Source organism: Corynebacterium sp. KPL2825 (genome assembly GCF_037908445.1).
Classification (GTDB): domain Bacteria; phylum Actinomycetota; class Actinomycetes; order Mycobacteriales; family Mycobacteriaceae; genus Corynebacterium; species Corynebacterium kefirresidentii.
This window is the reverse complement of sequence record NZ_JBBMGI010000001.1, coordinates 1-54055: the sequence shown is the minus strand read 5'-3', so window position 1 is coordinate 54055 and position 54055 is coordinate 1. Positions and strand designations below refer to the sequence as shown.

The window sequence follows — 54055 nt, the reverse complement described above, 5'->3', positions numbered from 1 at the left end:
CTCTTGTGCAGCAACCTGGTGGCCGCCGATGCTAGTCGGGTTTTCCGCCCCTGAGGACTCCTCTTTACCTGCCAAACAGGCCGCCCAGCGCTGCTGCGGAGTCTCGCTGGCAGCCGCAAGGTACCCCGGGGCATCCGCGATCCCTACCGGGGACCCCAGAAGCGCGTCGTGCAGGTGTTCATCCCCTATCGCCTGAGCCTCGGCAGCCTGACCGGCGATGATGCGCGCAGAAGCCAAGTTGAAGACTGGGTGGTAGGTATCATTGACATCCACAAATAGCTGGCCTTGCTTCGAGCGCACGATGGGCGCATCACCCGGCTGTGGGCTCGGTTGCAGCCATGCGAGCATGCCGGAGCCCACCGCAAGGAAGGCTACGCCCACTCCGCCGAAAAGCAGGGCCTTGCGCCGCCTTGCCAAAGGATCATGAATCATCCTGATATCGCCCAATACGAGCCCGTGCTCGACGCGGCGGCGCAGAAATTTATGCCCCGAAACTTGGGCCTTAGTAGTAGGCAGCGGACGTGCCATGATTTTCCCCCGAAAAGTCTGTGTACACCCAGAACACAGGCTATCCCAGGTAGGCTCCTACCGCCACCTGGAAAGCTAGTCGGCGCTGCGCCGTTCCCGAGTAGCCTCGGCGCGGGCGGCCAGCTGATCCGCCGCCGGGTAATCCACGGCCACCAGAGAAAGCCCTTTCGCCGGAGCCACGGGGATGCTGGAGGAGCGTTTGGTCTCGTGGAGCAGCGCTGCGGCGAAGTCGGCATCGCGGCGCCCCTCCCCTACACGCAGGCAGCACCCCACCAAGGACCTAACCATCGACCAGCAAAACGCATCGGCGCTCACGCGGGCCTCGAAGAGCTCTGGTTCCTCAGGCGTTGAAATATCCCGCCAGGAGAACTCTTGCAGCTCACGAATGGTCGTGGCATTCGGCTTAGCTTTGCAGAAGGCCGCGAAGTCATGCAGGCCTACCAACGCGGTGGCGGCCTCCTGCATGGCATCGATATCCACTGGCTTTATCCACTCGGCGGTATCCCGCGCACGCGTCGGCAAAGCGCCCCGCGGGCTGGTAGTAATCCGGTATACATAATGCCTGCGCAACGCCGAGAAACGCGCATCAAAGCCCGCGGGCGCAAACTCGCAGCTATGTACCCGCACGTCTTCAGGCAAAAGCTTTGCTAACCGACGCACCAGCTTCCCCGGTTCCCCCGCCACTGAGCGCTGCTCCAGCATCTCTTTGGGAACGTCCACGTGGGCAACCTGGCCACGCGCATGGACCCCGGCGTCCGTCCGGCCGGCGACCGTTAGCGGTACCTTTGCGCGGGCAATCATCGCGAGTGTTTCTTCCAGCACGCCTTGCACGGTGCGCAGACCGCCTTTTTGCTTCGCCCAGCCGTGGAAATCCGTTCCGTCATAGGCCAAGTCCAAGCGCAGGCGCACGAACCCGTCTGCCGGCCCTTCTGCGGTGGTAGATGCTGCAACAGTCATGGTGGGACTCATGCTACCGGAGGCACTTCCCTCGACCAGAGCCGGGCCCAGCTCCCCGTGCACCGTTCGGAAGAGTCCAGAAATAAAAAGCCGCCGCCCTCCCACAAGTGGGAAAGGCGGCGGCAAAGCGCTAAGGCCGAAGGGGAACTACTTCTCCTCGGACTCCTCAGCTGCGGTCTCCTCAGCAGGTGCCTCGGTTTCTGCAGCCTCGTCTGCCTTAGCTTCCTCAGCCTCGGCGGCCTTAGAAGCGGCAGCGCGGGTAGCGCGGTTAGCCTCGGAGGTCACGGTCTCCTCAAGAACGAGGGAGATCTGGGACATCGGGGCATTGTCACCGGTGCGGTTGTCCAGCTTGATGGTGCGGGTGTAGCCACCCTCACGGTTCTCAAATTTCGGTGCGACCTCGTCGAACAGGTAGGAAACGACATCCTTGCGTGGGATGAGCTTCAGCACTGCGCGGCGGTCAGCAACGGTGCCGGACTTAGCCTTGGTGATGATCTTTTCGATGTACGGGCGAAGAACCTTCGCCTTAGCATCGGTGGTCTTGATAGCGCCGTGCTCGATCAGGCTGGCTGCCAGGTTGCTCAGCATGTGAGCCTGCTGCTTGGCGGAGCCGCCGAGACGGGCACCCTTCTTAGGGGTTGGCATTGTGTACTCCTCGTATGCGGTAAAAGTTGAGCGCGCGGCAATTAGGTAATTGCCGCAAGTCAGCGGGGTTCTTTACTCGGAATCCTCAGCAGCCGGGTCCTTGAAGTCACCGGTTTCTGCGTCGTAGCCCTCGAGCTGGGTCGGGTCAAAGTCCTCAGGGGTGTCCTTGAGAGCCAGGCCCAGGTTAGCCAGCTTGATCTTTACCTCATTGATCGACTTCTGGCCGAAGTTGCGGATATCCAGCAGGTCGGACTCGGTGCATTCAGCGAGCTCGCCCACGGTGTGGATCTCCTGACGCTTCAGGCAGTTATAAGAGCGGACGGAGAAGTTCAGGTCCTCGATCGGCATGCCATAAGCAGCGATGTACTCGGTCTCCTGCGGGGAGGGTCCGATCTCGATGCCTTCGGCAGCGTTGTTCAGCTCGCGAGCCAGGCCGAAAAGCTCAACCAGGGTGCCACCGGCGGAAGCCAGTGCATCGCGTGCGGAGATCGAGTTCTTGGTTTCGACGTCGATGGTCAGCTTGTCAAAGTCGGTGCGCTGCTCAACACGAGTTGCCTCGACCTTATAAGAGACCTTCAGAACCGGGGAGTAAATCTGGTCGACCGGGATACGGCCGATCTCACCGGAGGTAGGAGCGGCTGGGACGTAACCACGGCCGCGCTCGACGACGAGCTCAATGTCCAGCTTGGCGGTGTCATTCAGGGAAGCGATGTGCAGATCCGGGTTGTGGATCTCCACGCCAGCCGGCGGCTGGATATCGCCCGCGGTGACATCGCCCGGGCCCTCCTTGCTCAGGTACATAACTACCGGCTCATCAGAGTCGGAAGAAAGCACCATGCTCTTGATGTTCAAGATGATCTCAGAAACGTCTTCTTTCACACCGTTGATGGTGGTGAACTCGTGGAGAACACCATCGATCTTGATGGAGGTTACTGCTGCACCCGGAATGGAAGACAGCAGGGTACGACGCAGCGAGTTACCGAGGGTGTAGCCAAAGCCCGGCTCGAGCGGTTCGATGACGAACTTGGAACGAGACGAGTCGATGAATTCCTCGGTGAGTTGAGGACGCTGGGAAATGAGCATTGCAATTCTCCTTTTCGGCGACCGCTATTTGACGCCGGTAGAGGGGTAAAAATCTTCGGGTTCGAAGATTCCTGGTTCTCCGCCAGGCCATTAAAGGCCTCGCGGAATAACAGTTTACTTCGAGTAAAGCTCGACGATGAGCTGCTCCTGCAGCGGAATGTCGATCTGAGCGCGCTCGGGCAGCTGGTGCACGAGGATGCGCAGGGTATCAGGAACAACCTGCAGCCATGCCGGTACGTTGGCATCGATGAGGGCGTCCTGAGCATCTTCGAACCATTCCATCTTCTTGGAGCGGTCACGGACATCGATGATGTCGTACTGGGTGACCTTGTAGGAAGGAACGTTGATGTTCTTGCCGTTCACGGTGAAGTGACCGTGGGAGACAAGCTGGCGAGCCTGGCGGCGGGTGCGTGCCAGACCTGCACGGTAAACTACGTTGTCCAGGCGGGACTCGAGCAGGATAACCAGGTTATCGCCGGTCTTGCCCGGGAGGCGGTTAGCCTCTGCGTAGTAGCGACGGAACTGACGCTCCAGCACACCGTAGGTGTACTTTGCCTTCTGCTTCTCCTGGAGCTGCAGCAGGTACTCAGATTCCTTGATGCGGTTGCGGCCAGCCTGTCCCGGTGGGTACGGGCGGCGCTCGAATGCCATATCTCCGCCGACCAAGTCGACGCGAAGACGGCGGGATACGCGGGTAGCGGGGCCAGTGTAACGAGCCATTTTCTTACCTCTTCCTTTCCCTTAAACCTTGCGGCGCTTGGTCGGACGGCAGCCGTTGTGCGGCTGTGGGGTGGCATCCGTGATCGAGGAAACCTCGAGGCCTGCGGCCTGCAGGGAACGGATGGCGGTCTCACGGCCGGAGCCTGGACCCTTGACGAATACGTCAACCTTCTTCATGCCGTGATCCATTGCCTTACGGGCAGCGTTCTCGGCTGCCATCTGAGCGGCGAACGGAGTGGACTTACGGGAACCCTTGAAGCCAACGTGGCCGGAGGATGCCCAAGAAATAACAGCACCGGTCTGATCGGTGATCGAGACGATGGTGTTATTGAAGGTGGACTTGATATATGCGTGGCCGAGAGCCACATTCTTCTTTACGACGCGACGGCCGGAACGGCGCGCGCCGGAACGAGTCTTTGGAGGCATGAATTACTTCTTCTTTCCTGCGATCGTCTTCTTCGGACCCTTACGAGTGCGCGCATTAGTCTTAGTGCGCTGGCCACGTACAGGCAGGCCACGACGGTGGCGCAGACCCTTGTAGCTACCGATTTCAATCTTGCGGCGGATATCAGCCTGAACCTGACGGCGGAGGTCACCCTCAACCTTCCAGGTAGCCTCAATTGCGTCACGGAGCGCCGACAGCTGGTCATCATCCAGGTTGTCAGTGCGCAGGTCAGGAGAAATGCCAGTCTTTTCTAGCAGTTCCTTGGCACGGGTTGGACCGATGCCGTAGATGTAGGTGAGAGCGACCTCCATACGCTTATTGCGTGGGAGGTCAACACCAGCTAGACGTGCCATATGGCGTGTCCTTTCGGGTTGTTACGGCGGTTTTCTCCCCATCCGTCCCACTCCATGCAACGCTTCGCCCGGACCGTGCCGGGAATCCTTGGGTTACTTACCAGTGTGGGCTCAGGCCACCGTAGCCTGAGGTGGACAGGGTGAACCTACAGGTTCACCCTTGGGTGAGGAGGCTTACAGTTTTTACTTGTAGCGGTAGACGATGCGTCCACGGGTCAGGTCATAAGGAGACAGCTCTACAACCACGCGGTCCTCTGGGAGGATGCGAATGTAGTGCTGACGCATCTTGCCAGAAATATGTGCAAGAACCTTGTGTCCATTGTCGAGCTCGACACGGAACATTGCGTTGGGCAAAGGCTCGATAATGCGGCCTTCTACCTCGATTGCGCCTTCCTTAGCCATAACCTCTACTTTTCTGGCGACGGACAAGTGTGCCGTCACCTGCATGTTTGTTGTCTACTGCGGTGGCGTATCTGCGCCAGTCTCACTGGCGTAATACACCGACTTAACAGCATACGCTGCAGCGACACGTTTTCCAAACCAGTGCGCTTTTCGACGTCGAGTTATGCGATTCCCTCTCTCCCCTAGCCTTGTGCCCACAGTCAGCATTTTAAGACCGCCAGAGAGAAGAAATCCCCCACACCGGCCCTCCTTCACGGAGAACCAACGCGGGGGAATCAATTAGTGCAGTGGCGGGAGACTTTAGTAAATGAATACCTTATCGCCGACCTGCACGTTATCCCAGTAACGCTTTGCAGCGTCCGGCGGCAGGTGTACGCAACCATTGGAGTCAACGGCCGGGTCATCCAAGTGGAAAGCGTGGCCATTGTTGGTGAAGTAGATGGAGTACGGCATCGGCGCGTTATTGAACTCGCGGGAGATTTCGTGCTCTACCTTGCGGGTGACGTGGAAGGTGCCGCGTGGGGTTTCCTGACCTTGCATGCCAGCCGACATTGCCGGGGAGACATAGGAGACCTTGCCACCGTCCTGCAGCCAGGTGCGGCGACCGTTCAAGTCAACACAAACCTTGGCGTCCGCTGGGCACGGACCACGGTCAAACTCGTTAGCGCGGCGCTGTGCTTCCGCCTTGCGTGCGGCAGCCTCGGAGCGAGCCTTCTCAGCGGCAACGCGCTCGGCATTAGCGCGGGCCGCAGCCTCGCGAGCCTTGCGTGCTTCCTCATTCTTCTGAGCAATCAGGCCTGGGAAGAGGAATTCAACGGCGCCATCCACCGCAGTCTGAACGCTAGGGGCCAGCTCAGGAGAGAACTTCTCTGCCTGGTCCAAAATCTGGTTGCGGGTGTTCCACGCCTGTTCGCGGGTCTGGCCGTAGAAATTATCCAGCTGTGCCTTTGCATCAGCGGTGAGCTTATCTAGGCCGGACTGAGAAGCGAGCTGTGCGAGGTCAGAGTTTGCCTTGGAGCTGAGCTGATCCAGGTTAGGAACCTCCTGGGCAGTAGCGGCTGGAGCCGCAACGGTGGCGCTCAAGGCCATCACGCTAGCGACTGCGGGCGCTGCAACCGTGGCACGGAACTTGCGGAAGCTAAATTTAGACATGGCTGTGAGTATAAACCTTTCGGGGGGTATCTGCCTAGTACAACAGGCAATATTGGGGAATATGTGTCAGTAGCGACGGGTGAGAATACGGGGACCATCGGCGGTGGCGGCCACCGTATGCTCCCAGTGGGCGGCAAAGGAACCATCGAGGGTAACGACCGTCCAGTCATCCTCTAAGACGGCGGAATCCTCTGTACCCAAAGTTAGCATGGGTTCGATGGCCAGTACGGAACCTTCTTGAATCAGCGGGCCCCGCCCGGGCCGGCCTTCGTTGGCTAGGTACGGTTCCTCATGCATGGTGCGGCCAATTCCGTGCCCGCCGTAGCCATCGACGATAAAAAGCTCCACACCGAACTTCTCCTCAGCACGGCGGGTGGCTTGTTCGAGGGCATAGGAGACATCGGTAAGCAGATTGCCTGGAACCATAGCTTGCATGCCTTCCATAAGGACCCACTCGGTGGCCTTATTGAGGGCTTCGACATCTGAGTCGAGCTCGCCCACGGCGAAGGACCAGGCGCTATCGCCGACCCAGCCGTCGAGCGTGGCACCACAATCAATGGAAACTAGATCACCTTCGGCGAGGACGGTTTCCTGGTCTGGGATTCCGTGGACGATGACATCATTAACGGAAGCGCAAATGGAGCCCGGGAAGCCTTCGTAGCCCTTGAAAGTGGGATAAGCCCCGGCATCGCGAATGATCTGTTCGGCCACTGCATCTAACTCGAGGGTAGATACGCCAGACGCCGCAGCAGCGCGGACTTCCTGCAGTGCCTTACCGACGATCTCGCCGGCGGCCTGCATGGCGTCTAGCTCACCCGGGGTACGGGCGAGGATGCGCTTACTGCGGCGTCGAAAAGCCATGCTTACTTACCCAGTGCTTCCATCGCACGGGCGTTGATCTCCTCCACGGTGCCTTCGGCCTTGATGGGGATAATGGCATCGCCGTAGTGCTCAATGAGCGGGAAGGTCTCCTCACGGTATACACCGAGACGGGTGCGAATGGTCTCCTCGTTATCGTCGGCGCGGCCGCGAGCCATCATGCGCTCGACAACTACGTCCTCAGATACCTCGAAGTTGAGCACGCCGTCGAGCTTCTCGCCCTTCTTGGACAGCAGCTCTTCCAGGATGTCTGCTTGCTCGGTAGTACGAGGGAAGCCGTCCAGCAGGAAGCCATTCTTGGCATCGTCCTGGTTGAGGCGATCCTCGACCATACGAGCGGTGACGTCGGTAGGTACCAGCTTGCCTGCATCGATATAAGACTTTGCTTCCACACCCAGCGGAGTGCCTTCGCCAATATTGGCGCGGAAGAGATCGCCGGTGGAGATATGCGGAACGTTTAGCTTCTCGCTGAGGATAGCTGCCTGGGTGCCCTTGCCGGCACCGGGAGGTCCTAGAAGTACAAGACGCATTACTTAAGTAGTCCTTCGTAGTTGGATTGCAGTAGCTGGGACTCGATCTGCTTGACCGTAGTCAAAGCGACAGAGACCATAATCAGGATGGCCGTACCGCCAAAGGCGGAGGTACCGCTGGCAGAAGCGCGGCCCACACCGAGATCCAAGAGGATATTCGGCAAAATGGCGATAACTGCCAAGTACAGGGCGCCCACGCACAGCAGACGGTTCATCACATAACCAAGGTACTCCGCGGTCGGACGGCCCGGGCGGATACCCGGAATGAAGCCACCATACTTCTTCATATTATCCGCCTGCTCTGCCGGATCGTACTGAACCGAAACGTAGAAATAAGCGAAGAAGATAGTCAGCACGAAGTACAGCACGATGTACTGCCAGGACGATGGCGCCTGCAGGTGTGCGATGACATTGCGCTGCCACCAGTTATCGGGGGTACCGGCGGAGCCAGAGTTCACGATCTGGGTAATGAGCACCGGCATGTAGATAAGGGAGGAGGCAAAGATGACCGGAATAACGCCGGCCTGGTTGACCTTCAGCGGCAGGTAGGTAGAGGAACCACCGTACTGACGGCGGCCAACCATGCGCTTGGCGTACTGGACCGGAATGCGGCGCTGGCCCTGTTCGATGAAGGTGATGCCCACAACGAGGACAACCAAGCCAGCAACGACCATGGCGAAGACGAGTCCACCATTGTTCTGCAGGATGCTTACACCATCGGTTGGAAGGCGGGTTGCGATACCAGCGAAGATGAGCAGGGACATACCGTTACCGATGCCCTTTTCGGTGATGAGCTCGCCCATCCACATCACCAGCACGGCGCCCGACGTCATGGTGATTACCAGGACGATGAGGGTAAAGAAGTTACGGTCTTCTGCCAAGACCTGCACGCCCTGGCCCAGCAGCTGCTCGCGGTCTGCCAGTGCGACGATGCCGGAGGATTGTAGCAACGCCAACGCCAAGGTCAGGTAGCGAGTGTACTGGGTCATCTTGGCCTGACCGGACTGGCCTTCCTTCTTCAATTCCTCGAAGCGGGGAATGACCACGGTCAACAGCTGCACGATAATCGAGGCCGTAATGTACGGCATGATGCCGATGGCGAAGATCGACAGCTGCAGCAACGCGCCACCCGAGAAGAGGTTAATGACGGAGTAAAGGTCTCCGGACTGCTCGGTCAGCTGGCGCAAGCGGCCAGCAATTGACGCATAGTCAACACCCGGGGACGGAATCTGTGCGCCGACGCGGTACGCAATGACCATCACGATGGTGAAAATGATCTTCTTACGTAGGTCGGCATCCTTAAAAGCCTGGATAATGGCGGACACTACAAAATCCTCCTGGCCTACCGCTGCCGAACGCGAAATCTAGGGAGGGTTTCGCGCTCATACACGGAGGTGGAAACTCATCTGCCCCTAGGAAACCGCACCCCTCAAGCTGGACAGCTAAGGGGAATTTTAGGCTTCTTTCAGGGACGGTTGAACACTTATGACCCCACAACCCTACCAGCCTTGTCCCCCATAGCCACATTAATACCCAATAGTGTGACCATCATTGCTTGTTCTTTCGCACGTTTTGCCTACGGGGTTTACCATGAGGGGGTATTGCACACATGCAATCCCCTAGTAAAGTCTCCGACCTCACAGCCCCATGAGCCACGAGGCCGTTATTGGTGTGAACCAACTATTTTCGAAAGAAGTACTTATGAAAAAGAAATTCACGCCGATGACCGTAGCTGAGATCATCGACGTATTTGTCCCTAGCCCCAATCCCTTCCGCTGGGAAGCCTTCGACGGATCCGCGACCGGACCGGAGGATGCCCAGTACAAGGTGACTATTAACAGCCTTGAAGGCTTGTCTTTTATAGCCACCCATCCCGGCGATGTGGGATTCGCCCGCGCCTATGTCACCGACGGCATCACGGTACACGGCGATCACCCAGCCCACCCCTATGGCATCTTCGACGCCCTACATGCCATGTACGACAAATTCCACAAGCCGGATGCAAAAACGCTGGCACGTGTTGTCCGTTCCCTAGCGTCCATGGGTGCCTTCCAAATCCAGCCGGTACCAGAGGTAGAGCGAGCCTCGTGGCTGCGCCGCAAGCTACACGACGGCCTATCCAAGCACTCGAAGCAGCGCGATGCTGATGTCATTTCTGATCACTACGACGTGGGCAATGACTTTTATGAGCTCTTCTTGGGCGATTCGATGACCTATACCTGCGCCTACTACCCTTCCCCAGACGCCACTTTGGAGGAAGCGCAGGAGAATAAGTACCGCCTCATCTTTGACAAGCTGCGCCTCCAGGAGGGCGACCGCCACTTGGACGTGGGCTGTGGCTGGGGCGGCATGGTGCGCTACGCAGCGCGCCGCGGCGTGAAGTCCATTGGCGTCACCCTATCCAAGGAACAGGCAGAGTGGGGCCAGCGCAAGATTGAGGAGGAAGGCCTCCAAGACTTAGCGGAAGTACGCTTCATGGACTACCGCGATATCACCGAAGAGGGCTTCGATGCTATCTCCGCCATCGGAATTATCGAGCACATCGGTGTAAAGAATTACGATGACTTCTTCAAGTTCCTCCATGGCAAGTTGAAGGTGGGCGGCCTGATGCTCAACCACAACATCACCTACCCGGATAACCACAAGACGCCCAAGGGCGGCTTCATTGACCGCTATATCTTCCCCGACGGCGAGCTCACCGGTTCCGGCAACGTCACCAAGGCCATGCAGGACAACGGCTTTGAGGTCATCCACACCGAGTCACTGCGCTTTGACTACATGCGTACGCTGCATGATTGGTGCGAGAACTTGAAGGAAAATTGGGACGAGGCCTGCGCCACCGTGGGACTGCCTACTGCCCGCCTCTACGGCATTTATATGGCCGGTTCAGAGTGGGGATTTGAGCGCAATATCATCAACCTGTACCACTTCCTCGGCGTCAAGCTGGGCGAGGCCGGCTCCCGCGCCGGCGTGCCCGAGCGCCGGTGGTGGGAAGATAGCCGCTTTTAAGGAGGCTTGCTATGACTCTCATTGATAATCTGCGCGAACGCGTTGCCTCCGCTCAACCACGCCCGGTAGATGCCATGCCCATTGAGCCGGTGGGGTGGGCGGCGCACCAGGAGGGCGTCGACAAGCTGCTCGCCAGCTTCCGTGCCGTACCGGCCGGAAAGCGCGTGCGCCTAGCCAAGAAAACTTCTAATCTTTTCCGCAGCCGTAGCGAGGAGCAAGAGGGCCTAGACGTATCCGGCCTGGGCAGCGTCATCGAGGTCGATCCGGTTGCTCGCACGGCCGATGTGCAAGGTATGTGCACCTATGAGGACCTCGTCGATGCCACCCTTCCCCATGGCCTCATGCCCTTCGTCGTACCGCAGCTTAAGACCATTACTTTGGGCGGTGCGGTTACTGGCATGGGCGTGGAATCCACGAGCTTTCGCAATGGCTTGCCGCACGAGTCCGTCCTCGAGATGGACGTGCTTACCGGCACGGGTGAGATCCTTACCTGCTCCCGCGAGCAGAATGTGGATCTCTTCCGTCTCTTCCCCAACTCCTATGGCTCGCTGGGCTATGCGGTGCGCCTGAAGATCGAGTTAGAGCCCGTGCCCGCCTATGTGGAATTGCGCGAGGAGCGTTTCCACACCGTGGAGGAGGCGAGCCGCGTGCTTGCCGACGTCGCCTCTTCCCACACGCACCGCGGCGAGCCCGTCCATGGCCTCGACGGCGTGGTCTTCTCCGAGGACGAGGCCTACCTCGTCTTCGCCCGCTTTACCGACGAGGAGGGCCCAACCTCCGATTACACGCGGGACAAGATTTACTACCGCAGCCTCCAGCACGCCTCTGACATTCGGCGCGACCGCCTGACCATCCGCGACTATATCTGGCGCTGGGATACCGACTGGTTCTGGTGCTCGCGCGCCTTTGGCGCGCAGAACCCGAAGGTGCGCAAGGTGTGGCCGCGCGAATTGCGCCGCAGTTCTTTTTATTGGAAATTGGTCCGGCTCGACCGCAAATACGAGCTGGAATATAACTTCATCAAAAAGCCCCACGGCAAGCCACGTGCTGAACGCGTGGTCCAAGATATCGAGGTCACTCCAGAAAACCTGCCGGAATTCCTCCATTGGTTCTTTAATGCTTCCGATATCCAGCCGGTGTGGCTCTGTCCAATCCGACTTCGCGATGGCGTGGAAGAGCTAGTAGGCACCGGCGACCTCGCCTCTAACTCGAGCGACCCCTGGCCGCTCTACCCGCTTCGCCCCGGGCAGACCTGGGTCAATGTTGGCTTTTGGTCCGGCGTAGAAGGCGACCACGTCGACCCTTCCGCCCCGAATAATGGCGCTTTCAACCGCGTCATTGAATCCAAGGTCAACGAGCTTGGCGGACACAAGTCCCTTTACTCTGAAGCCTTCTATTCCCGGGAAAAATTCGAAGAACTCTACGGTGGCAACCTTCCCGCCACCATCAAAGCGGTTACCGATCCGGATGACCGCTTCCCTGGCCTGTACGAAAAAACCGTAGACGAGGCCTAGGCCTTCCCTCCCCCGCGCCTACCCTGGTTGGAAAAGCATAAAGGGTGGAACGCCCTCCCCGAGCGTTCCACCCTCTTTTTTCGTCCCGAAGTCTTGGGACACTCGCGCTTTAGTAGGCCGCGGTGATGTTGTCGTAGCCGTTGATCTTCAGGGCGTCCATGACGCGCTGCACAGCTGCCTCATCCTTCTCCGGGTTATAGGTCTCCGGGAAGGTCAGGTGAGCAGAGTGGTCATCCTTAAACTCGATGTTCATGAACTCGTGGCCGGCCTCCTGGGTAGCTAGGGCCAGCTCACGCTGCACGGCCAGCTTACCGCTCTGCAGGTTGCCACCGTTGAACCCTGGATCGACCTCTTCGGCACCCTCTGCGTCACCGTTGATGACGTCTTCCTTGTCACCGGTGATACGGCCCTTCTCAGCGTGAGCGCCGGGCTGCTGGTCCTGAGCGTTCTGCTCGCCAACTTCGGCAGGCGCGGTCTGAGTGGTCTCAGCAGGATCCGGCTGGGAGAGCTGTTCCTGGGCGTCGACTGGGCCGGTAGAGCCGGCAAATGGCATGATGGCAGCGACTGCGGTTGCGAGCAGCGAAGAAATAGACGACATAAGAGTCTCCTTAACGGTAGATGATTTTCAACTAAGATTGACTTTAACACTCATGAATATATATCGCCATACCGGCAACCTTATTTATTAATAAAGGTTTCCTGTCAGCTATTTCCAGCACCAATTGTGTCCATAACCAAGGTACTGCGCTCTATACCGGCACCAGGGCGCTTACCAAACGAAATCGTCCCCCTGCTCCGCTGGTGCGGAGAGGGGGACGAAAATCTACTTGAAAGAGATTACTTGGTGTTGGCGGATCCGCCAGCAGCCTCGATCTTCTCAACAGCAGACTTGGAGAACTTGTCAGCGGTGACGTTCAACTTAACGTTGATGTCGCCGTTGCCCAGAACCTTGACCGGCTTATTAGCGCGGACCAGGCCAGCAGCTGCGATGTCAGCAACGGTGATGTCGCCGCCATCTGCGAACTTCTCAGCCAGGTCAGCAACGTTGACTACCTGGTACTCAACATGGTTCGGGTTCTTGAAGCCCTTCAACTTAGGCAGACGCATGTGGATCGGCATCTGGCCACCCTCGAAAGCAGCGGAAACCTGCTTACGAGCACCGGTGCCCTTGGTACCGCGACCAGCGGTCTTACCCTTGGATGCCTCACCGCGGCCAACGCGGGTCTTAGGCTTATTTGCTCCTGCGGTTGGGCGCAGGTCGTGCAGCTTGATGATATCAGCCATGGTTTACTCCCCTGCCACTTCTTCGACGGTGACCAGGTGGCGAACCTTGTGAACCATACCGCGAACGATCGGGGTGTCCTGCTTAACTACGGACTGACCGATGCGCTTGAGGCCGAGGGCCTCAATGTTCTTGCGGTGGTTCGGCTTGGTGCCCACCAGGCCCTTTACCTGTGTAATCTTCAGAGCCATTGCTTATGCCTCCTGACCTGCGCGCTTGCGCAGCATACGGGCCGGGGTGACCTCTTCGATGGACTTGCCACGACGTGCGGCAACCTCTTCAGGGCGGACCAGCTGCTTGAGGCCGTCCACGGTAGCGCGGACGACGTTGAGTGCATTGTCGGAGCCCAGGGACTTCGACAGGATGTCCTGCACGCCAGCGCATTCAAGCACTGGACGAGCAGCACCACCGGCGATAACACCGGTACCAGGTGCGGCAGGCTTCATCATAACGATGCCAGCTGCGTCGCGACCCTCAACCGGGTGGGTGATGGTGCCGGCAATCATCGGAACGCGGAAGAAGTTCTTGCGAGCCTCTTCAGCACCCTTCTGGATTGCGGCCGGGACTTCCTTGGCCTTGCCGTAGCCAACGCCAACCTGACCCTGGCCGTCACCAACGACGACGAGAGCGGTGAAGGACATGTTGCGGCCACCCTTAACGGTCTTGGAGACGCGGTTGATGGTCACAACGCGCTCGATGTACTTATCGCGCTCGTTGTCCTGGTGGTTACGACGATCGTTGCGGCGGCCGTTGCCACCGCGGTTGTTCTTGTTGTTCTCGGCGGAGCGTCCGCCGTCACGCTGTTCACGGTCCGACATTAGGCGTTCCTTCCGTTGATGTTTCCGTTGACGATGATCATTAGAACTTCAGACCACCTTCACGTGCGGCGTCAGCCAGCGCAGCGACGCGGCCGTGGTACTTGTAGCCTGCGCGGTCAAATACGACGTGCTCGATGCCAGCGGCCTTTGCGCGCTCGGCAACCAGCTCGCCTACCTTGGCAGCCTTGGCCTTCTTATCGCCCTCGAGTGCACGAACGTCCGCCTCCATGGAGGATGCGGAGACCAGGGTGTGGCCTGCCAGGTCATCGATGACCTGGACGTGCATGTGACGTGAGGAGCGGTGAAGAACCAGGCGCGGTGCCTCAGGGGTGCCGCGCAGGGTCTTACGGATACGGAAGTGACGGCGTGCGCGTGCTTCGCGACGACGGGAGGAGATGTCCTTGCCGACTGGAGTGCGCTTGGTGTTTTCAGTGTTTGCCATTGCTTACTTACCCGTCTTTCCGACCTTGCGACGGATCTGCTCGCCTTCGTAGCGAATACCCTTGCCCTTATAAGGATCGTCCTTACGCAGACGACGGATATTAGCGGCGATCTGTCCGACTAGTTGCTTGTCAATACCGGTAATGGACAGCTTGGTTGCGCCGTCCACTGCGAAGGTAATTCCCTCCGGAGCCTCGATGAGGATCGGGTGGGAGTAGCCCAGGCTGAATTCCAGGTCCTTGCCCTTCTGCTGGACACGGTAGCCGACACCGAAGATTTCCATCTTGATGGTGTAGCCCTCGGTCACGCCGATAACGGCGTTGTTCAGCAGGGAGCGGGACAGACCGTGCAGAGCACGGTGCTTGCGGTGGTCATCAGGGCGGGAGACGGACAGTACGCCGTCTTCCAGGTTGATGGCGATTGGCTCTGGAACGTTAACGCTCTGGGTACCCTTTGGGCCCTTCACCTCAACGTCTTGGCCGTTGATCTTGATTTCGACGCCGTTTGGCACGGCGATTGGTGCTAGACCGACTCGAGACATGTGTCAAACCTCCCTTTACCAGACGTAGGCGAGAACTTCTCCGCCTACGCCCTTCTCCTCAGCCTGACGGTCAGTCAGCACGCCGTGGGACGTGGAAATAATAGCCACGCCCAGGCCGCCCAAGACCTGTGGCAGTTCGGTGGACTTTGCGTACACACGCAGACCCGGCTTAGACACGCGACGCAGGCCAGACAGGGAGCGCTCGCGGTTGTTGTACTTCAGCTCGAGGGACAGGGTGTGGCCCTCGACGGTGTAGTCAGCGATGTAGCCTTCCTGCTTCAAGATGTCGGCAATATTTGCCTTCAGCTTGGAGGTAGGCATCGACACGGTGTCATGGTGCGCATTACTTGCGTTGCGCACACGCGACAGCATGTCGGCAATAGGATCAGTCATAGTCATATGAGTGACCGTGTACCTTTCTCGTTGCGGTTCCCGTGCTCACCAAAGCGTTCTCCGTGTGATTTCGGGCTACTCACGCTCCCCACGGTCAGTACCGTGAGGCGCTCGCCACCCTTTGATTCAGACAACGGTCCGCTATCTACGGCGAGGGGCCTACAACAAAGTTGAAATGAACTTCTTGAATTGCGGGTACTCATCCCCATGTGAGCTGCATAAACAGCGTGCGGGCACGAGTCCGAGCATTTACATTACACGTCGACCTGGCCTTTTCCAAAATTCTCCCTGCTTATCGGCAAGCTTGCCGGCATGACCCCAAACGTTACAGTTTCTCGTGCCAATCCCGTCGCTAACCGCTTCGACAACCCACGCATCGGCCACCGCGTCACCGCGCCTGCAGGCGTGGGCGGCGTATACCACGCGATGGAGAAGGCAATCCCGAACCACGGCCTCGTGCCGCTGCTGAAAATGAACCAGCATGGAGGCGTTGACTGCCCCGGCTGCGCCTGGCCGGAGCCGGGGCAGGGCGACATCAACTTCGTCGAGTTCTGTGAGAACGGCGCCAAGGCCATCGCCCAGGAGACCACGTCCAAGCGCGTGTCCCGCGAGTTCTTCGCCAACACCACCGTCCGGCAGGTGCGCGAGATGCCGGACTAGGAGCTCAACCAGCTCGGCCGTCTCACCGAGCCCATGCTCTGCGACCGCTCGCTCGGCGACGAGAAGTACCACCCCGTCTCCTGGGACGAGGCCTACGACCTCATCGCGGAGCAGCTCAAGGCCACGGACCCGAACCGCGCCATCTTCTATACCTCCGGCACGGCCGTCAACGAGTCCGCCTTCATCTTCGGTGTGCTGGGCCGCCGCCACGGCTCCAATAACCTGCCGGACTGCGCGAACCTCTGTCACGACTCCACGGGTGTCGCGCTCGCCAAGACCGTGGGCGTGGGCAAGGGCTCCATCGTCATGCAAGACATATACAACACGGAACACATCATCTCCGTGGGCCAGAACCCGGGTATCAACCACCCGCGCTCGCTGACCGCCTTTAAGAAGCAGAAGGAAAACGGCGGCAGGTTCATCATTATCAATCCCATGCCGGAGACTGGTTTAATGAAGTTCAAGGAGCCGCAGTCCGTCAAGGGCGCCCTCGGCGTGGCCGACAAGATTAGCGACGAGTACGTCCAGGTTCGCCTCGACGGCGACCGCGCGCTGTTCCAGCAGATCAACCGCGAGGTCATTCGCCGCGACTTGCTCGACCGCAAGTTCTTGGAGGAGTTCTGTTCCAACGTCGACGAGACCATCGCGCACCTTAATTCGCTTGACGATGCCGCCCTTTCCCGCGGATCCGGAGTCTCCCAGGCCGAGGTCAAGAACATCGTCGACTACGTGGAGAAGTCCGAGACGGTTGTTCTCGCGTGGACGCTGGGCGTGTCCCAGCACCGCAACGCGGTGGCCACCATCCAGGAAATGATGAACTTCCTACTGCTCACCGGCAACTACGGCAAGCCCGGCGCGGGCTCCGGCCCGTTCAGTGGCCACTCCAATGTCCAGGGTGACCGCACGATGGGCATCTCGTAGAAGATGCCGGAGTGGTTCCTGGCCAACATGGAAGAAAAATTTGGCTTCGACGTTCCGCGCGAGCACGGCGTTTCTTCCACTGGCGCGGGTATCCAGCTGCGCGAAAAGAACGTCGATTTCTTCCTGTCACTGGGCGGAAACTACATCCGCGCGATGTCGGACACGACGGCGCTTGAAGACGGCATTTCTGCCACCTAGCAGTCGGCCCACATGCTCACCAAGCTCAACCGCACGTGTGCGTGGCTGGGTGAGAAGTCGCTTATCTTGCCGGTGCGCTCCCGCACCGATGTCGACATTCAGGCCTCGGGCCCGCAGAAGGTCTCTGTCGAGGCATCGGACTCCAAGGTTTCCGCGTCCTTCCCGAAGCGCCGCGGAAACCGCGACCTGAATCTCCACTCCCAAATGCAGATCATCTGCGGCATCGGCGAGCGTGCATTCGGCGACGCCTTCTAGCGCCCGATGATGGACAACTACGATGTCATCCGTGATCACATCGCGAACGTCATCCCTGGTTTTGAGAACTACAACGAGCACCTCAAACGCCCCAGCGGCTTCATGCTCCCGCACGCGGCCCGCGAACGCATCTTCAACACCTCGGACGGCAAGGCCCAGCTGACCATCAATGCCACCGACACCATCGAGCTTGAGGGCGACCAGCTGCTGCTGACCACGGTGCGCAGCCACGACCAGTACAACACCATCTCCTATGGCCTGGTTGACCGCTACCGCGGTGTGCGCGGTGGACGCCGTGTCATCTTCATCCGCAAGAAGGACCTGGCCGAGCGCGGGCTCAAGGACGGCGACATCGTCGACGTTGTCTCCGAGTACGCCTCGGGCCGCCGCGTCGCGCCGAACTTCCGCCTGGTCGAGTACGACATCGCCAAGGATTACGTGGGCGGCTACTTCCCTGAGCTCAACATCCTCGTGCCTGTGGAAGAGATGACTAAGGACTCCGAGACTCCCGTTTCCAAGTCCCTCATTGTCCGTCTGGAACCGACCGGCAAGAACGCGAACGACTTCTAAGTCGCCGCACCCCCGTTAGTCCCGTCGCGAGCGGGACTTTCGCGGTTGTAGGCAGGGCCGCGACTACAGTTGAGTTCATGACTGAAGACAAAGACCCCATCCAGACCGCGCACGAGTGGCTTGAAGAGGTCGCAACGACGCTGGATCTCGATCCGCACGACGCCACGGCGCTGGTGCGCGAGCTGCTCGATCTCACCAAGGACGTCGCGCACTATCGCTCCCGCCCGGCCGCCCCGCTCACCGCCTTCGTGGTCGGTCTGGCCAGCAAAGACGTCGAGGAAGCCCGCGCCAACATCGCCAAGCTCAAGGAAGCCGTGCAGTAGTGGCGGGCCGCACCACCTCCAAGTTCGCGGTCACCAAGGTCCGCCTCAACGAGGAGCGCACGCAGGTCACCCAGGTCGATACCCGCGCCGATACCGTCGCTGGCGAGGAGCCGCTCGAAATCCGCGTCGATGGCCAGACTCTCACCACGACCATGCGCACCCCGGGCCACGACGTTGAGCTCGCCCATGGATTCCTCCATTCCGAGGGCCACATCCAGGCCGCCCGCGACATCGAGTCCGCCAAGTACTGCGAGGGCACCACCCGCGACGGTGTCAACACCTACAACCTCCTCGACATTGAGATGCGCGACGACAACGTCATCTCGCTCAAAGAGCTGCGCCTAACACTCACCAACTCCGCGTGCGGCGTGTGCGGTACCTCGTCCATCGAGGAGCTAGCCAAGAAGACCCGTTACCCCATCCCCCACGTGCCGGTCGACCCGCTCGTTATCGCCCAGCTGCCGGATAGGCTGCGCGAGGGCCAGAAGCAGTTCCGCAAGACCGGCGGCATCCACGCCGCTGGCGCCTTCACGCTGGGTGGCGAGCCCATCGTCATCCGAGAAGACGTCGGCCGCCACAACGCCGCGGACAAGGTCATCGGCCACCTGCTCATGGAGGGCTTGCTTCCGGCCAGCGATCTCATCCTCGTGATGAGCTCGCGCGCCAGCTTCGAGCTCGTGCAGAAGGCTGCGATGGCGGGCTTCTGCCAGCTCGTGGCGGTATCGGCAGCCTCCTCGCTCGCCGTCGACACTGCCCGCAAAACCGGCATGGCACTCGTCGGTTTCGCACGCGGCGACCGCTTCAACCTTTACTCGGGAGACCTGAAATGAGCCTTATCGATTTCCTTGTCAACGTCGAGCTGGACACCCCGCGCCCCGACTACCGCGCGCTGCTCATCGCCGCACGCAACGTCACTTCCCCGGTTGCCGAAACCCCCGCCGCCCCGTCAGCATTCCAGCCCCATGTCGCCGCGTGGCGCACGGCGTGGCAGAACGCCGGGCTCGATCCCGCGCTTTTTGATCTGGGCGCCCAGCCTTCCGATGCCCCCGTAGTTGCCCTCGGCAACGCCGTCGCCCGCCGTTTCGAGCTGCCTGTCACGGCGTTCGCCCTCGATGGCTTCGCGGGCCTAGTGCGCATCGAGGTAGGCACCGCTACGGTGCGCGATGCCGCGGGTAGTGCCGCGCGGCGCTTCCGGCCCGAGCACCGAGTCCAGCCCACGCCGGAGACCACCAGCGTGCTCTATATCCTCGAGGCCTTGGATCCGCTCACGGACGACGATCTGCGCCTGGCGGCAGATGACATCCTCGACGCCCTGCGCGCGGCGAACCCTGATGTCGAGGTCGCCCAGCGCATCCTGCGCCCCGAATAACTCCGCGCGCCGAGTAAGCGCTAGTGTGCAGCGCGCACGTCGAGGAAGCCGCGCAGCAGCGCATTGCGGCGGCGGGTGCCGGACTCGAAGGTCTCGGCGTAGTTGTCGTAGGGACATCGACTTGCGCGTACACCTCGTCGAGATGCGACATGTCGGGCACTCCGGCGACAGGCTCGGTCTCCCAGGCTCCCGCGATATGTTCGATAGTCGACTTGATGCCCTCGGGGCCGCCGCCCAAACGGTTGGACTCGAACGGGCCTGTGGCCGCGTAGCGCAGCCCCAGCGAGTTGCGCAAAATCGTGTCGAGGTCCTTCGCGTCAATGACCCCCTGTTGCACGAGTGAAATCGCCTCCCACATGTCGACCTTTTGAATGCGGTTGCCCACGAATCCGGGGATTTCCTTCTTCATCGCGCTGGGCTCGAAGCCGAGCTCTCGGTAGACCTCCAGCGCGCGTTCGACCGTCTCCGGCGCGGTCTCCGGTCCCGGCACGACTTCGAGAACCGGCATGAGTGCCGGCGGGTGAACGGGTGACCGATGACGATCCGCTCGGCTGCGGGATTGTCTGCCGCGCTCTTGGAAGGAAGGATGGCTGAGGTCGAGCTGGCGAGGATGGCGGCATCGGTAAGTCCCGCCAGCCGTGCGAAGATCTTGTGCTTGAACTCCAGCGACTCCAGCCCTGCTTCCTGGACGAAATCGACGCTGTCCGTGAGATCCTCCAGGTTTGTTTAGAACCGAACCTTGTCCCCGAACTCCTGCGCCACCGCGTCCGCGAGTTCTGCGCGCACGTCTGTCATGCGCACCTGCCACCCCGCGTCGACGAAGCGCTGGGCAAACGAGAAACCGATCAGGCCGCCACCTACAAGCAATGCTGTCTTCATGTTTTTTAGCCTGGGCCTTCTGGCTCGCGGCCACACGGTTTGTTGTATGGCCACCGCCACACAAAAGGTCTACAAGAATTGATTTATCCCGCCTCGGCCTTGTCCGAAGTGAAAGACGCTTTTCCACATCCCACCCTCGCCACGTCCTGCGCCCGCAACCAACCCGTAGAAATGCACCGCACGCCCATTCCTTCTACTCGCCCCTGTGCCGCTCCTGCTATGCCCGAGACCTCAGCCGTCGACCCCGCGCACTGCGCATCAGACCAGTGCTTTCGCACCCTTCCCCGAGCCGGTGCAGCAAATACATCCCGCCGTGACCACGGATCACCGCAGCGTGCCCGCGCGCGGCACCACTTTCCATTAAATAATTTTACCGTAGCCTACTCTATGTTAGGGTATCCTAACATGCACAAAATTCGTCACGAGAGACCGGCCCCTTTCGTCGATTCCTTCGTAAGAGCCGATCCGACTGCATTAAACACAATCATCCACCACAGCCAGCACACCCTCACGCAGTATCTCGCCGAGGGCGACGCGCCACGCTCCGGTCGCAACGCCCATGAGACAGCAGCGGCCGTCACACGCGTTGACCTCGAGCACCCAATTGGTACATTCGACGCCGCGTTGGCTGAGCTTTGCGAACTCTGGCTCGACCACGCCGTGTGGTACCACCACCCGCGCTACATCGCCCACCTCAACTGTCCGATCACCGCCACCGCCGTGGGCGCGGATCTGCTCGCCACCACAGTTAACACCGCGGTCGAAAGCTGGGATCAGGCCTCGAGCGCCGCCGCAATCGAAGGCCACCTCCTCGAGTTCTTCGCGCGCAAGCTGCGCTGGCCGGAAGACCCGCATTCCCGCACCCGCGGGGTCTTTACGTCCGGTGGTACGCAATCCAATCTGCAGGCGCTCTACATTGCGCGCGAAAAGGCGCTGGGCGCTCAAGGCGTGCAGGGACTTTCCCAGTTGCGCCTCTACACCAGCAGCCACGCCCACTACTCCGTGTTGCGCGCCGCCCACCTCCTTGGGCTCGCGGACACCGCCGTCATCACTATCGAATCGGATGCCGAACACCGACTCGACGCAGCTGATCTCGCCCGGCGCATCGCGGCCGACGTGGCGGACGGCTACACGCCGATGGCCGTCGTGGCCACCGCTGGGGCAACCGACCGCGGCACCATCGATCCGCTAGAGAGCATCGCCAAGGTCTGCCGCCACGCAGGGGTGCACTTGCATGTCGACGCCGCGTACGGAGGCATCCTGCTGCTCTCACCCACGCAACGGCACCGTTTGCGCGGCATGGACGCGGCCGATAGCGTCACCGTCGACTTCCACAAGGGCTACTTCCAGCCGGTGGCCTGCAGCGCGATTCTCTTGCGCGATCCCGCCGACTGCGCCCTCGTGTCGTGGCACGCGGACTACCTCAACCCCGAAGACGCCACCGACCACAATCTCGCAGACTTCTCGCTCCAAACCACGCGTCGCTTCGACGCGCTCAAGCTCTGGATGACGCTGCGCACCCACGGCGCCGACGCCCTCGGGGAGGCCTTCGACGCCTGCTGCGCCGCGGCCCGCGATGCCGCCCGGCGCGTCGACGCCCATCCACGCTTTGCACTGCGCGCCACACCGGAGCTTTCCACAGTGCTGTTTACGCCTGCCGATGCCCCCGCCAGCCTCGTCCACATCGTCCGCCAGCGCTTGCTCGAGCGGGGCGACGTGATTGTCGCGACCACCACCTTCGAGGGCGCGCCGTGCTGGAAGTTCACCATTCTCGATCCGCAGCTGCGTGGCACAGATATCGACGCGATCCTCGGGCTCATCGAACGCGAGATGGACGCCGTCGACCAAGCCAACGCTCAACCGAGCCCCAGCGCTCTCGCGGTACAACCCGCGCGCTAGACCACGACCCACAGAAACTTAAAACAGGAGTTTGTAATGTCTTCTTCCACCACCGCCCGCACTGCCGCCGCCGCTGATGCCGAATCTAGCATTAAGCCCTATGACCTGGTGGGCATCGGGATCGGGCCGTTCAACCTGGGCCTGGCGGCGCTGAGCCAGCCGCTGGTTGACGGCGGCGCGCTGCGCGCGGCGTTCTTCGATTCGCGCGCGGAATTTTGCTGGCACCCCGGGATGATGATTCCTGGGACGACGATCCAGGTTCCGTTCATGGCCGATCTGGTCACCCTCGCCGACCCCACGAGCCCGTACAGTTTCCTCAACTACTGCAAGCAGCAAGGGCGCATCCACCAATTCTACATCAAGGAGGATTTCAACCCGCTGCGCGAGGAATACTCCGATTACTGCACCTGGGTCTCCCAGCAGCTGAGCACGCTCGAGTGGAACTCCACGGTGACGTCGGTGCGCCGCGTCGACGATCTGTGGGAGGTCACCGTCAACGGGCCACGGGACACCTGCACGGTGCTCAGCCGCAACGTCGTGGTCGGAGTGGGCACCATACCGTTTATTCCCGCCGAGCTGCGGGCTGCGCCGGAAGCCGGGCTCGCCGTACACTCGGCGGACTATCTTGAGCACAAGGAGGAGTTGCTCGCCCAGGAGTCCGTCACCATCATCGGGTCGGGGCAGTCCGCGGCCGAGATTTACGCCAATCTCATGGAACCTGCCGCGTACCAGGGCACGCGGCTGGACTGGGTCACCCGCTCGGGGCGCTTCTTCCCCATGGAATACACCAAGCTCACCCTCGAGATGACTAGCCCCGAGTACGCGCAGTTCTTCCGCGGCCTGGACGCCGCGACGCGCGACCGGCTCAACCGCGAGCAGCGCAATCTTTACAAGGGAATCTCCGGCCAGCTCGTCAATCACATCTACGACACCTACTACCGGTTGTCCATCACGAAGGGCCTGCCGCGCCCATTCGCCTCGACGCTCCTAGCCGGCTGGAGCGCGGCGCTATGCGACGCAGACGCGTCCGCCCCGTTCCAGCTGACGTTGACCCACGGCGAGACCGGCGAAACCCGCACGCACGCGACAAACGCGCTGGTGCTCGCCACCGGCTACAAGGCCCCGCTCTTCCCCAGCTTCCTGGAGACCGCACGCGAAGAAGTCCAGTTCGACACGGCCGGGCGCCTGGCCATCGATCCCGAGTTCGCCATCGACGCCGCCCAGTCGCTCTTCGTCCAAAACGCCGAGGAACACCTTCATTCGCTCATCGCGCCGGATCTCGGGATGGGACCGTGGAGGAACTCCATTATTCTCAAGGCCATCACCGGCCGCGAGTACTATCCCATCGAGCGTTCCGTCGCCTTCCAGACCTTCGGGGGTCAGTAATGCTCAATACCGAACGTGACGAAATCTTCACTCCCCACGGCACGGTGCGCCTTCGCCCGCTCACCCCCGGCGACACCGAGCTCGTTCACGGGTGGCTCACCGATCCTCACTGCGCGTTCTGGGGCATGCAACAGGCCAGCGTCAACGACGTCGCCGTCGAATACGACCGGCTCCGCGCCTCCCCGCACGAAGAAGCCTGGATCCTCGAGCTGCGCCCGTACCCTGCCGCCCCGCGCAGACCGATGGGCATCGTCGAGGACTACGACCCGCGCCGCGTGGTGCTGGACTCGGTGTTGGCCGGGGCTGCTAGCTCGGAGGCTGCTGGTGTCAGGGAGTTGACGCTGGAAGAGCCACTACGCGGACTGCACTTCCTCGTCGCCCCGCCGGCCGGTGCCCACGTTTCTGGGCTAACCAGCAGCCTTTTCGCCGCGGTCATCCGCTGGCTCATCGACTGCCGAGGTTTCCGCGAACTCCTCGTGGAGCCCGACGTAGCCAATGGCGCAATTCACCGCAAGAACGCCGAGGCCGGCTTCCTTGATGTGCCGGGACTTAACGAGGTCCGCCTGCTTCAAGGCGGGCACACGAAGACGGCACGGGTGCAGCGTTGTACTGCCTCAGACTTCTATTCCTCAGCGGCTGCCGCGCGCGGCTCGCTGTCGCCGGTGGCGAATGCGCTGTGCGCGGCCGAGACCGCTGAGCGCCAGCTCATCGCCAAGGCCATCCGCGAATTTAGCCATGAAAGACTGCTGACGCCGAGCTTTCACCCGGACTCAGAACGATGGTCGGTCCACTTGGGGCCGCGGGAGCTGAGCTTTTCGGCCCACCAGTACGGGCTGGAGCATCTCGAAGTCGTCCCCGAAAGCATCGAAGCTGCCGATGCCGCCCCGCTGCACCTGGCTGAGCTCATCGCCGGGGCCGCAGAACAGCTGGGCATAGAACCGGGGTTCCTGCACACCTACATCGAAGAAATTCAGGCGACCCTCGCCGGCCGTGCCCGCGCCCTCGCGACTCGCCCCGCCGCGCAAAGCTTGCGCGCACCGCAGCTCGCCGCCAGCGCCCAGGAGCGCGCGAATGCCCAGGCGGACTATCTCGTCTCCGCTGAGTCAGCAATGTATGAGGGGCACCCCGGGTTCCTCGCGAATTCGGGGCGCGGCGGGATGAGCCTTACCGAGCTACGCGCCTACGCGCCGGAGGCGGGAGCCGACGTACACATCGTGTGGCTCGCCGCCAAGCGGGAGCACTGCGTGGTGGCGGCATCAGAAGACGTCGCGGACCTAGCCGGGTTCTTCGCCGAACAGCTCGGAGACCTCGAGCCGCGCTATGAGCAGGCGCTCGCAGAATTGGGCTGCGACCCGGATGACTATGTGCCGCTGCCGCTGCACCCGTGGCAGTGGGACAACTGCATCTCCACGATCTTTTTCGCCCAGCTCATTTCCCGGGATCTGGTGTACATCGGCACCAGCAGCGACCTATTTCGCCCCCAGCAGTCGCTGCGGACGTTCTTCAACCACTCGCGCCCGGCGCTGCCCTATGTCAAGACTGCCGTGGGCATTCGCAACATGGGGTTCGTCCGCGGGCTCTCGCCGGCGTACATGGAAACCACGCCCGCCATCAACGATTGGTTAGCCCAACAGCTCAATGTCGATCCGGAATTCCGGGCCTGCAACGTGCGTCTGCTCAAAGAAATCGTCGCCGTAGGCTACCGCGGCGACACCTACCACCGCCACCCGCTGCCCGCGGACTCAACAAGCGGGCGAGAGAAAATGCTCTCCGCGCTGTGGCGCGACTCGCCCGTGCCGCAGCTATCCGCCACGAGCGTGGCCGTGACCCTGGCGGGCTGCCTCTACGTCGACCCGGCAGGAGAGTCACTCGCCGCCGAGTGGATCGCGCAATCGAGTCTACCGCCGCAAGAATGGCTGCGTCAGCTGCTCGACGTGTACCTTGTCCCAGTCCTCCACGCGCTCGCCCAGTACGGAATCGTGTTCATGCCGCACAGCGAGAATGTCATCCTCGAGCTCGACAACGGCGCGCCCGTCGGCGCGTTTTTCAAGGACCTGGGGGAAGAGGCCGCGGTCGTTGACGCCCGCGTGGACATGCCTGCGGGACTAGAGCGCCTGCAGGTCGATCACGGCGACTTCACCGGTGCCCAGCGCGCGCTATCTATCCACACCGACGTCCTCGACGGCGTGCTGCGCCACCTCGCCGCGCTCTTCGACCGGGAGGGATTGCTCACTGAGACCGAATTTTGGCTCACCTGCCGTGAAGTCGTACTGGATTACGAACGCCGCTTCCCCGGCACGCTGGAGAAACTTCCGGTGCTCGCGCCGCAGTTCAAGCACTCGTGCCTCAACCGCTTGCAGTTACGCAACCCGTTATCGATGGTGAACTTGGGCGACCAGGAGTCCTCGCTCATCTACGCCGGGGACATGGACAACCCGTTGCATTCTCCAGAATCGACGGCGCGATAAGTAAAGGCCAACCCCGCTCGTGCGGGGTTGGCCTTCTCGCGTACTACGCCGCAGCTTAGTCGCGATACGCTTCCGGGCCAGAGTTAAGCCAGGCGTACACGCCACCAATTAGGAAGCCACCACCGATGAGGTTTCCTACCCACACGATGGACCAATTGGCCAACACCACCCAAAGGGTAAAACCTTCCGGTAGCGGGCTGGCGCAGAAGAAGGTCAGGGTCATCAGGCAGAAATTCGCGATGACGTGCTCGAGGCCCAAGCCCACGAAGCAGGCGATGATCGGCACGATGACGAAGAACTTGGAGGCAATGTCTTTGGCAAAGATAGCGCCGATAATCGCCATGTTGACCACGAAGTTGGCCAGTATGGCCTCCACGAACATGCCGCCTGGTCCTTTGAGGAGCTTGCCCATCGCGAGGTCGACGATAAGGTGATTTGGGTCGATGCCGCCGAGCTTGGCGGACATACCCATGGCTGCGGCGAAAAGCACGGCGCCAACTAGGTTGAATAGCGTGGTGACTGCGAGGAGCCACAGCGCCTTTCCCCAGCCCACCTGCTTCTTCACGGCGCCGTAGACCATGTACATCATGTTGCCGGTGGCTAGGTCCGCGCCCAGAATGACGATGGCAAAAAGGCCCAAACCGAACAGGCAGGCAAAGACCAGAGAACCGAGGCCTTCCACATGCTTCTCGACGCCCATACCCATCACCGCAGCAAATGCCGTACCGATCGCCAGGTACACGCCGGCCAAAGTAGAACGGACAGCAAAGCGGGAGAAAGATTGCTCTAGGAGCGTGACCTTCTTCGTCACGGCTGCTGCGGCAGCATCATTCAAGGACATCAAGTACCTCGTACGGTTCAGATTTCAGAGACCTTTGTATCGTACTCCGCCGCACGCACCGCAGGTGAATCCCTGATCTTCAGCAACCAATTGCAATCACTTTTCACTTAAGAAAAACTGGCGGGAATGACACCCTTCCTGTCTGTCCAGCACCTCAGCTACGGCTACTCCGCCCGCACTAAGGTTGTTCGCGATATATCCTTCGACCTCGCCCCAGGGCTCACCGTCCTTCTCGGCGCAAATGGCGCGGGGAAAAGCACGCTCATGCAGCTCATCGCCGGTGAGCTACGCCCGCCAACAGGAACCATCTTCGTGGGCGGTGAAGACGTCCGCCGTTCCGACTCGTGGCGGCAACGTGTCGGCTGGGTTCCGCAACGCAGTGTGTTTGATCCGGCGCAACGCGCAGTGGATTTCGTAGCAGACGTTGGCTGGCTGCGCGGACTAGACCGCGCGACAGCACGCCAGCACGCGGTAAATGCCTTGCGGATAATTGGCTTGGAGGACCACAGCACTACCCGCCTGCGCGATGTCCGGTGGAATGCAGCGCCGCGCCATGGTCGCGGCGGGCCATTGTCCACGAGCCAGATGTACTGCTTCTCGACGAACCCACCGCAGGTCTCGACCCACACCAACGATCCTCACTCATCCGCGCACTGCGTGACATGGCTTCGAACGGCACCACTGTCCTCATGTCTACGCACGTCGCGGCTGATATGGACTCCGCCGATCGCACGCTCATTCTTCATCGTAGGTGCATCGCAGTCGATTCTTCTGTTGCAGATTTCATCGAAAGGTACGGCTCCGTAGAACAAGGATTCTGCGCCGTCACCGAACAAGCTACCGACGGGGCACGGGGAGGGGCTGCTTTGTGAGACACGTTCGCTTCATTCCTGTTGTACTCTTCACCGCACTGCTGAGTTTTGCCTCTGCGCGGGGCAGTAACGTCGCCGGTTCCTGGCCAGAGGCCACCGCAATCTGCGCGGTTGTCGCCGCGGCTACGGGCGTACTTCTCGAAAGTATTGCTGCATGGGACGCAGGAAGCCAGGACGCCACGTTTCTACGCTCCACATCCACCTCGCGCGCCCGCACAGCAGTACTTCTCGTCGGCCTGGCGCTGGCATGGGGACTGGCCAGCATTCTTATCGACTTCATGATCCTGGCAGGGTTTGTCTATACCGCACCCGTGGGCAGCTCGCCATGGTTCCTCGTCATCATTAGCAGCCTTGTGTGGGTTGTGTTGTGTGCGGTTCTCGGTGCGGGTTTGGGTGTCTTTGTCCGGCGCCGGCTTCTCGCCGCGTTACTCGCAGCACTGCTCACGCTAGCTTTGTGCGTGGTATCGGCGTGTGCGGATTCCACGCCGGCTTCCCTACGCTTTCTTTTCTTCCCCGGCAATGGGTACGAGCTGATAGCACGGCAGCGACGGGTGGCTTCGGTCGCAATTTCTGCCGTCATGGTAGCGGCCTTAAGCGCCTGTGTCCTTGCCGCACTGACACGCCACCACCCTGCCCCGCGTTACACCGCGCTGACTCTCCTCGCCATCATCACCATCGCCGCTGTTGGCTCCGCCGCAGTGGGGCCCCAAGGTACGCGGGCACGGGACACCACGGAGGCGTCGGCAAGCTGCACCCGGGATGCGAACAAACAGCGATACTGCAGTTGGCCAGAAGATCACGAACTCGTCGTAGCCGCAGACGCGCACTGGCAGGAATTCACGCAGATGCTTGTCGACGCCGGCCTTCCTCCCCTCACCGGCACATACGGTCAACCCGGCTCCGATCACGCCACGGAGTTGTCCCACACAGTGGCCAGCCCAGCGGCCCTGTACACGCGGGTTTATGAGGCTCAAGCTGCGGCGCTGCGCGCTCAGCGCCCCCTGCGAAGAAACTTCTGCCTCTCGCAACGCACACCAGGTACTTTCGGACTGGGCCACGTATGCGTTCAGAGCGGAGGACGACAGGTTTACTACCCTCAGCGCACAAAGTTCAACTACTCCTGCGCGCGCCTGGATTGAAAACGAGCTTTCTCACCGTTCGCCCGCAGAGCAAGCCGTGGCTCTGGCTCCCTTTATTCACACCATGCAGACGTGCAGCTCCGAGCTACCACCGCTGGGGGTTGCACAATGAGTCCCTACCTGAGACTTCGCCGTTGGCCGGAGTTCTTTTTAATCCTCAGCCTTGGCGTGGTAGCGCAGTTCCTGGATAACTTGGCCGTTCCACAGCTCTTCGGAGCGCCACTGAACCGTCCCGTATTCGTTTTCAATCTGCTGCCACTGCTCGTCGCAGGCTCCATACTGGCGTTGCTGAATAGTTCATGGGATGAGAAATACGAGGCCACGAGCACGGCCCGTTCGCTACGCAAGGAGAAAACTGCCTTGTTGGGTGCAGCTACCGCAGCGTGGACCGCTGTGTTCGGATTCGGATTATTCATTGGGGTAGTACCTATTCATTCAGCATCCACGATCCTTTTCTGTCTCGCTGCGGTTGGCGTCGCGTTAACGCTGCGTAGCGCACTGGACTCGAAGGCATCTGCGGGAATTGCGCTCCCCCTGTCGTTGCTGGCGCTCCTTTTTCCCTGGTGCTTGGGCGAAACCACGCCGTTGGGCAATTCCCTCGGCCAAAGTATGTCTCCCATCATTGCCATCGTGTGCGCCACTATCTTCCTTGTAGGCGCGGCTGCGTGGCTTCACCGACGGCACTAAAACCAAAAAATTCCCCCGGCCTCCTTTCGGAGTGCCGGGGGAATGCCTCAAGCGCTATTTACTTGAACGGGAAGCCGAGCTCGCGCAGGAGCTTGCGGCCCTCGTCGTCGTTAGTAGCGGTGGTAACGACGGTGATGTCCATACCACGAGGGCGGTCGATCTTGTCGATGTCGATCTCGTAGAACATGGACTGCTCGGACAGGCCGAAGGTGTAGTTGCCGTGGCCGTCGAACTGCTGATCAGACAGACCGCGGAAGTCACGAATACGTGGCAGCGCGATGGTCAGCAGGCGGTCTAGGAACTCCCACATGCGGTCGCCGCGCAGGGTAACGCGTGCGCCAATGGGCATGCCCTCACGAAGCTTGAAGTTCGCGATGGACTTCTTAGCGCGACGCAGCTGCGGCTTCTGACCGGTAATAGCGGTCAGATCCTCGAGTGCGCCGTTGATGACCTTGGAGTCACGTGCGGCTTCGCCAACACCCATGTTGACGACAACCTTGGTGACACCAGGGATCTGCATGACGTTGTCGTACTTGAACTCGTCATTCAGGGTCTTGCGGATTTCCTCGCGGTAGCGAGTCTTCAGACGCGGGGTGTAGTTCTCGCTCATTTTTAGATGTCCTTCCCGTTGCTACGCGCGATACGGACCTTCTTGCCGTTCTCGTCGAAACGGTAGCCCACGCGGGTCGGGTTGCCTTCGGAGTCAACGATCGCAACGTTGGACACGTGGATCGGTGCTTCCTGGGTAACGATTCCGCCGGACTCGGCGCCACGCTCGGCAGCAGAGTTTGCGACGTGCTTCTTGATGCGGTTAACGCCCTCTACGAGGACCTTGTCACGCTTTGGGTATGCCTCGATGACCTTGCCCTTCGCGCCCTTATCTGGGCCCGAAATGACGATCACCATATCTCCCTTATGGATCTTCATAAGACTAGATCACCTCCGGTGCGAGAGAAACGATCTTCATGAAACGCTTGTCACGAAGTTCGCGAGCAACCGGTCCGAAGATACGGGTACCACGAGGCTCGCTATCGCCCTTGAGAACAACTGCAGCGTTCTCGTCAAAGCGAATGTAGGAGCCGTCTGGACGACGGGTTTCCTTCTTCGCACGGACGATAACTGCCTTAACTACGTCGCCTTCCTTGACGTTGCCACCTGGGACAGCGTCCTTGACAGTCGCGACGATGACGTCGCCGATGCCAGCGGAGCGTCGGACAGAGCCGCCGAGAACGCGGATGCACAGCAGTTCACGTGCACCAGAGTTGTCGGCGACGCGCAGACGCGATTCTTGCTGAATCACTATGGGTCTCCTGACCTGGATTGATGTGCGGTAAGATTTCCGTCCTTGCCGCACGCGGTCTACAAACTTGCGATGCTCAAGCCTTGACAACGGACTGTGCCGAAGGGTCTCGGACCGGCGGTTCGGAAACGCACCACTACGGGCCGACCAGCTTTTGCAACCTATACATTCAACCACACGCCAGCGCCCATACCAAAACGCCGCTTAGTGATTACCGACGCCCCCTACCTCCACATATATTTCCGTCAGTACACCCGCTTACCCCTCGGCCTCTTATTTCGAATACTACGACACGCATAGGCTCCAAAATCATCGCCACAATCTGCACATATGAACCACACTTTAACAACGCTCAGTGCAAAGTCCATCGCGCAGCCATTCTAATGGTTTGATCTTTCACTGCTGTAACGCATGAGAATTACAGTTAACTTCTGATTTTCATGCAACAACTGCAAATTCTGTGACTACTGGTATTTGCCCGCGAAAGACGTTTCTTTGCTCTTTCCCATATTTCCCGAAGGAGAAGCACATGAAGCGTTTGCCACAGACCCTGACTGCTGCTGTACTGACCGGCGCACTCGCCTTTGGCGGCGCAGCTATTGCCCAGGCTCAGATGCCACTACCGGCTTCCATCGAGACCAATGGCATTACCTACGACAAGCAGCCCGACGGCAGCTACGCACCACGCAACCGCTTTGAGAACCCAGCCGGCGAGGACACCGTACCTACCCTCACTGAGGATCAAGCTCGCGCCATCTGGGAGCGTCAGCAGTCAAAGGATGGTGAAAGCGCTGATCCTGAGACCCCTGGAAACGAGACTGACACTGAAGGCGCAGCCGACGCCGAGGGTACTGACTCCGAGAGCTCCAACAAAGAAGGTATCCCTGCTCCAGCTACGAAGAAGGACGCCGAGGGCAACGAGTGGTACCAGAGCCTGAAGGATCCGAAGGTTTACGTCAACGACCCAGCTCTGGTGAATGAAGAGATCACCGACGAGATGCGCAATTCTTACGCTGAGGCGTTCCTGTCTGAGGATTCGAAGCCTGAATTCGACAAGAATAAGCTGGCTTGGTTGGCACTGCCAGCTGCACTGATCATCGGTGGCATCACCTGGTACCTTTCCCAGGACGGCAAGACCTACGTCAAGGACGAGGCACGCAAGAACCAGGAACCGACCGCTGAGGAAAAGGCTGCTTCCGAGCAGATGCTGAACGCTAACAAGGACGAAGTTATCGCCCAGGTCGGTCAGCTCGCTAAGGGCGACGCTGCCCTGGCTGAGGTTCCTTCCGCACTATCTGCCCCGGCAACTGGCGAATCTGCAGACTCCGCACGTGACATGTCCGCTGAGACCGGCTCCAACTCCGTTGCACAGGCTCTGGCTGCTCTGGCCGTAGCTGCAATGGTTGCTGCTGGCGCTTTCACCGCACGCCGCAAGTTCTTCGCTTAAGCAAGAGCCTCCCTACTAGATAGGAAACTGAATTGAGACTTGCTGCGTCGGTCGGGCTTCGGTCCGGCCGGCGCAGCTTTTTGCTGTGGACTCCCTGGTGCATCGCAATTCGCTTGGGCTCCAAATGAGCTTTTGGCCATGGGAGCACAGTTGTTTCTAATACACTAAAGGCCGAACTGGGAAGAAGTATCTCTCAGTTCGGCCTTTGTTCTTTAGAGCTAGCTGGTTGTACTGGAAGGCTCCTCAGTGGATGCAGGTGTAGCTGCATGGCCAGTGGTTGGTGTGGATGCTGGCTCGAGCTTGGGATCCACGGTGAAGATATCGGTACCGGAGCCAATAAGTTCGCCGGGGCGGAAGGCCTCGGTAGGGATGACCGGGCCGGTCTTCTTCGAATTCGAGACAACCACCGGAGTGGTCACGGGAAGGCCGGCGGCCTTGATAGCGTCGATATCGAATTCGGCGAGGATATCGCCCCGCTTGACCTCATCGCCCTTGGTGACGTGGGAGGTGAAGTGCTCACCCTTGAGGTTTACCGTATCGAATCCGATATGCATGAGGATATCGATATTGCCCACCACTGAGTCCTTGGCACGAATGGCATAGGCATGGTGGGAGGGGAAAGTAACGGTGATTTTGCCGTCGGCAGGCGCAACCAGCTTGCCCACGGTGGGCTCGATTGCCACACCTTGGCCCAGCTTGCCACCGGCAAACATAGGATCGCTGACCTGAGACAGTGGCACGGCGGTGCCCTCCAGTGGGGAGAAGATGGTGCAGGCATCGTCGGCAGCTACCGCAGCTGGGGTGGCAGCGGCAGCCTGTGCCTCGGCTGCGGGAGGATTGACCTCGTCCGGGTCGATGGAGCCATTCTTCCGAATGAGCACGCGGCCGTAGAGGTACGCGCCCACAAAGGCAATCACGAAGGAGATGACACCACACAGGAGAAAGGTCGGCACGAAGCGGGGGACGGAGACGAAACCGATGAAGCCGGCGGCGCCGAGGGCATCGGCAAGCACGCCAAAGATGGCGATGAAGGCAGAGGAAACGGCGGACGCCGCCATGCCGATATAGAACGGCCAGCGCAAGCGAAGGTTTACGCCGAAGATAGCGGGCTCAGTAATACCGAACAGGGCGGAAATGCCGGAGGCACCGGCCAGCCCCTTGAGCTTTTCGGAGCGGGCCAGGAAGTATACGGCGAGCGCGACACCACCTTGGGCGATATTGGCCATGGAGGCAATCGGGAAGATAAAGGAACCGCCCTCGTTCCACAACATCGTCTCAATCGGCGGGAAAGATTGATGCAAGCCGGTAATCACAATCGGCGAATAGACAAGGCCGAAGAGGAAACCGGCCACTGGACCGGCAAAGTCATAGAGGTTAGCTAGTCCCATGCCAAGCCAGTCGCCGGCCGTGCGCAGGATGGGCCCCAAGCCCATAAAGGTTAAGAAACCGGTAATGAGCAGCGTGAGCAGCGGGGTAAGCATGAAGTCCACCGTGCCCTTGAGGTGCTTGTGCAGGAATTTCTCCAAGGTGGCGAGGATCCACGAAATCACCAAGATAGGAAGGATGGAACCTTGGTAGCCGGCCTGGGCGACGTCGAAGCCAAAGATATTCCAATAGGACATCTCGCCGCTTTCAATCGCTTCAGCCACGTTGTAACCGCTGACCAAATCCGGCATGACCATCGCCATAGCCATACCGGCGCCAAGGAACTCGTTGCCACCAAAGCGCTTCGTCGCGGTAAAGCCGACGAGGATGGGCAGGAAGGCGAATGGCGCGGCGGCGAGCAAATTAACTAGCCCAGCAAAGCCTTCCCACGCCGGGAACATCTCGATGACGGATTTATCGCCAAACAGGCCTTCGGCCGTCAAGACGTTATTGAGAGCCATGAGCAAACCGCCGCCCAATAGGATGGGGATGAGCGGCACGAAGATATCCGCCAAGACTTTGACGGCCCGGCTAAACCAGTTGCCGGATTCAGCAGCGATGTCTTTTAGACGGTCGGTGGATACGGCCACGTCCTTGGAAATCAGGTTGGTCATTTCCTGGAAGACGATATTGACGTCACCAGGGCCGACGATGACCTGGAACATACCGCCAGCCTCAAAGGTGCCCTTGAGATCGGGGTCATTATCCAGCGCGGCGGTATCCACCTTGTCCGAATCTTGCAGCACCATGCGCAGGCGCGTGGCGCAGTGCGCGAGTGCGTTGATGTTGTTTTCGCCGCCGAGCGCCTTAAGCGTGCGGGCGGCTACTTCCTTGTGGTCCATAGAAGAGCCCTTCAGTGTAATGGATCACATCCTGATACCGGACGTGACTACTTATGTCCATTACAGCTGGAATTCGGGCCTAAGTCCACACATTCGGGCGGAGTGTTGGCAACTTCACCGGTGATAGGTACACCTACCCGCGCGGTTCCCACCCCTGCCACGGTGACTCGCCAAACACCGCGAACGAAGCAGCAATCCGACCACCCCCGGCATAGACCTCAACGGCGCAGCCATCCGCAATCAAGCGCATCTCACCATCCGGGCAGTCGATGGGTTCTCCGCCATTAAAGGAAATGGTCCCGTCGCGTTGGGTGACACGGAAAGCTTCATCCCCGGCGGCGTCGATAAGAGCAAAGGAACCTTCGCCCTTGATATCGATGGTGGAGCCAAAGCCTTCGCGCCCGTGGGTCTCCGGCAAGGCAGACCACAGCGGCTCTTGGTGCAAGTAGTCACCCTCAAGCCAGATGCGGCGTGGCAGGGTCAAGGTGTGCACCCAGCCTTGCGTCGGAGTGTCATCCTGGGCGGGCATGCCCATCCACCCCAGCAGGATGCCGTCCTCGGTAGCCTGCGGCGCATAAAACTGGGTGCCGTGATCCAAGAGTGTAAAGCCGCGCTCAATGTGAAAATCCAACCCTTCGAGCGTGCCCACGACATAGCCGCAGCGGTCCGTTTCTGCTTGCGGGCAAAAGATGAGTACCTGCTTGTCCCCTAGCGTGAGGAGATTAGGACACTCCCACATATATCCGCCCGGCAGCTGGGAAGGATCATCCAAAACAATCTCGCCCTGAAAGTCCCACTGCGCTAAGTCCTGGGAGCGGTAGAGAACAATGGTGCCGCGTTCATCTTCGGTTTGGGCGCCGATGACCATCCGCCAACCGTCACCGTCGCGGGTGATCTGTGGGTCACGGAAGTGGCCCGTATAACCCTCCGGGGAGTCCGGGATGAGGGGGTTATTCTCATCGCGGAGATAGATGCCGCCTTCAGGGCCCGAAGGGTCGAGGGCGCGCACGCGGTTCTGCGAGGGAATGCGGCGGCCGTCTTGTTTCAGGTTGCCTGTATAAAACAGCCAGACATCGGTGCCATCGACCACCGCGCCGCCCGAATAGCATCCATCCTTGTCATAGGGCAGATCCGGGTATAAGGCATCCGGGTGGTGTTGCCATGGCGTGGGCGCGGAAACACGTGTGGTCGCATGGCCCCAGCCGGTGCGCTTGGGCTGGCGCGGGAAGGCAGGGTCATGCTGGTAGTAAACATGCAAGGTATCACCGTCTACAAAGACACCATTGGGATCATTGAGGCGGCCTTGTGGTGGGGCAAGGTGAAAATTGGGCCGGTAGTTCATATCACCGATACTATGAAAATATGACTATTCATGTGTGCGGTGAAGGGCTCGTGGACCTCGTTCCAGTAGCCCCTGGCAGCTTGAACGACCACACCCCGGCGCTGGGCGGCGGGCCATTTAACGTGGCCATCGCAGCCGCGAGACTGGGGGCGGACGTAGAGTTCCAGTCCCGCCTTTCTACCGATGGTTTTGGCCAGGAACTCGTTGGCCGCCTTAAGTCAGAAGGCGTGACCACCACCCACCTGCAGCGTGGCGATGAGCCCACCACGCTAGCCGTCACGACCATCCATGAGGACGGCTCCGCTTCCTATAACTTCTATATCGAGGGCACCGCCGACCGCTTGGTTGAGCCACACTTGGTTCCGGCCGATATCGCGTGCTTTGGCACGGTCTCCCTTGCCCTTGAACCTGGCGCCTCCCGCTATGCGCAACTATTGAAGGATTTTGCCGCACAAGGTACCTTGGTCGCCCTCGATCCGAATATCCGCCCGTTCTACGCCACCCAGGAGCACCGAGAATTCCTAGCGGACCTGCTCCCCCACGTCACTGTGCTCAAGCTTTCCGACGAGGAGGTGGAATTCCTCGGCACCGACCTCATTTCCCAGGTCCCCGTCGTCGTAATTACCCGCGGCGGGGAGGGCCTTAGCGTTCAGGCCGGTGACACCGCACTACAGGTGCCGGCCGCAAAGGTCACCGTCGCCGACACCATTGGCGCCGGCGATACCATCATGGCCGCATTGTTGACCCAGATTGATGAGCGCGGGCTCGACGCCACCGCCTTGTCTGAACTAGGAGCTGCGGAGTGGAAGGAAATCCTGTCCTTCGCCGCGGCCGCCGCAGGGATCACCGTTTCACGCAAAGGTGCTAACCCACCACGGCGTGAGGAAGTAGAGTCAGCGCTATGACCTACACCAAGCGCACCCTGTGGCTGCACTCCGCGCTCTTTATCCTCGCGTTTCTCGCGTTTATCCTGCCCGTAGTTTTTGGCACCTCCGCTCTACTTCCTGTTTGGTTGACCGGCGGGCTGAGTCTGGGGCTAGCGGCTTGCGCGCTTGTCGACGCCGCCTATAAATTCTTCGCCCCTACCTCCCCTCGTAGCCTCCGCCTGCTCTCTGGTCTTGCCGGCCTCGTTCTGCTCATCGGCTGGGGCATCTGGGTCTATATCTACGGCAATATGGCGGCCGTGGGCACAGGTTCCTATCGAATCGGTACCTTTTTGCTCGGCGCGGGAAGCGTGCTCAATCTTTTTGTAGTGGCAATTTCCTTTCTAGATATACAAAGAAAGGTCAACTAGAGCGACTGGGCAACAGCCACAATTGGCAGGTTTCCACTAATGCGCCGCTACGACGCGGCGGAGAACAATGATGGGAGCATCGCCGAGCGGATCCTCCCAGGCTTCAGCCTCGATGCCATAGGCCTGCTCCAATACCTTCGGGGATAGCGCTTGTTTCGGCGCCCCGCGAGCGATAATTTTGCCGGCTTTCATCACCACCATGGAATCAGAATAGTGGCCCGCCAGCATGAGATCGTGCAGGACTACAACCACTGTTTTGCCCGCCTGCGCTTGTGCGCGTGCCAACTCCAGCATGCGCATGGCATGGGCGGGGTCGAGAAAGGTCGTGGGTTCGTCGAGAAGCAGCACAGGCGTATCTTGTGCCAGTGCCAACGCCAGCCAGACGCGTTGGCGCTGCCCACCCGATAGCGAAGCGATATCACGATCGAGGAAGTCCACAATGTCGGTAGCCTCGCAGGCCTGCGCGATAGTCTCCCGATCCGTAGCGGAAAGGCCGCGCATCCTCCCCTGATAGGGATGACGCCCGCGCGCGACCAACTCGCCTACCCGCAGCCCATCGGGGGCCACGGGGTGCTGTGGCAGCAGCGCCACCTGCTGCGCGGCATCCTTCGCGGACATCGCATGTAGGTCAGCGTCCCCGACCATGACGCTGCCCTGCCGCGGGGCCAGGATTTTCGAGAGAGTTTTCAGCAGCGTGGACTTGCCGCAGCCATTGGGTCCAATGAGCGTGGTGACTTCGCCGGCGCGGGCGTGCAGATCGACGCCGGCAAGGATATCCTCGCCATTCTTATATCCCGCATGAATGCCGGTGGCGTGGAGGCTACACCGAGGCTTCGCGCTCGTGGGCTGTTTAGGCTGATTAGGCCGATTATTCGTCATATCTTTTCCTTCATCCACGTCTGACTGTCTAGCACCATCGGGCGCTGTGTTTGTCCGTTTCCCCCGCTGTGCCGCGGCGCAACGATTAGCTGCGCCCGGCCGCATTCCACACCACTATCACCAAGGCGCAGCCGCCGATGACCGAGGAAACCGCACCCACCGGTGCGTTTACCGGGATAGCGCCAGCGATGACGGCACACACGGTAAGCAACGCCGCGCCCGCGGCTGCCGATGCCAGCGGCGATGGTGTGGGGGTGCGCGCCACCATCCGCGCCAGGTGCGGCGCTAGGAGCGCGATAAACCCAATGGGTCCCACCACCGAGACCACCACGGCGCTGATACCGGTTGCCGCAATAAGCAGCAGGGCGCGCTGGCGGGAAATATTCACGCCCAGGGTGGTTGCGGAGGAATCATCGTGGGCAAGCAGCGGCAACTCCCGCGCGCACCAGATGCCTATAGCGAGAAACGGCGCTAATGCCGCCAGCAGGGGGAGGATGACCTCCATGCGCACAAATCCAGTCGATCCCGCAAGCCACGTTTGCGCCTCCGCAGCGCGCAGGACCTGGGCGCTGCGCATCAAATACGCCACGATGGCCTGAAACATCAGAGATAAGGCAATACCGACGATGACGATGCGGTTGCTCGTACCGATGCCACCAAGGGCGGCGAGGATGAGGACAACGAGGAGGGCGCCGATCGTCGCCAAGCATGCCCGCCACCAAAACTCCGGGATGCCCTCAGCGAAACTGGGGCGCGAATGCACGGTGCCCAGGACCACCAGCACCGATGCCCCGCCGGTAACGCCTAAAATATCCGGCGAGGCGAGCGGGTTGCGGGCCATGGTTTGCGTCCAAGAACCGGCCAGGCCGAGGGCGGTGCCCACGATGACGGTGGCGATAGCAACCGGCAGGCGCAAGTCCCACACCACCCTGATGTGGCTCTCGCTGCCGCCGCCGGTGAGAACATCGATGACTTGCCGTGGGCTCAGTTCCACGGAACCTTGCCCCAACAATACTAAGTACGCGATAAGGGCGATAAGGATAAATGCCAACGTGGAAGCGAGCACGCGCGCGTGCCGGCGGCGTTGCTGCGCTTGTAAAATAGTGCTGATTGCGGCCATGCGTTATTGCCCCCACGCTCTGCCCACGCCGCGGTGGGCACCCCAAATGAGGAAGGGTGCACCCACTATCGCGAGGACGATGGACATCTCCAGCTCCGAGCTGCCCACAATGAGGCGGCCAATGATATCGGCAGCAAGCACGGCACAACCACCCAGGAGCGCGGAGGGCAAAAGCATGGTAGCAACGCTAGGGCCCACCACCCGCCGCACGATGTGGGGAATGGCAAAGCCGACGAAGGCAATGGGACCCGTTGCCGCCGTTGCACTGCCGGCCAGCACCACGACGCTGAGCGCCGCGCCCACCCGCGCGGTGGTGGGTGATCCGCCCAAGGCGAGGGAGGACTCCTCCCCCATAGCCAAAAGGTCGAGGGGTCTGGCCGCCATCGCCGCACACGCTAGGCCGAGAACAAGCCCTATGCCCGCGATCGCGACGTCTTCTGGGCCGCGGCCAAAGGTCGAGCCGATGGTCCACCGCCGCATGCTATCGAGGACGTCCGTGGAATATAGACCGATGATCATCGCGCCCGATCCCAAGGAGGCGGAAACACCGGCACCCACCAGAATGAGCGTCAGGGGATCCTGAAACCGCCGCGATACGGCTAAGACCAGCAGCGTAGTAATACCCGCGCCAGCGAGCGCGAGGGTAGTCCGCATACCGGTGGAGGTAGCAATGCCGATGGCCGTGCCTAGGGCAACAAAGAATGACGCACCCGCGGTAACGCCAATAAACCCTGGATCCGCCAGTGGGTTTCGGGTCCACGATTGCGCCAGTACACCGGCCACAGCAAGGGCCGCGCCGGCGAAATAAGCCAGGAAGGTGCGCGGCATGCGCAGGTTCCACACGATATCGTGGATATCCTGCTCCCCTGCTCCGTGCAGGGCTGCGATGACCTCCCCGGGCGGAATCGAGCGGGATCCTAATGCCAAGGACGCCGCCGCCAACACCAGGCTGGCGAGGATGAGGGCAACAAGGAGCAGCTTGTGACTCTGTGCCCGCGTCATTACCGGTGCGGCGGCGCCGGTGGCGGTGGCGGTGGCGGCAGGACTATCTGCGGTGTTATCCGTCTGGATTTTTTGGCCGACTTTCGTGGTTGCTGACAATTACAGCTTCTCTTCAAACTTATCTACTGCCCAGGGGATGGTGACCGGGTTCGGCATACTCATGGCATTACCGGTATCCGTATCCAGGTAGCGCACGCGACCATTCTTGACAACGTCGAGGCCCTGGAAGGTCTTATCCTTCTTCAAGGCTTCGGAGGAACCGTTGTAGTCCAGGACAAAGAGGTAATCAACCTGGTTAAGCTTTGCGTAATTTTCTGGGGCAATGTCAACAAAGAAGCTGCTGCCATCGCCCTGCAAGGCATCGGGGATCTCCATGCCAAGATCCTCGATGAACTGTCCGCGCCCGTCCTCCTCGGTGTAGAGGCCAATTTTGCCATCATAAGGCATGACGATGGCCGCAGATTTATCCTGCAATTCCGTGTGCTCGCGGCGGAATTCCTCGAAGGCCTTTTCGGTGTCATCGATAAGCTTATCGCCTTCGTCTTCCTTACCCACCGCGTCTGCGATGGTTTCTACCTGCTTTTCCCAGGGCACCTGCCAGTCTTCATAGCCATCTGGCTTGATGGTGGTAGGCGCGATGTCTTCCAGGGATTCCTTCGTATGCGCATCGACGGCTTGGTTCACCGCAATGATCTGGGTGGGGTCTGCCGCAGTGATCTGCTCAAAGGTATCCGCGGTGAATCCGGTTGCGGTGTTATAAATCACCTCAGGTTTTGCTTCGCCTAAAAGCTCCTCTGCCCAGGGGCCGACGCCGGAGGGGTCGCCATCGCCCTCAGCACCCCACGGTGCCACCGTCACGGGAGTAATCCCCAGGGCAAGCAGCGTGTCGGCGTCACCCAGGCCCAGGCTAGCCACGCGCTGCTCGCTGGAAGCGTCAGTAGCCTTAGCTGTTTCATCGCCTTCACCACGGGAGCAGCCTCCTAACGCTACGGCTCCGGCAGAAAGCACTGCTACTGCACCCAAACTACGACGGCCGAGAATCTTCACCAGACTAACCCTTTCAAGAAGGAGGAAAATAACTTTGCTTACCCTATACCGCAAAGAGTTATTTAGGCAAGCCTTAGCTTATTATGACTATATTAGATGCATGAACTCTTCCCCACAATCGGCCACGATGCGTCAGCACGAACTCATCCCCGTTATTCTGACCGCTAATATACGGATCCGGCCGCGCCTGCACCGCCTGACGTTTTATGCCGAGGCATTCCGGACATACACCCTCTCCGGACCCGATGAATTCTTTGGACTCGTCATGCCACAAGCCGGACAGGAATTTAGGCCCTTCCCCGTCGACGGCATAAACCTCCGCTCGGCGGTAAGCGCGATTTGCGAGGAGAGACGGCCGGACCTGCGCTGGTATACCATCCGCGCGCTCCATTCAGAGGAGGCCACAGTCGATGTCGACGTGGTCACCCACGGCGATTCCGGACCTGGTTCGCGGTGGATTCGCCGCGCACGAGCCGGCGATACGGCGGGATTCTTTACGTGCAACGACTTGTGGCGACCAACCGAGGCAGCACAACTTCTAGTCGCCGACGCATCCGCCCTGCCCGCCCTGCGGCACATCTTGGCCTACCAAGAAACCCATAACCCGGCGACGCTTCGAGCCACCGATGTTATGGCCGTGGTAACCAGCGAGGACGAGGTAGAGCCGGGCCTTGCAACTCGGTGGGAGACGAGCGTCCGCAGCTTGCGCATCATTCATACCCGACCGCGTCAGGAGGCGGATGCTGTCGTAGCCGCTCTAAGAGCGGACTATGCCCGTGCGCTGGAGCCGGGGTACGTGTGGGCTTCCGGCGAGGGGGAGCTAGCAAAGAGCGTACGAGGCCTCGCGGTGAATGAGTGGGGCCTGGATACCACCGCCGTCACGTGGGTTCCCTACTGGTTTTATGGACGGGCCCGACCGTAGCGAAGCCTTAAAACGGCGAAGGCCCCTACCCCGAACCATAAGATTCGGAGCAGGGGCTGCGCTGGCTAGTTTTTACTTAGCCTTCTCGATGATCTCAACGAGACGGAAGTGCTTGTCCTTGGACAGCGGGCGGGTCTCAGCGATGCGTACGAGATCGCCGATGCCTGCGGTTTCTTCCTCGTCGTGCGCCTTAACCTTCTTGTTAGAACGCATGATCTTGCCGTACAGGGCGTGCTGCTTGCGGTCTTCCAGCTCGACAACGATGGTCTTGTTCATCTTGTCGGAAACTACATAGCCGGTGCGAACCTTAGGAGCGCCCTTGACCTTCTCCTTCTTCGGAGTAGGTGCCTTCTTGGAATCAGTCACGTTAGCCTCACTCATGATTAAGCCTCAGCTCCCGGAGCAACGGACAGGCCCAGCTCGCGCTCGCGCAGAACGGTGTAGATGCGGGCAATGTCGCGCTTAACCGTGCCGATGCGGCGGTTGTTGGTCAGCTGGCCGGTGGCCTTCTGGAAGCGAAGGTTGAACAGTTCTTCCTTCGCATCCTTCAGGCGGGACTGCAGCTCAGCATTGTCGAGCTCACGGAACTCGTGGGCGGGGGTACCGGTTGCCATTAGAACTGGTCCTCCTTCTTGATGATACGGACCTTGCAAGGAAGCTTCTGGCCAGCGCGGCGCAGAGCCTCAATTGCAACGGCATCGTTCGGATAGCTCATCTCGAAAAGTACGCGGCCCGGCTTAACGTTAGCCACCCACTTCTCAACCGGGCCCTTACCGGAACCCATACGAACGCCGAGCGGCTTCTGGGTCAACGGACGGTCCGGGAAGATGTTGATCCACACCTTGCCACCACGCTTGACGTGGCGGTTGATGGCAATACGTGCGGCCTCAATCTGACGGTTGGTGATGTACGCCGGCTCGAGAGCCTGGATAGCGTAATCGCCGAAGTTGATGCGGTTACCGCCCTTGGACACGCCGCGACGGTTCGGGCGGTGCTGACGGCGGTACTTAACACGCTTAGGAATCAGCATGGATTAGCCCTCCTGCTTCTGCTGTGCACGCTGGCGGCGCTGGCCACCGCGGCGGGAGCGACCATTGCGGTCACGGCCACGGCCCTGTGCCGGAGCGTTCAGTTCGGACTCGCGTACGCCACCGACGACGTCACCCTTGTAGATCCACACCTTGATGCCAATGCGGCCGAAGGTGGTGTGGGCCTCTGCGGTGCCGTAATCGATTTCGGCGCGAAGAGTGTGCAGCGGAACGCGACCCTCGTGGTAGCGCTCAACGCGGGACATTTCAGCACCACCCAGGCGGCCGGACAGCAGAATCTTGATGCCCTTAACCTGTGGCTGGCGCATAGCGGACTGGATAGCCTTGCGCATTGCACGACGGAATGCGACGCGGTTAACCAGCTGCTCCGCGATGGAGTGAGCAACCAGGGTTGCGTTTGCGTCTACCTGCTTGACCTCGAGGATGTTGAGGGCAACCATCTTGCCGGTGAGCTTTTCCAGCTCGCGGCGGATACGGTCAGCCTCAGCACCGCGGCGGCCAATCACGATGCCCGGGCGGGCAGTGTGAATGTCGACGCGGACGCGGTCGCGGGTGCGCTCGATAACGACGTCGGCAATGCCGGCGCGCTCGAGGCCCTTGTTGAGGTAGTTACGAATCTTGATGTCTTCGGCTACGTAGTTCGCGTAGTCCTTATCGGCGAACCAGTGGGTCTTCCAGTCGGAAGTGATGCCCAAACGTAGGCCGTGAGGATGGATCTTCTGGCCCATTACTTGGCCCCTTCCTGCTGGCTTTCGACCACCACGGTGATGTGGCTGGTGCGCTTACGAATCATGAATGCACGACCCTGTGCACGCGGCTGGAAACGACGCATGGTCGGACCCTCGTTGGCATAAGCCTCGGAGATGACCAGGGTGCGTGGGTCGAGGCCGAAGTTGTTCTCAGCGTTAGCGGCTGCAGAAGCAACGACCTTAGCAACTGGCTTGGAAGCACCCTGCGGTGCGTACTTCAGGATAGCCAGGGCTTCGCTTACGGACTTGCCGCGGACCAGATCGAGCACGCGACGTGCCTTCATCGGGGTGACGCGGACGTAGCGGGCCGTGGCGGATGCGGAGGTGATGGTCTCACTCATCGCTTATCGACGTCCCTTCTTGTCATCCTTGACGTGACCCTTAAAGGTCTTGGTTGGTGCAAACTCGCCCAGCTTGTGGCCGACCATGGAGTCCTCGATGAAAACCGGCACGTGCTTGCGGCCGTCGTGGACGGCGAAGGTGTGACCGATGAAATCGGGGAGAATGGTCGAGCGGCGAGACCAGGTCTTGATGACCTGCTTGGTGCCTGCATCGTTCTGAGCATCCACCTTGTTGAGGAGGTGCTCATCGACGAACGGGCCCTTCTTAAGGCTGCGTGGCATTGTTTACCTCCTCTTAGCGCTTCTTGTTCGGGCGACGACGGCGCACGATCATGTTGTTGGAGTAACGGTTCGGGTTGCGGGTGCGACCCTCCTTGTGACCCCATGGGGACACAGGGTGGCGACCACCCGAGGTCTTACCCTCACCACCACCGTGTGGGTGGTCAACCGGGTTCATAACGACACCGCGGACGGTCGGGCGAACGCCCTTCCAACGCATACGGCCGGCCTTGCCCCAGCGGATGTTCATCTGCTCGGCATTGCCAACCTCACCAACGGTGGCGCGGCAGCGGATATCCACACGGCGGATTTCGGAAGACGGCATACGCAGAACTGCGTACTTGCCTTCCTTACCCAGCAGCTGAATGGAAGCACCAGCGGAGCGAGCCAGCTTAGCGCCAGCGCCCGGCTTGAGCTCAACAGCGTGGATGGTAGAACCGGTCGGGATATTACGCAGAGGCAGGTTGTTGCCAACCTTGATATCTGCATTCGGGCCGGACTCTACGATGGTGCCCTGCTTCAGGCCTTTAGGGGCGATGATGTAGCGCTTCTCGCCATCAACGTAGTGAAGCAGTGCAATGTTTGCGGTGCGGTTCGGGTCGTACTCGATGTGAGCGACCTTTGCCGGGATGCCGTCCTTGTCGTTACGACGGAAGTCGATCAGACGGTAACGGCGCTTGTGGCCACCGCCGATGTGGCGGGTGGTAATGCGGCCGTAGTTGTTACGGCCACCAGTCTTGCTCAGCGGGCGCAGCAGGGACTTCTCCGGAGTAGAACGAGTGATCTCGTCAAACTCAGAAACGGAGGATGCGCGGCGACCCGGAGTTGTCGGCTTGTACTTACGAATAGCCATAATTCTTCCTTTTCCTTTCGGCTCTCCGGTGACGCTTAAGCGCCGCCGCCGAAGACGTCGATGGAGTCGCTGCCTTCACGGAGCGTCACATATGCACGCTTGGTGGACTTACGCTGGCCGTAACCGGTGCGGGTGCGCTTACGCTTGCCTGCACGGTTCACGGTGTTCACGGAGTCGACCTTGACGTCAAAGATCTGCTCTACGGCATCTTTAATCTGGGACTTATTGGAGTCCGTGGAGACGTAGAACGTGTACACGTTCTGCTCCATCAGACCGTAGGACTTCTCGGATACAACCGGGGCGATGATGATATCGCGTGGGTTAGAAATCTTAGCCATTAGTTCTCCTCCTTATCCGCGCCGGTTGCGCGGTTGATGAAGGTGTGTAGCGCCTCAACGGAGAACACAACGTCATCGGAGTAGAGAACGTCGTAGGTGTTGAGCTGGCCAGCGTCCAGGATCTGAACGTTAGGCAGGTTATTAGCGCTACGACGAGCGTTGATGTCCTCGCGGCCGATGACCAGGAGCACGTTCTTGCGCTCGGTCAGGGACTCGAGGAAGGCCTTAGCCGACTTGGTGGACGGCTTCTGGCCCGGTACGAGCTCTTCGATGACGTGGATGCGCTCGTTGCGAGCACGGTCAGACAGTGCACCGAAGAGAGCAGCCTTGATCATCTTCTTAGGGGTGCGCTGTGCGTAGTCGCGCGGCTGTGGGCCATGGACGGTGCCGCCACCGGTGTAATGCGGTGCGCGGATGGAGCCCTGGCGTGCACGGCCGGTGCCCTTCTGACGGAAAGGCTTGCGACCACCACCGCGGACATCGCCGCGGGTCTTGGTTGCGTGGGTGCCCTGGCGTGCAGCAGCAAGCTGAGCGTTAACAACCTGGTGCATCAGAGCAATGGATGCCTCGGTGTCAAAGATTTCAGCAGGCAGGTCTACAGAGCCGTTGGTCTTACCCTCGGAAGTGTGGACGTCTAGCTTGAGGTTGCTCATGCGTGTGCACCGCCCTTCACTGCGGTCTTAACGGTGACGAGGCCGCCGCGCGCACCAGGGATAGCACCCTTGATGAGCAGCAGGTTGGACTCGGCATCGATTTTCTGAATCTTCAGGTTCTGGGTGGTCACGCGGTCCTGGCCCATACGGCCAGCCATGCGCTTGCCCTTGAAGACGCGGCCCGGGGTAGCAGCGCCGCCGATGCCACCAACGCGGCGGTGAGCGGCCTGGTTACCGTGAGCTGCGCCCTGGCCTGCGAAGCCGTGGCGCTTCATGGCACCAGCGTAGCCGTGGCCCTTGGTCTTGCCGGTGACGTCAACGAAGGTGATGCCCTCGAAGATGTCAACCTTGACCTCTTGGCCAACCTCATAAGCAGAGGTGTCGTCCATGCGGATTTCCGCAACGTGACGGCGTGGGGTTACGCCAGCCTTCTTGAAGTGACCACCAACCGGCTTATTTGCCTTGCGTGGGTCGATTTCGCCAAAGGCGATCTGGATGGCGCTGTAGCCATCGGTTTCGGGGGTGCGAATCTGGGTGACAACGCATGGCCCTGCCTCGACGACGGTAACCGGTACAACGCGGTTGTCCTCGTCGAAGACCTGGGTCATGCCGAGCTTCTTGCCCAGAATGCCCTTGATCTCGTTTTCACTCATTATTTGTTCTCCACCAAAGTCGCTTACTGGATGTTCACGTCGACGCTTGCCGGAAGATCGATGCGCATAAGAGCATCAACGGTCTTCGGGGTTGGGTCGAGAATGTCGATCAGGCGCTTGTGAGTGCGCATCTCGAAGTGCTCGCGAGAGTCCTTGTACTTGTGCGGAGAACGAATAACTGCGTATACGTTCTTCTCGGTTGGGAGCGGCACTGGGCCGACTACACGAGCACCGGTACGGGTAACGGTCTCGACGATCTTCTTTGCAGAAGCGTCGATAGCCTCGTGGTCATAGGCCTTCAGCCGAATGCGGATTTTTTGTCCCGCCACGCTTATCCTCTTCCTCGCTTCCCCACTTTCACATTCCCGGCGTTTCCGGGGCGTGAAGCGGTGGGAAATTGCTTCTCGATTTCTCTATAACGTTGTCCGGGCTTGGGGGCCTGACACAACGCCAGTGGTCTGACTGTCATGACGACCAAGAGTTGCGGTACATGGCAAGTGCCAGAACGCAGTGCTCTCGACGGGGTACAAGACCCGTAGTCAAAGTATTGTGAAGAGGACGGTTTTCACGCATTACACGTGGAGAGTGTCCAATTCGTCTACTGCCGCTGTTTATTTGCCATGCCCCTTCTCCGGTCCATCTTCTCGGGGTGTCACTGCTCTAACGCGGACCTAGCCCGATCGGATGACCTTCCAGTCAATGTTTCAAGTTCCCCTGAAACATGGCGACAACGAAGGTGTCATGTTCGCTTTACCAGCTCAGCGTCTCCCCAAGACTGTGCTTGACGACGTCCGTCGCTCGCACCACATCTCGGTTCTCGCTGCCCTGTTAAAGCAACCTTTGTATTTAAGCATGTTGGGCTGCGGTTTTTCAAGCCGCGTATTAAACCGTGCCAAAAATCACGTTTTGGATAATTTTGTTGCTCCGCACCCCACGATTGCCGGAGAAGTATCTAAGCTCGGTGTCATTGGCTATGGACAATTTGTCCTGCCTAGATAGTTGAATACCGCTTTCTCACAGCACTCGATAAAGAAAGGCACAAACACTCATGTCTGAAAACAAGACTCCTGCACAAAATACCGATAACCAGGTTCCGGCTTCCGAGGAGCGCGAGGTAAATAACAACCTGGAAACCCAGTACGGCACCACCACCATCGACGATGTCGTGGTCTCCAAGATTGCCGGCATCGCAGCCCGCGAGGTTTCCGGCGTGGATTCATTGGGTGGCGGCGGCGCCCGCATGATCGGCAATATTCGCGAGTCCTTCGGTGCTTCCGAGGACGTCCGCCAGGGCGTAGACGTAGAGGTAGCAGAAGGCTCCGCCCGCATCGAGATTGCAATTACGGCTGAGTACGGCGTGGCCATCCACGAGCTCGCTGAGGCTATCCGCCGCAACATCATGAATGCTGTAGAGCGCATGACCGGCCTGAGCGTCGAGCGCGTCAACGTTGTTGTTCACGATGTCAAGCTGCCGAAGGATGAGTCCGAGTCTGAAGACCAGGCTGCTTTGAACCAGGGTCAGGCCTAAGCCCAATGCCTGAGCCCCGAGCACATTTCGAGCTCGAGGTAAGCCACGCCCGCGCTATTGCAGAGGCCGTCACGAAAGTCCGCGGCGTCGCTGCACTCGACGGCGGTTCGTTCGGTTCGGTGAGTTTGTACCTCCCAGGCGAGCGCATCGTCGGCATGCGGCGACCCAATCCGCGCGATGATCGCCACCTGCAGATCAACATCCGCGTCGATATCAGCGCGGCGCCGGACCTTTATGCCTTGGCAGAAGATATCCGGTCCGCCGCACGTGGGGCATGTCCCGAACTGCAGCGCATTGACGTTGAGTTTTCTGACGCCGTGGATGGCTTATCCGCTGCTCCATCGAAGGAATAGATATGAAAAATTACACCACTTTGGGCATCATTTCCGGCCTTATTCTTGCCTTCTTTTTGTACCTAGGCTGGGGTCCTACTTTGCTCGCCGTACTCCTTGCTGCCATTGGCGGAATCGTGGGAGCACACTTTGATGGCCGTATCGATCTCACCTCTGTGTGGAATGGCCTCATTGGTAAGGAGAAAGGCCAAGGTTAATGACAGATAGTTCCACTCAGGGCCACACGCGTATCTCGCTGCGGACCATGGAACACATCGTTACCGCCGCGATCGCTAGCGTGCCCGGCACCAAGGCCATAGAGGCCAAGCTAGCGGGCATCGGCGGCCGCGGTTTTCCACGGGTCTCGGTCCAAATGGACTCGGAGCGCGAGGTAGCGGCCGTCAACGCCACTATCGGCGTGGTGTGGCCCTCGCCGGTTACTACGGTGGCGGAGCATACCCGCACCGCCATTTCAGAAGCCATCGCGGCACATACCGGTTATTCCACGACACGCGTTAATGTCACCGTTGGCGGTTCCGTTCCGGGCAATCGGGTCACAGCGGCAGAAGTGGAGCAGCGCCAGGTTGCTGCTGCCGTCGCGCCGCACATCACGCCCTCGCCGGTCTGGCAGCCGGTCACTGCCGAGTCGGTCAACGTACGCAGCATTGCCACGCCGCAGAAAACACCGGTGCGCAGCGTCACTGCCCTGGACTCCGACATCGCGGTGCGGTCTGTAAACACTCCGCGCGAGACTGAGGTACGCAGTGTCTCTGCTGACCTCCCTGACCACCACTTGCGCGAAGTCTCTTCCCCGGGCGAACCTGCGCTGCGGCCTCTCAAAGAGCCTAAGCCGGTACACGTTCACAGCGTGGCGGCACCGCGCCCAGCCAAGCTGGTCCCCAGCGGACAGGTTCGCCCGCTGTCGCGAAAAGTACAGGTATCAACTCCTCGGCCGCAGCCACTGCGTGATATCGAGATCCGCCACGAATGGTCACCGCGCCGCGTGCAGACCCCTAAGTCCACGCCTGTGCGAAAGGTACAAGCCCCTCGACCACAAGCACTCAAACGTATTGAGGTCACCCCGGCCAACCCTCGCCCACTGCACGTGGATGCGCCGCGGCCGGAACCGTTGCGCGCCATTTCCATAAACCCCTACCGCCCACAAGGAGGCAACCATGGCTGAACAGCACATGCCTGAACACTTTGGGCAGCAGCCGAAGGCGTCTCCAGCGGCGCGAACGTGGGCTGTCATTCTAGGGCTGCTTCTGATCGTCGCGGGCGTCGTCGGCGTGCGCGAGACGTGGCTTGTAGGTTCCGGTTCCGATGCCCAATCATGGGTACAGCCAGTACTTAACCTCATCGCCACTGAACAGCTGCAGACCTGGATGATTTGGGCCGGTGTCGCATCCATTATCGTCGGCCTTATCTTCCTATTTGCAGCGCTAAAGACGCGCCGCACAACGCACCTGCAGCTGGCTTCCGATACCGCGTCCATGTGGATGCGGCCGGTAGATATCGCTCGCCTATCTTCGGCGACTGCTCGCCGCGTGCCGGGTGTTGCCTCCGCACAGACCTCAGCGGATAAAAAGACCGCTAAGGTCACCGTCAATGGTGATACCGACGATGCCGAGCTGCAGGGCCGAGTAGAGACCGCGGTTACGCAGTGCCTGGCGCACTTAAAGAATCCGCCACAGGTCACCGTAGCTGTAGAAAAGATTCCGGAGTTGGATAACAATGTCTAGAAAACTTGCTACTTTTGACCGTATCCTGCTCGGCCTGCTGGGAATTATCCTCATCGCTTTGGGCGTGTGGCCCATCCTTATCCACTTCAATGTGGAGTTTGCCAAGTATTTAGCCCTGTGGGTAGACCACGATGCATGGAAGACGTTGGCGGACAATGACTGGTGGGTCTGGGCGCTGGCCGGTGGTTCCGCACTACTGCTTATCGTAGGCCTGTGGCTCGTGGTAGCTAACCTGCGCCACCGTCGCTTTAATAACGTGGAGTCTGCATCGTCTAATGACAAGGGATCTATTACGACGTCGATGAACGCTATTGCCGGTGCTGTGGCCCAGGATCTGGATGGGATTAAGGGCGTCGAGCACGTGGAGCGGCTCGTGGCTTATGACCGCGCCCGCCCTACCCTGCAGTACACGGTCACGGCCAATCCGGATACCCCGGTGGAGCGCCTTACTGGCACCGTGGAGACCAATGAACGCGATTTCCGCGCGGCTTTCCCGGACGCGGATTTGGACACCATTTACAAACTGCAATTCAGCAAGGTTGGGCCTCTGAAGGACCTATCCGAATAGCGGGTTCGGGGTCTCTGCCACTAGGACCTCTTCAATGGCCCCCAAACGGGCCGATTCGCCGCCCCCGAGGATCACTTCCAGTTCCTCTCCGGGGCGGCATTTTTCTATTCGCTGCCAAGAATAATCCTGGCGAGTAACGCGGCGATTTTCCTTGGCAAATAGGTGTAACCCATGGTCAAGAACACCAATGGCCCCGGAGAAGCGAAGAACAAAGACGAAATCGCCTAACTCCTGCCGCTTCAGGCCCTTGAGGTCTGGGCGCTTAGTACTCAACCGCATGAGGCTGGTAACCACGCCAAAGCGGTGCTCGAAGCCTTCTGTATCACGAATGGTAAAAGGCCGGCCGGGCCCGGTTGGGCGAATGGAATCATATGCCCATACCACGGGTTGAGCTTGTGGACGGCGCACGATGACGTGGGTGGGCGTAGCAGTAATGCGGTTAGTGGGGGCTTCGGCAAGCACCAGCCACTCCCCTTCCGCAATGCGTCCGTTATCCAAGGGCAGAAGCGGTGGATGCACGGCCGCTTGTCGCTGCAACTCCGCTACCAGCTCCGCATCGCTCGCACCCCAACCGATGCCCCGATTAGCCAGCATGGCAAAGAAGGTGGCGAGGCTGAGGTCGGGTTGGCCTTCCCAGGCGCGACGGAGGGACTCAAGAGTGGGATCGATGCGGGTGGGGTCATCCATATCCGCCAAGACTACCCAGCGCCGGCGACAGGCAAGAGGTCGGGGCGCGGGCGAAGATATTCACCCCCGAGTTAATTTCATTCAATTAAATAAATACTATAAGTGTTCAACAATCGCGAACGCCATATCCCCTGTTCATCGGCGCTTTATTGCACCATTTTCCCACCTCGCCACCTCCGCCAATACCTATCAAGTTAAAGGGGATTTACATCACGGGGCTAATTCGATTGTGTCCTGCACAACCGATTATTAAATTGGTCACATACAACGATTCGCTCGTTGGAACCACATTTGCATCCCGTTTCCTGCTTAACCACGCACGGAGAATCTCTATGACTAAATATCTGATCAAAAAGACCCTGGGCTGGTTACTCATGATCTTTTTGGCTACCAACCTCGCCTATCTCTTGGCGGCCAGCTTTCTGGACCCACGGTCCAATTACATCGGCCGCCGCCCGCCGCTTTCGGCGGAGGAAATCAATAACCTCCTCGAACCCTATAACCTCAGCCCCGATACCCCATTAGTGCAACGCTGGTGGACCTGGCTGACCAATATCCTCACCAAATGGGACTGGGGCCAATCCCCAGTGGGCGAGGTGGTGAACTCAGAAATTAGCTACCGCATCTGGGTCTCCGCGCAGCTGCTCTTGCTTTCTACTATTTTGTCCATCCTCATCGGCGTGGCCGTGGGTGTTTATACTGCTTCGCGCCAGTACAAGACCGGCGACCGCATCTGGCAGGGCATTTCCATCATCGCAATGAATACCCACGTGGTGGTCGCTTCTATCGCTGTGGTGTGGGGCGCGCTCAAGATCAACGAGCTCACCGGAAAGAAGATTTTCCGTGCTGTCAAGGGGTGAATGCGCCACTTCGACCGGGAGGTAGTTGTGACGCGTTGGACTCCGAAGGATGTTAAGGATGCTGCTGTTGAGCGCGTGGTGGCAGGCGAGGCAGTTAGCCTGGTCGCGCGTGATGTGGGTGTAGGCCCCGAATCGGTTTACGGTTGGTTGAGGGTAAGAGGTGTCGAACCTCCAGGCAGGCGTGCGAGTCGTTTGCGTGATCCGTTTGTCCGTGAGGCTGTTGGGTTGGTGCGTGCAGGTATGTCGATCAGTCAAGCAGCACAGACTGTTGGAATATCGACTGGCTTGCTTCACAGCAGGTTAAAGAAAGCTGGTGTAATCGAAGTGCGGCCTAGACGCGCCCACTTGTCACCTGATAAACGTGCCCAGGCCGTGGAGCGAGTGCTTGCTGGTGAGAGCTGTCAGACAGTGGCTGATGCTATCGGTATGCATCCTTCTACCGTGTATGGGTGGATAAGGAAGCAGCGGTATGCGAAGTTACGCCGGCAGCGACATCGTCGAACGCCTGATGAGGCGGTGGTGTCTTTGCCAGATACAGGCAAGAAGCTGGGTAAAGATTCTGTTATACCAGCACCGATGAAAACTCAAGCCGTTGATGGATTTCCTAGCGGCGTATTCGACAAACACGCCTTAGTAGGGCGTGG

General features: G+C 60.0%; 64 protein-coding genes and 6 pseudogenes (1 of these 70 cut by a window edge). 27 read left to right on the top strand and 43 right to left on the bottom strand.

Features of this window, described 5'->3' with window-relative positions; genetic code table 11:
- The 12 genes from eccB to secY form a co-directional block, all read right to left on the bottom strand.
- Positions 1 to 528 carry the start of a type VII secretion protein EccB gene (eccB, locus tag WMQ00_RS00340; RefSeq protein WP_340440564.1) on the bottom strand. 759 nt of this gene lie to the left of the window's left edge, so 528 of the gene's 1287 nt are visible here — the first part of the coding sequence; the start codon lies at positions 526 to 528; the stop codon falls past the left edge of the window.
- A 75-nt stretch (positions 529 to 603) separates the two neighbouring features.
- Entirely contained in the window at positions 604 to 1485 is an 882-nt protein-coding gene (gene truA / locus WMQ00_RS00335) for a tRNA pseudouridine(38-40) synthase TruA (RefSeq protein ID WP_396335291.1), read from the bottom strand.
- Between the two features lie 147 nt (positions 1486 to 1632).
- A complete protein-coding gene (gene rplQ, locus WMQ00_RS00330; RefSeq protein ID WP_023020595.1) occupies positions 1633 to 2130 on the bottom strand; it encodes a 50S ribosomal protein L17 in 498 nt (165 codons plus the stop codon).
- Between the two features lie 72 nt (positions 2131 to 2202).
- Complete coding sequence (locus WMQ00_RS00325) at positions 2203 to 3213, bottom strand: DNA-directed RNA polymerase subunit alpha (RefSeq protein ID WP_005322760.1); 1011 nt, start codon at positions 3211 to 3213, stop codon at positions 2203 to 2205.
- Between the two features lie 114 nt (positions 3214 to 3327).
- Positions 3328 to 3933 carry a 30S ribosomal protein S4 gene (rpsD, locus tag WMQ00_RS00320; RefSeq protein ID WP_005322762.1) on the bottom strand — a complete coding sequence of 202 codons (606 nt, stop codon included), beginning with the start codon at positions 3931 to 3933 and terminating at the stop codon, positions 3328 to 3330.
- A gap of 21 nt (positions 3934 to 3954) precedes the next feature.
- Entirely contained in the window at positions 3955 to 4359 is a 405-nt protein-coding gene (gene rpsK, locus WMQ00_RS00315; protein ID WP_005322764.1) for a 30S ribosomal protein S11, read from the bottom strand.
- A gap of 3 nt (positions 4360 to 4362) precedes the next feature.
- A complete protein-coding gene (gene rpsM / locus WMQ00_RS00310; protein WP_005322765.1) occupies positions 4363 to 4731 on the bottom strand; it encodes a 30S ribosomal protein S13 in 369 nt (122 codons plus the stop codon).
- A gap of 183 nt (positions 4732 to 4914) precedes the next feature.
- Positions 4915 to 5133: a translation initiation factor IF-1 gene (infA, locus tag WMQ00_RS00305; protein ID WP_004566852.1), complete on the bottom strand. Its 219-nt coding sequence runs from the start codon at positions 5131 to 5133 to the stop codon at positions 4915 to 4917.
- 300 nt (positions 5134 to 5433) lie between these two features.
- Positions 5434 to 6285, bottom strand: a complete 852-nt coding sequence (locus tag WMQ00_RS00300; RefSeq protein ID WP_248100330.1) for a L,D-transpeptidase — start codon at positions 6283 to 6285, stop codon at positions 5434 to 5436.
- A 66-nt stretch (positions 6286 to 6351) separates the two neighbouring features.
- Complete coding sequence (map, locus tag WMQ00_RS00295) at positions 6352 to 7146, bottom strand: type I methionyl aminopeptidase (protein WP_301732281.1); 795 nt, start codon at positions 7144 to 7146, stop codon at positions 6352 to 6354.
- A gap of 2 nt (positions 7147 to 7148) precedes the next feature.
- Entirely contained in the window at positions 7149 to 7694 is a 546-nt protein-coding gene (locus WMQ00_RS00290; protein WP_023020592.1) for an adenylate kinase, read from the bottom strand.
- Positions 7694 to 9019 carry a preprotein translocase subunit SecY gene (gene secY / locus WMQ00_RS00285; RefSeq protein ID WP_049360584.1) on the bottom strand — a complete coding sequence of 442 codons (1326 nt, stop codon included), beginning with the start codon at positions 9017 to 9019 and terminating at the stop codon, positions 7694 to 7696. Before secY ends, WMQ00_RS00290 begins: the two co-directional genes overlap by 1 nt.
- A gap of 376 nt (positions 9020 to 9395) precedes the next feature.
- Here secY and WMQ00_RS00280 point away from each other — a divergent pair, with 376 nt between their 5' ends.
- The gene (locus WMQ00_RS00280) at positions 9396 to 10703 is read left to right on the top strand and encodes a class I SAM-dependent methyltransferase (protein ID WP_248100332.1); all 1308 of its coding nucleotides are present in this window, start codon (positions 9396 to 9398) and stop codon (positions 10701 to 10703) included.
- A gap of 11 nt (positions 10704 to 10714) precedes the next feature.
- The gene (locus tag WMQ00_RS00275) at positions 10715 to 12217 is read left to right on the top strand and encodes an FAD-binding oxidoreductase (RefSeq protein WP_248100334.1); all 1503 of its coding nucleotides are present in this window, start codon (positions 10715 to 10717) and stop codon (positions 12215 to 12217) included.
- Positions 12218 to 12326: 109 nt separating this feature from the next.
- Here WMQ00_RS00275 and WMQ00_RS00270 read toward each other — a convergent pair whose 3' ends face one another.
- From WMQ00_RS00270 to rpsH, 7 genes are all read right to left on the bottom strand, one after another.
- Positions 12327 to 12815, bottom strand: a complete 489-nt coding sequence (locus tag WMQ00_RS00270) for a hypothetical protein (protein WP_023020588.1) — start codon at positions 12813 to 12815, stop codon at positions 12327 to 12329.
- Positions 12816 to 13054: 239 nt separating this feature from the next.
- The gene (rplO, locus tag WMQ00_RS00265; protein ID WP_005322777.1) at positions 13055 to 13501 is read right to left on the bottom strand and encodes a 50S ribosomal protein L15; all 447 of its coding nucleotides are present in this window, start codon (positions 13499 to 13501) and stop codon (positions 13055 to 13057) included.
- Between the two features lie 3 nt (positions 13502 to 13504).
- Positions 13505 to 13690: a 50S ribosomal protein L30 gene (rpmD, locus tag WMQ00_RS00260; RefSeq protein ID WP_023020587.1), complete on the bottom strand. Its 186-nt coding sequence runs from the start codon at positions 13688 to 13690 to the stop codon at positions 13505 to 13507.
- Positions 13691 to 13693: 3 nt separating this feature from the next.
- Complete coding sequence (rpsE, locus tag WMQ00_RS00255) at positions 13694 to 14317, bottom strand: 30S ribosomal protein S5 (RefSeq protein ID WP_023020586.1); 624 nt, start codon at positions 14315 to 14317, stop codon at positions 13694 to 13696.
- 40 nt (positions 14318 to 14357) lie between these two features.
- On the bottom strand, positions 14358 to 14759 hold the full coding sequence (gene rplR, locus WMQ00_RS00250) for a 50S ribosomal protein L18 (protein ID WP_005322788.1): 402 nt from the start codon (positions 14757 to 14759) through the stop codon (positions 14358 to 14360).
- A gap of 3 nt (positions 14760 to 14762) precedes the next feature.
- Positions 14763 to 15299: a 50S ribosomal protein L6 gene (gene rplF, locus WMQ00_RS00245; RefSeq protein WP_023020585.1), complete on the bottom strand. Its 537-nt coding sequence runs from the start codon at positions 15297 to 15299 to the stop codon at positions 14763 to 14765.
- Between the two features lie 15 nt (positions 15300 to 15314).
- On the bottom strand, positions 15315 to 15698 hold the full coding sequence (rpsH, locus tag WMQ00_RS00240; protein ID WP_005322799.1) for a 30S ribosomal protein S8: 384 nt from the start codon (positions 15696 to 15698) through the stop codon (positions 15315 to 15317).
- A 306-nt stretch (positions 15699 to 16004) separates the two neighbouring features.
- On the opposite strand from rpsH, the pseudogene WMQ00_RS00235 reads away from it, so the two are divergent.
- The 4 genes and pseudogenes from WMQ00_RS00235 to WMQ00_RS00220 all read left to right on the top strand — a co-directional run bounded on the left by WMQ00_RS00235 (position 16005) and on the right by WMQ00_RS00220 (position 19988).
- Positions 16005 to 18296 (top strand): annotated as a pseudogene (locus WMQ00_RS00235) (FdhF/YdeP family oxidoreductase).
- A 77-nt stretch (positions 18297 to 18373) separates the two neighbouring features.
- On the top strand, positions 18374 to 18619 hold the full coding sequence (locus tag WMQ00_RS00230; protein ID WP_200288268.1) for a DUF6457 domain-containing protein: 246 nt from the start codon (positions 18374 to 18376) through the stop codon (positions 18617 to 18619).
- Positions 18619 to 19449: a formate dehydrogenase accessory sulfurtransferase FdhD gene (gene fdhD / locus WMQ00_RS00225; protein ID WP_023020578.1), complete on the top strand. Its 831-nt coding sequence runs from the start codon at positions 18619 to 18621 to the stop codon at positions 19447 to 19449. The genes WMQ00_RS00230 and fdhD overlap by 1 nt, the downstream gene beginning before the upstream one ends.
- Positions 19446 to 19988: a hypothetical protein gene (locus WMQ00_RS00220; RefSeq protein WP_023020577.1), complete on the top strand. Its 543-nt coding sequence runs from the start codon at positions 19446 to 19448 to the stop codon at positions 19986 to 19988. The genes fdhD and WMQ00_RS00220 overlap by 4 nt, the downstream gene beginning before the upstream one ends.
- Here WMQ00_RS00220 and WMQ00_RS00215 read toward each other — a convergent pair.
- Positions 19885 to 20346, bottom strand: coding sequence for a 3-hydroxyacyl-CoA dehydrogenase family protein (locus WMQ00_RS00215; RefSeq protein WP_316349567.1), 462 nt, complete (start codon positions 20344 to 20346; stop codon positions 19885 to 19887). The genes WMQ00_RS00220 and WMQ00_RS00215 overlap by 104 nt on opposite strands.
- Positions 20347 to 20454: 108 nt before the next feature.
- Positions 20455 to 20867: pseudogene (locus WMQ00_RS00210) on the bottom strand (3-hydroxyacyl-CoA dehydrogenase NAD-binding domain-containing protein); the annotation flags it as partial.
- Between the two features lie 405 nt (positions 20868 to 21272).
- Here WMQ00_RS00210 and WMQ00_RS00205 point away from each other — a divergent pair.
- The 3 genes from WMQ00_RS00205 to WMQ00_RS00195 are packed head-to-tail and all read left to right on the top strand — an operon-like array spanning position 21273 to position 26620.
- Entirely contained in the window at positions 21273 to 22766 is a 1494-nt protein-coding gene (locus tag WMQ00_RS00205; protein ID WP_200288269.1) for a pyridoxal phosphate-dependent decarboxylase family protein, read from the top strand.
- A 36-nt stretch (positions 22767 to 22802) separates the two neighbouring features.
- Positions 22803 to 24152: a lysine N(6)-hydroxylase/L-ornithine N(5)-oxygenase family protein gene (locus WMQ00_RS00200; RefSeq protein WP_234288129.1), complete on the top strand. Its 1350-nt coding sequence runs from the start codon at positions 22803 to 22805 to the stop codon at positions 24150 to 24152.
- Entirely contained in the window at positions 24152 to 26620 is a 2469-nt protein-coding gene (locus tag WMQ00_RS00195; protein WP_340440563.1) for a GNAT family N-acetyltransferase, read from the top strand. The genes WMQ00_RS00200 and WMQ00_RS00195 overlap by 1 nt, the downstream gene beginning before the upstream one ends.
- Before the next feature lie 55 nt (positions 26621 to 26675).
- On the opposite strand, the gene WMQ00_RS00190 is transcribed toward WMQ00_RS00195, so the two are convergent.
- Positions 26676 to 27461 carry a formate/nitrite transporter family protein gene (locus WMQ00_RS00190; protein WP_023020572.1) on the bottom strand — a complete coding sequence of 262 codons (786 nt, stop codon included), beginning with the start codon at positions 27459 to 27461 and terminating at the stop codon, positions 26676 to 26678.
- 126 nt (positions 27462 to 27587) lie between these two features.
- Here WMQ00_RS00190 and WMQ00_RS11985 point away from each other — a divergent pair.
- From WMQ00_RS11985 to WMQ00_RS00175, 4 genes and pseudogenes are all read left to right on the top strand, one after another.
- Positions 27588 to 27968 (top strand): annotated as a pseudogene (locus WMQ00_RS11985) (ATP-binding cassette domain-containing protein); the annotation flags it as partial.
- A 26-nt stretch (positions 27969 to 27994) separates the two neighbouring features.
- Positions 27995 to 28333, top strand: a complete 339-nt coding sequence (locus WMQ00_RS11980) for an AAA family ATPase (protein ID WP_034655739.1) — start codon at positions 27995 to 27997, stop codon at positions 28331 to 28333.
- Positions 28330 to 29472 (top strand): hypothetical protein, encoded by a 1143-nt coding sequence (locus WMQ00_RS00180; protein WP_200288272.1) that lies wholly within the window; start codon positions 28330 to 28332, stop codon positions 29470 to 29472. Before WMQ00_RS11980 ends, WMQ00_RS00180 begins: the two co-directional genes overlap by 4 nt.
- Positions 29473 to 29580: 108 nt before the next feature.
- Entirely contained in the window at positions 29581 to 30159 is a 579-nt protein-coding gene (locus WMQ00_RS00175) for a hypothetical protein (RefSeq protein ID WP_023020567.1), read from the top strand.
- A gap of 58 nt (positions 30160 to 30217) precedes the next feature.
- Here WMQ00_RS00175 and rplE read toward each other — a convergent pair whose 3' ends face one another.
- Genes rplE through rplN form a run of 3 tightly spaced genes read right to left on the bottom strand, consistent with a single transcriptional unit; the run spans position 30218 to position 31459 of the window.
- Entirely contained in the window at positions 30218 to 30769 is a 552-nt protein-coding gene (gene rplE, locus WMQ00_RS00170) for a 50S ribosomal protein L5 (RefSeq protein WP_023020566.1), read from the bottom strand.
- Between the two features lie 2 nt (positions 30770 to 30771).
- Positions 30772 to 31086, bottom strand: a complete 315-nt coding sequence (gene rplX / locus WMQ00_RS00165) for a 50S ribosomal protein L24 (protein WP_023027809.1) — start codon at positions 31084 to 31086, stop codon at positions 30772 to 30774.
- 4 nt (positions 31087 to 31090) lie between these two features.
- Positions 31091 to 31459 carry a 50S ribosomal protein L14 gene (gene rplN / locus WMQ00_RS00160; protein WP_005322812.1) on the bottom strand — a complete coding sequence of 123 codons (369 nt, stop codon included), beginning with the start codon at positions 31457 to 31459 and terminating at the stop codon, positions 31091 to 31093.
- A gap of 529 nt (positions 31460 to 31988) precedes the next feature.
- Between rplN and WMQ00_RS00155 the strand changes: the two genes are divergently transcribed.
- A complete protein-coding gene (locus WMQ00_RS00155) occupies positions 31989 to 32906 on the top strand; it encodes a hypothetical protein (protein ID WP_023020564.1) in 918 nt (305 codons plus the stop codon).
- A 218-nt stretch (positions 32907 to 33124) separates the two neighbouring features.
- Here WMQ00_RS00155 and WMQ00_RS00150 read toward each other — a convergent pair whose 3' ends face one another.
- Positions 33125 to 35173, bottom strand: a complete 2049-nt coding sequence (locus tag WMQ00_RS00150; protein WP_023020563.1) for a sucrose-specific PTS transporter subunit IIBC — start codon at positions 35171 to 35173, stop codon at positions 33125 to 33127.
- Positions 35174 to 35306: 133 nt separating this feature from the next.
- Complete coding sequence (locus WMQ00_RS00145) at positions 35307 to 36515, bottom strand: glycoside hydrolase family 32 protein (protein WP_023020562.1); 1209 nt, start codon at positions 36513 to 36515, stop codon at positions 35307 to 35309.
- A gap of 20 nt (positions 36516 to 36535) precedes the next feature.
- Between WMQ00_RS00145 and WMQ00_RS00140 the strand changes: the two genes are divergently transcribed.
- Positions 36536 to 37420 carry a carbohydrate kinase family protein gene (locus WMQ00_RS00140; protein ID WP_023020561.1) on the top strand — a complete coding sequence of 295 codons (885 nt, stop codon included), beginning with the start codon at positions 36536 to 36538 and terminating at the stop codon, positions 37418 to 37420.
- The gene (locus WMQ00_RS00135) at positions 37417 to 37809 is read left to right on the top strand and encodes a multidrug transporter (RefSeq protein ID WP_248100347.1); all 393 of its coding nucleotides are present in this window, start codon (positions 37417 to 37419) and stop codon (positions 37807 to 37809) included. The genes WMQ00_RS00140 and WMQ00_RS00135 overlap by 4 nt, the downstream gene beginning before the upstream one ends.
- 36 nt (positions 37810 to 37845) lie before the next feature.
- Here WMQ00_RS00135 and WMQ00_RS00130 read toward each other — a convergent pair whose 3' ends face one another.
- From WMQ00_RS00130 to WMQ00_RS00115, 4 genes are all read right to left on the bottom strand, one after another.
- Positions 37846 to 38688: an ABC transporter ATP-binding protein gene (locus tag WMQ00_RS00130; protein ID WP_340440596.1), complete on the bottom strand. Its 843-nt coding sequence runs from the start codon at positions 38686 to 38688 to the stop codon at positions 37846 to 37848.
- Positions 38689 to 38773: 85 nt separating this feature from the next.
- Positions 38774 to 39808, bottom strand: a complete 1035-nt coding sequence (locus WMQ00_RS00125; RefSeq protein ID WP_316327592.1) for a FecCD family ABC transporter permease — start codon at positions 39806 to 39808, stop codon at positions 38774 to 38776.
- Positions 39809 to 39811: 3 nt separating this feature from the next.
- Entirely contained in the window at positions 39812 to 40909 is a 1098-nt protein-coding gene (locus tag WMQ00_RS00120; RefSeq protein WP_340440562.1) for a FecCD family ABC transporter permease, read from the bottom strand.
- A complete protein-coding gene (locus tag WMQ00_RS00115) occupies positions 40910 to 41857 on the bottom strand; it encodes an ABC transporter substrate-binding protein (protein ID WP_316327589.1) in 948 nt (315 codons plus the stop codon).
- Positions 41858 to 41957: 100 nt separating this feature from the next.
- On the opposite strand from WMQ00_RS00115, the gene WMQ00_RS00110 reads away from it, so the two are divergent.
- On the top strand, positions 41958 to 42779 hold the full coding sequence (locus WMQ00_RS00110) for a siderophore-interacting protein (protein WP_239208151.1): 822 nt from the start codon (positions 41958 to 41960) through the stop codon (positions 42777 to 42779).
- A gap of 72 nt (positions 42780 to 42851) precedes the next feature.
- Here WMQ00_RS00110 and rpsQ read toward each other — a convergent pair whose 3' ends face one another.
- The 11 genes from rpsQ to rpsJ are packed head-to-tail and all read right to left on the bottom strand — an operon-like array spanning position 42852 to position 48023.
- Entirely contained in the window at positions 42852 to 43160 is a 309-nt protein-coding gene (rpsQ, locus tag WMQ00_RS00105; RefSeq protein WP_023020554.1) for a 30S ribosomal protein S17, read from the bottom strand.
- A 2-nt stretch (positions 43161 to 43162) separates the two neighbouring features.
- Entirely contained in the window at positions 43163 to 43393 is a 231-nt protein-coding gene (gene rpmC, locus WMQ00_RS00100) for a 50S ribosomal protein L29 (RefSeq protein WP_005322842.1), read from the bottom strand.
- A complete protein-coding gene (rplP, locus tag WMQ00_RS00095; protein WP_023020553.1) occupies positions 43393 to 43809 on the bottom strand; it encodes a 50S ribosomal protein L16 in 417 nt (138 codons plus the stop codon). The genes rpmC and rplP overlap by 1 nt, the downstream gene beginning before the upstream one ends.
- Positions 43810 to 43812: 3 nt before the next feature.
- A complete protein-coding gene (rpsC, locus tag WMQ00_RS00090) occupies positions 43813 to 44556 on the bottom strand; it encodes a 30S ribosomal protein S3 (RefSeq protein ID WP_023027807.1) in 744 nt (247 codons plus the stop codon).
- Positions 44556 to 44918, bottom strand: a complete 363-nt coding sequence (rplV, locus tag WMQ00_RS00085; RefSeq protein ID WP_005276938.1) for a 50S ribosomal protein L22 — start codon at positions 44916 to 44918, stop codon at positions 44556 to 44558. The genes rpsC and rplV overlap by 1 nt, the downstream gene beginning before the upstream one ends.
- Positions 44919 to 44921: 3 nt before the next feature.
- The gene (gene rpsS, locus WMQ00_RS00080) at positions 44922 to 45200 is read right to left on the bottom strand and encodes a 30S ribosomal protein S19 (protein WP_005276936.1); all 279 of its coding nucleotides are present in this window, start codon (positions 45198 to 45200) and stop codon (positions 44922 to 44924) included.
- A 13-nt stretch (positions 45201 to 45213) separates the two neighbouring features.
- Positions 45214 to 46050 (bottom strand): 50S ribosomal protein L2, encoded by an 837-nt coding sequence (gene rplB / locus WMQ00_RS00075; protein ID WP_023020551.1) that lies wholly within the window; start codon positions 46048 to 46050, stop codon positions 45214 to 45216.
- 35 nt (positions 46051 to 46085) lie between these two features.
- A complete protein-coding gene (rplW, locus tag WMQ00_RS00070; RefSeq protein WP_023020550.1) occupies positions 46086 to 46388 on the bottom strand; it encodes a 50S ribosomal protein L23 in 303 nt (100 codons plus the stop codon).
- Positions 46388 to 47041: a 50S ribosomal protein L4 gene (gene rplD, locus WMQ00_RS00065; RefSeq protein WP_005322847.1), complete on the bottom strand. Its 654-nt coding sequence runs from the start codon at positions 47039 to 47041 to the stop codon at positions 46388 to 46390. The genes rplW and rplD overlap by 1 nt, the downstream gene beginning before the upstream one ends.
- Entirely contained in the window at positions 47038 to 47694 is a 657-nt protein-coding gene (rplC, locus tag WMQ00_RS00060; RefSeq protein WP_023020549.1) for a 50S ribosomal protein L3, read from the bottom strand. The genes rplD and rplC overlap by 4 nt, the downstream gene beginning before the upstream one ends.
- A 23-nt stretch (positions 47695 to 47717) precedes the next feature.
- Positions 47718 to 48023 (bottom strand): 30S ribosomal protein S10, encoded by a 306-nt coding sequence (gene rpsJ, locus WMQ00_RS00055; RefSeq protein ID WP_003848085.1) that lies wholly within the window; start codon positions 48021 to 48023, stop codon positions 47718 to 47720.
- Positions 48024 to 48378: 355 nt separating this feature from the next.
- Here rpsJ and WMQ00_RS00050 point away from each other — a divergent pair, with 355 nt between their 5' ends.
- The 7 genes from WMQ00_RS00050 to amaP are packed head-to-tail and all read left to right on the top strand — an operon-like array spanning position 48379 to position 51864.
- Complete coding sequence (locus WMQ00_RS00050) at positions 48379 to 48693, top strand: hypothetical protein (RefSeq protein WP_248100355.1); 315 nt, start codon at positions 48379 to 48381, stop codon at positions 48691 to 48693.
- A gap of 49 nt (positions 48694 to 48742) precedes the next feature.
- Positions 48743 to 49222 (top strand): Asp23/Gls24 family envelope stress response protein, encoded by a 480-nt coding sequence (locus WMQ00_RS00045; RefSeq protein ID WP_086589073.1) that lies wholly within the window; start codon positions 48743 to 48745, stop codon positions 49220 to 49222.
- Positions 49223 to 49227: 5 nt separating this feature from the next.
- Complete coding sequence (locus WMQ00_RS00040; RefSeq protein WP_049358636.1) at positions 49228 to 49575, top strand: hypothetical protein; 348 nt, start codon at positions 49228 to 49230, stop codon at positions 49573 to 49575.
- 2 nt (positions 49576 to 49577) lie between these two features.
- The gene (locus WMQ00_RS00035; RefSeq protein ID WP_005322852.1) at positions 49578 to 49772 is read left to right on the top strand and encodes a hypothetical protein; all 195 of its coding nucleotides are present in this window, start codon (positions 49578 to 49580) and stop codon (positions 49770 to 49772) included.
- Positions 49772 to 50737: a lysophospholipase gene (locus WMQ00_RS00030; RefSeq protein WP_248100356.1), complete on the top strand. Its 966-nt coding sequence runs from the start codon at positions 49772 to 49774 to the stop codon at positions 50735 to 50737. Before WMQ00_RS00035 ends, WMQ00_RS00030 begins: the two co-directional genes overlap by 1 nt.
- Positions 50730 to 51296: a DUF6286 domain-containing protein gene (locus WMQ00_RS00025; RefSeq protein ID WP_248100357.1), complete on the top strand. Its 567-nt coding sequence runs from the start codon at positions 50730 to 50732 to the stop codon at positions 51294 to 51296. The genes WMQ00_RS00030 and WMQ00_RS00025 overlap by 8 nt, the downstream gene beginning before the upstream one ends.
- Complete coding sequence (gene amaP, locus WMQ00_RS00020) at positions 51289 to 51864, top strand: alkaline shock response membrane anchor protein AmaP (RefSeq protein ID WP_248100358.1); 576 nt, start codon at positions 51289 to 51291, stop codon at positions 51862 to 51864. The genes WMQ00_RS00025 and amaP overlap by 8 nt, the downstream gene beginning before the upstream one ends.
- On the opposite strand, the gene WMQ00_RS00015 is transcribed toward amaP, so the two are convergent.
- Positions 51853 to 52551, bottom strand: a complete 699-nt coding sequence (locus tag WMQ00_RS00015; protein ID WP_248100359.1) for a hypothetical protein — start codon at positions 52549 to 52551, stop codon at positions 51853 to 51855. The genes amaP and WMQ00_RS00015 overlap by 12 nt on opposite strands.
- Positions 52552 to 52883: 332 nt before the next feature.
- Between WMQ00_RS00015 and WMQ00_RS00010 the strand changes: the two are divergent.
- The 3 pseudogenes from WMQ00_RS00010 to WMQ00_RS00005 all read left to right on the top strand — a co-directional run.
- Positions 52884 to 53393: pseudogene (locus WMQ00_RS00010) on the top strand (ABC transporter permease); the annotation flags it as partial.
- Between the two features lie 18 nt (positions 53394 to 53411).
- Positions 53412 to 53861 (top strand): annotated as a pseudogene (locus WMQ00_RS11975) (helix-turn-helix domain-containing protein); the annotation flags it as partial.
- 19 nt (positions 53862 to 53880) lie between these two features.
- Positions 53881 to 54055, top strand: a pseudogene (locus tag WMQ00_RS00005) (IS30 family transposase); the annotation flags it as partial.

Coding starts and splice junctions, on each gene's coding strand:
- rplC (WP_023020549.1), bottom strand. CDS start 47,694: ATGAGTGAAAACGAGATCAAGGGCATTCTGGGCAAGAAGCTCGGCATG.
- amaP (WP_248100358.1), top strand. CDS start 51,289: ATGTCTAGAAAACTTGCTACTTTTGACCGTATCCTGCTCGGCCTGCTG.
- map (WP_301732281.1), bottom strand. CDS start 7,146: ATGGCTTTTCGACGCCGCAGTAAGCGCATCCTCGCCCGTACCCCGGGT.
- WMQ00_RS00325 (WP_005322760.1), bottom strand. CDS start 3,213: ATGCTCATTTCCCAGCGTCCTCAACTCACCGAGGAATTCATCGACTCG.
- WMQ00_RS00230 (WP_200288268.1), top strand. CDS start 18,374: ATGACTGAAGACAAAGACCCCATCCAGACCGCGCACGAGTGGCTTGAA.
- WMQ00_RS00050 (WP_248100355.1), top strand. CDS start 48,379: ATGACCTTCCAGTCAATGTTTCAAGTTCCCCTGAAACATGGCGACAAC.
- WMQ00_RS00035 (WP_005322852.1), top strand. CDS start 49,578: ATGAAAAATTACACCACTTTGGGCATCATTTCCGGCCTTATTCTTGCC.
- rplR (WP_005322788.1), bottom strand. CDS start 14,759: ATGGCAAACACTGAAAACACCAAGCGCACTCCAGTCGGCAAGGACATC.
- WMQ00_RS00275 (WP_248100334.1), top strand. CDS start 10,715: ATGACTCTCATTGATAATCTGCGCGAACGCGTTGCCTCCGCTCAACCA.
- rpsH (WP_005322799.1), bottom strand. CDS start 15,698: ATGACTATGACTGATCCTATTGCCGACATGCTGTCGCGTGTGCGCAAC.
- WMQ00_RS00200 (WP_234288129.1), top strand. CDS start 22,803: ATGTCTTCTTCCACCACCGCCCGCACTGCCGCCGCCGCTGATGCCGAA.
- truA (WP_396335291.1), bottom strand. CDS start 1,485: ATGACTGTTGCAGCATCTACCACCGCAGAAGGGCCGGCAGACGGGTTC.
- rplW (WP_023020550.1), bottom strand. CDS start 46,388: ATGGCTAAGATTTCTAACCCACGCGATATCATCATCGCCCCGGTTGTA.
- rplD (WP_005322847.1), bottom strand. CDS start 47,041: ATGAGCAACCTCAAGCTAGACGTCCACACTTCCGAGGGTAAGACCAAC.
- WMQ00_RS00270 (WP_023020588.1), bottom strand. CDS start 12,815: ATGTCGTCTATTTCTTCGCTGCTCGCAACCGCAGTCGCTGCCATCATG.
- WMQ00_RS00290 (WP_023020592.1), bottom strand. CDS start 7,694: ATGCGTCTTGTACTTCTAGGACCTCCCGGTGCCGGCAAGGGCACCCAG.
- WMQ00_RS00205 (WP_200288269.1), top strand. CDS start 21,273: ATGCACAAAATTCGTCACGAGAGACCGGCCCCTTTCGTCGATTCCTTC.
- rplE (WP_023020566.1), bottom strand. CDS start 30,769: ATGAGCGAGAACTACACCCCGCGTCTGAAGACTCGCTACCGCGAGGAA.
- WMQ00_RS00045 (WP_086589073.1), top strand. CDS start 48,743: ATGTCTGAAAACAAGACTCCTGCACAAAATACCGATAACCAGGTTCCG.
- WMQ00_RS00025 (WP_248100357.1), top strand. CDS start 50,730: ATGGCTGAACAGCACATGCCTGAACACTTTGGGCAGCAGCCGAAGGCG.
- WMQ00_RS00155 (WP_023020564.1), top strand. CDS start 31,989: ATGAAGCGTTTGCCACAGACCCTGACTGCTGCTGTACTGACCGGCGCA.
- rpsC (WP_023027807.1), bottom strand. CDS start 44,556: ATGGGCCAGAAGATCCATCCTCACGGCCTACGTTTGGGCATCACTTCC.
- rpsD (WP_005322762.1), bottom strand. CDS start 3,933: ATGGCTCGTTACACTGGCCCCGCTACCCGCGTATCCCGCCGTCTTCGC.
- rpsK (WP_005322764.1), bottom strand. CDS start 4,359: ATGCCTCCAAAGACTCGTTCCGGCGCGCGCCGTTCCGGCCGTCGCGTC.
- rplO (WP_005322777.1), bottom strand. CDS start 13,501: ATGGCTGATATCATCAAGCTGCACGACCTGCGCCCAACCGCAGGAGCA.
- WMQ00_RS00125 (WP_316327592.1), bottom strand. CDS start 39,808: ATGGCCGCAATCAGCACTATTTTACAAGCGCAGCAACGCCGCCGGCAC.
- WMQ00_RS00015 (WP_248100359.1), bottom strand. CDS start 52,551: ATGGATGACCCCACCCGCATCGATCCCACTCTTGAGTCCCTCCGTCGC.
- WMQ00_RS00300 (WP_248100330.1), bottom strand. CDS start 6,285: ATGTCTAAATTTAGCTTCCGCAAGTTCCGTGCCACGGTTGCAGCGCCC.
- WMQ00_RS00195 (WP_340440563.1), top strand. CDS start 24,152: ATGCTCAATACCGAACGTGACGAAATCTTCACTCCCCACGGCACGGTG.
- WMQ00_RS00040 (WP_049358636.1), top strand. CDS start 49,228: ATGCCTGAGCCCCGAGCACATTTCGAGCTCGAGGTAAGCCACGCCCGC.
- rplP (WP_023020553.1), bottom strand. CDS start 43,809: ATGCTGATTCCTAAGCGTGTTAAGTACCGCCGTCAGCACCGCCCGAAC.
- WMQ00_RS00150 (WP_023020563.1), bottom strand. CDS start 35,173: ATGGACCACAAGGAAGTAGCCGCCCGCACGCTTAAGGCGCTCGGCGGC.
- WMQ00_RS00220 (WP_023020577.1), top strand. CDS start 19,446: ATGAGCCTTATCGATTTCCTTGTCAACGTCGAGCTGGACACCCCGCGC.
- WMQ00_RS00110 (WP_239208151.1), top strand. CDS start 41,958: ATGAACTCTTCCCCACAATCGGCCACGATGCGTCAGCACGAACTCATC.
- WMQ00_RS00130 (WP_340440596.1), bottom strand. CDS start 38,688: ATGACGAATAATCGGCCTAATCAGCCTAAACAGCCCACGAGCGCGAAG.
- rpsM (WP_005322765.1), bottom strand. CDS start 4,731: ATGGCACGTCTAGCTGGTGTTGACCTCCCACGCAATAAGCGTATGGAG.
- WMQ00_RS00175 (WP_023020567.1), top strand. CDS start 29,581: ATGAGTCCCTACCTGAGACTTCGCCGTTGGCCGGAGTTCTTTTTAATC.
- WMQ00_RS00280 (WP_248100332.1), top strand. CDS start 9,396: ATGAAAAAGAAATTCACGCCGATGACCGTAGCTGAGATCATCGACGTA.
- rpmC (WP_005322842.1), bottom strand. CDS start 43,393: ATGGCAACCGGTACCCCCGCCCACGAGTTCCGTGAGCTCGACAATGCT.
- WMQ00_RS00190 (WP_023020572.1), bottom strand. CDS start 27,461: ATGTCCTTGAATGATGCTGCCGCAGCAGCCGTGACGAAGAAGGTCACG.
- rpsE (WP_023020586.1), bottom strand. CDS start 14,317: ATGTCGGACCGTGAACAGCGTGACGGCGGACGCTCCGCCGAGAACAAC.
- WMQ00_RS00140 (WP_023020561.1), top strand. CDS start 36,536: ATGACTATTCATGTGTGCGGTGAAGGGCTCGTGGACCTCGTTCCAGTA.
- rplQ (WP_023020595.1), bottom strand. CDS start 2,130: ATGCCAACCCCTAAGAAGGGTGCCCGTCTCGGCGGCTCCGCCAAGCAG.
- rpsQ (WP_023020554.1), bottom strand. CDS start 43,160: ATGAGTGAGGCTAACGTGACTGATTCCAAGAAGGCACCTACTCCGAAG.
- WMQ00_RS00135 (WP_248100347.1), top strand. CDS start 37,417: ATGACCTACACCAAGCGCACCCTGTGGCTGCACTCCGCGCTCTTTATC.
- WMQ00_RS00145 (WP_023020562.1), bottom strand. CDS start 36,515: ATGAACTACCGGCCCAATTTTCACCTTGCCCCACCACAAGGCCGCCTC.
- rpmD (WP_023020587.1), bottom strand. CDS start 13,690: ATGGCTCTGAAGATTACACAGGTAAAGGGCCTGGTGGGCACCAAGCCG.
- infA (WP_004566852.1), bottom strand. CDS start 5,133: ATGGCTAAGGAAGGCGCAATCGAGGTAGAAGGCCGCATTATCGAGCCT.
- rplB (WP_023020551.1), bottom strand. CDS start 46,050: ATGGCTATTCGTAAGTACAAGCCGACAACTCCGGGTCGCCGCGCATCC.
- rplX (WP_023027809.1), bottom strand. CDS start 31,086: ATGAAGATCCATAAGGGAGATATGGTGATCGTCATTTCGGGCCCAGAT.
- rplF (WP_023020585.1), bottom strand. CDS start 15,299: ATGTCTCGAGTCGGTCTAGCACCAATCGCCGTGCCAAACGGCGTCGAA.
- WMQ00_RS00030 (WP_248100356.1), top strand. CDS start 49,772: ATGACAGATAGTTCCACTCAGGGCCACACGCGTATCTCGCTGCGGACC.
- WMQ00_RS00215 (WP_316349567.1), bottom strand. CDS start 20,346: ATGTGGGAGGCGATTTCACTCGTGCAACAGGGGGTCATTGACGCGAAG.
- rplV (WP_005276938.1), bottom strand. CDS start 44,918: ATGAGTGAGACCATCACCTCCGCATCCGCCACGGCCCGCTACGTCCGC.
- rpsS (WP_005276936.1), bottom strand. CDS start 45,200: ATGCCACGCAGCCTTAAGAAGGGCCCGTTCGTCGATGAGCACCTCCTC.